Here is a 57,671-nt window from a genome sequence, read left to right as displayed (position 1 = left end):
CGGACGCTACCGCAGTTCTTGAAATTGAGCGTTGGAACGGCACTTTCGGTCGATGGGTTAATCGAGGTGCGACGGGTATTGCGGTCTTTGACGATGCAAGCAGGAGCCGCCAGCGCCTTATCCATTACTTCGATATTTCCGACACCCATCCGAGCAAGTATTCCCGTCCCGTTCCCATTTGGGAAATGAAGCCGGAATATGAGCAGGAAATCACCGAAACCCTTGAAAGCACCTTCGGAACGCTGGATAACAGCCAAAGCCTTGCGGACGCAGTGATGAGTGCGGCACAAAATGCCGCCGAGGATAATCTTCCCGATTATACCCGTGATTTGCTATACTCTGTAAACGACAGCTTCTTGGAGGAACTGGACGAGGACAATATTTCCACCATATACAGAAAAGTTGTTACCAACAGCGTGGCATATATGATGATGGAACGGCTTGGCATTGATACAGAGGAATATTTCGAGCGTGAAGATTTTGAGGATATTATCAATTTCAATACGCCCGGTACGCTTAATGCCCTGGGCTTTGCCACCAGCGACATTGCCGAAATGGGACTTACCGAAATTGCAAAAACAGTGATGTCCCTTGAAAGGCAAAATCGCATAATTGCGGAAAACAGAAAGCCTGATTACAATATAGGCAGAAATCAAAACACAGAAAGGAGTCCACAAAATGAACGAGCTGACATACACGATGCAGGGCGATTACAGACTGCCCAATTTGGAGCTGCCGGAACAGCCGGAAGCGCCGATGGGACGGTACTCCCGAATGAGGGCGAAGTACCTGAAAGAGAACCGCAAGGTGCTGTACTACAATCTCCTGACGAGCTGCAAGCTGAGCGAGCATCTGACGCAGATCGAACAGACGGCGACCGAAATGGAGGAACGCCTGACGAAAGAGATGGCGGCGAAGGAAGGATTGACCGAGAGCCTGAAAGCGACGGATATGATGAGTTGGGTTCGGAAGATGAACAACCTGAAGAGCCGAGTTCAGGAAATCGTGATGAAGGAAGTAATCTTCGCTTAGAGTATTACGACCGAAGCAACGAGGACAGAACCCTTCCGTTCTTCGGTCACGATGATACTATCCGTGAAATCCTTGCAACCACACCCCACCTGAAAGCCACCAAAGATGAAATCCGTGCATTTTACGAAAGTGTAGCCGACGAGGACAAGCGCACCGAGTATATCAAGAGTATTTTCAATAATGATTTTACCGAAGTGATACTGGGCGACGGCAGACGAGTCGGCTACAAGACTTATCAGAATGTGCTTCAGCTTTGGGAAGGTAGTTATCTTAGCCGTACAAAGCAGAGCTTTTACGACTGGGGCGTGATAGCCAAACATTTTGAAGCAATGCGTCTTTTGGGCGAGCTTCAGGACACAATGAAACCCCTGCCCTCTATGGACGGGCAGATGAGCTTAATGCTCAATTACGAAGCAGAGGTAACGAAACCCTCTGCTTTTTCCTTTTCTCAGGAGATTATCGACGCTGTTCTCACCCGTGGAAGCGGCGTGTCGGAGGGAAAGTTCCGCATTTATGAGCAGTTCCAAAAGAGCCTTTCAAAGAAAGAAAATGTGGATTTCCTGAAAAATGAATACGGTTGGGGCGGTTCTTACCCCGTTATCACCGGAACGGGCATTGACGAGCAGCACGATGGCAAAGGCATCAAAATCTCGAAGAATGCAAACGGCGAAGAAGTCAAAGTGCTTCTGAATTGGAATCAGGTTGAAAAGCGCATTTCTGAGCTTATCAAAATGGATAGATACCTGAACCCGAAAGAAAAGGAACTCTATCCGGCGTGGCTTGAGCAACACGAAATTCGCAGAGCCGAAGCCGCAGAGGAACGCAGAAAGCGAGAAATCCTTTCTACTGCACCGTCCGAAAAGAAAGAGCCGGAATCGAGCAACGAAAGATATGAATATCATCTTGGCAACACCGTTTATCTCGGTGCAAACGAGTATGAAATTCTGTCCTTTGATAAGGACCGGGTAATGCTCTATGATACGCAGTTCCCATTGTTCAATAAGGAAATGACAAGAGCCGAGTTCGACCAAAAGGTTCAGGAAAACCCGATGAACGACCACCTGAAAGTAAAGGTTTTACCAGCCGAAGAAATCACGGACAACACAAAGGTGAGAATATCTTTGGATAGCGGAAACGACCTTGTTCATTGGATATATTTTAATCCCGACGCAAATGCCGGTGGTCAGTATGTCTCAGGTGATTTGAGCTTCACTGTTTTTGAAGAACTCATCGAGCAGTATGATATTGCGAATCATCCCGAAAACACGGATAGGTTTGTTGCCGACCTTGAAGAAATGTCGGATCAGTTTTTGGCTGACATCAACACGCCTTTCTTTATGGAAGCGGAAAACGACTATGAGATGGACTGCGACTATACCGAGTTCACACCCGAAAACATTCTCAAAATCCACAAGGATATTCAGCAATTTGAAGCGGAACATCAAGCAGAACTTAACAGAATGGCTGGGCAGAATGAGCCGAACGCATTGCCGGTTTATGACCGTGAAACAGAAATCCTCTACGATGTTCTCTCCGCCCTGAAAATTGATGATGTTGTACTTGAATATGACAGCGCCGGTCTTGTCGCAAAGGACAGTATGGACAATGAGTGGCACGGTCAGGAGTTCTACAAATTCCTTGTGGAAGAAGCCTTTGTCTTTGAGGATGACGGTGGCGTTCTTGGTATCCGTGATAAACTCTTGAAGGACTTTACGGAACTATCCGAGCATAACGGCGTTCCTGTTAAGGACAACCGAGTGCGAGAACCGTATAGAAGTTATCTTGCGGTGAAAGCCGAAAATCCCGACAGCCTTGTTTTGTATCAGGTTGGGGATTTTTATGAAGCCTATGGCGAGGACGCACAAAAGGTTGCTGAAGCTCTTGACCTTGTGATGACCTCCCGTGCGATAAGCGACAGCGAGAGAGTTCCTATGGTGGGCTTCCCGCAGCACACCCTCGAAACCTATATGAATATGCTGACCGACAGAGGTTTTGACCTTACTGTATCAACCGTTGACGGCAGCGAGCGCAAGGTTCTTTCCATTGTTTCTCAGAATAAGGAAGCTCCGGTGGAGTCAAAGCCTATCGGCAGAATTGATTACCTTCATACGGACGGGCGTGTTCGTGAGAGTATCGAATACACAAGTCCCTATCAGTTTGAAAAGGACATTAAGGAAGAAAATTACTACGGCGTTCCGATGAAAATTGTTCTGTATAAGGACAGGGACGGAACGACTATTCAGCAGGACTTTATCTCTCAGCTTGATCCGCCGCCGCAGGGCGTTGAGATTATCGACAGTCCATATCTGAAATCTTCCCTTGATATTGCAAAGGAAATTATTGACGAATACTGTCGAGAAGAATTTGAGCGTGACGAAGGTGCGGACTACTCTAACCTTTCCGAAGTCAATGTGGCATACACAACCACCGAAGATGACAAGCACGAAATTCAGGCGAATGTCAACCTTGTAGACTTCAAGATTGAAACCCTTGTTGACGGTACGGTTATCCGCACCGAACAGTATGACAGTCTTGAGGATATGACCGAGCGAGGTCTGAAGAACCTTTCCTTTGATGACCTTGTTTACCTGTCCGAAGAAGAAATTGAGCGTGTGGAAAAGGCTTCTGCCCCCGTTGTTCCCGCTTGGGAGCAGCCAAAGAAAAGCAAGGTGCAATCCTTTGACCTGCACCCTGAAATTCCAATGTCCGAACGACACAACTTTGACCTTGCCAACAACGAAATTACGGAGGTAAACAAAAAAGAGCGTTTTCACCGTAACTATGCGGCGATTACGGTCTTGAAAAGATGTCAGCAAGAAAACCGCTTTGCCACTCCTGACGAGCAGAAAATCTTGTCGAGATATGTCGGTTGGGGCGGTATCCCCGAAGCGTTTGATGAACGTGCGGGAGCTTGGCATACCGAGTATGCGATGCTCAAAAATATCTTGACACCGGAAGAATACGACTCCGCAAGAGAAAGCACCCTGACGGCTTTCTACACCCCACCTACGGTTATTAAAGCCGTATATAAGGCTATGGAGCAGTTAGGTTTTCGTGAGGGCAATATCTTGGAGCCTTCCTGCGGTATCGGTCATTTTATCGGTATGCTGCCCGACTCAATGAGCGAGAGTAAAATCTATGGCGTTGAGCTTGATACCGTTTCGGCGGGTATCGCACAGCAGCTTTATCAAAAAACCTCTATTGCCGCACAAGGCTTTGAGGAGGCAAATCTCCCCGACAGCTTCTTTGACGCCGTTGTAGGTAATGTGCCTTTCGGGGATTTCAAAGTTCCCGATAAGAGATATGACAAGTACAAGTTCCTGATCCACGACTACTTCTTTGCAAAGTCCCTCGACAAATTGCGACCGGGCGGCGTTATGGCACTCATAACGAGCAAAGGCACAATGGATAAGGAAAACCCCGCAGTCCGTAAGTATATCGCACAGAGAGCTGACTTGCTCGGTGCAATTCGTCTGCCTAACAACACCTTTAAGGGCAATGCCGGAACGGAAGTCGTTTCGGATATTCTTATCTTGCAGAAGCGTGACCGCTTGATAGATATAGAGCCTGATTGGGTGCATCTTGGCACAGACGAGAACGGCATACCGATGAACAGTTACTTTGTCGACCACCCCGAAATGATACTCGGTGAGATGCAGATGGTATCAGGACGGTTCGGCCCTGAACCATCTTGTGTGCCTTATGAGGGTGCAGACCTTGAAGAACAGTTGAGCGAAGCAATCGCCAACATTCACGGTGAAGTTACTGCTTATGAGGTTGAAGATGAGCTGACCGAAGAAGATAACTCTATCCCCGCCGATCCTACGGTTAGGAACTTCTCTTATACGGTGGTAGACGATAAAATCTACTTCCGTGAGAACTCAAGAATGACTCCGGTGGATGTTTCTGCTACTGCCGAAAACCGAATTAAGGGTATGATAACCATTCGTGATGCCGTTAGAAACCTGATTGAATTGCAGACGGAAGATTACCCTGACTACGAGATAAAAGCCGAGCAGGAGCGATTAAACACGCTCTACGACACCTTTACAAGCAAGTATGGGCTGCTTAATAGCAGAGCCAACACTTCGGCTTTCTCGCAGGACAGCTCGTACTCTTTGCTCTCGGCTCTTGAAATCTTGGACGATGAAGGAAACCTTGAGCGTAAGGCAGATATGTTCTTTAAGAGAACGATTAAGCCGCACACTCCCGTTACTTCGGTTGACACTTCGAGCGAAGCACTTGCCGTATCTATGGGCGAAAAAGCGTGTGTAGATATGGAATATATGTGTCAGCTTTCAGGAAAGACCGAAGCAGAAATCTACGAAGATCTAAAGGGCGTTATCTTCCTTAACCCGATGTACGGGTACGGCAACAGCACCGAAGCAAAGTACCTTATGGCTGACGAATACCTCTCCGGCAATGTCCGCGAGAAGCTCGCCTGGGCAAAAAAATCGGCACAGCTTTCACCTGAAGAATACAGTATCAATGTGGAAGCGCTCCAAAAGGTGCAGCCGAAAGACCTGACGGCAAGTGAGATTTCCGTCCGCCTCGGTGCGACTTGGCTGCCGCCTGAGATTGTCGAGCAGTTTGTGTTTGAGTTCTTGGGAACGCCGAGATATGCACAGTGGAACATCAAAATCCATTTTTCCGAGTACACTGGAGAATGGAATATCGAGGGCAAATCCTACGACCGAGGAAATGTCAAAGCGTACAGCACCTATGGCACAAGCCGTATCAATGCTTACAAGATTATCGAGGAAACGCTGAACCTGAAGGATGTGCGTATCTTCGATTATGAGGAAGATGCAGACGGCAAAAAGAAAGCAATCCTGAATAAAAAGGAAACTGCAATCGCTCAGGCAAAGCAGGAGCTTATCAAGCAGGGCTTTCAGGACTGGATATGGTCTGATCCTGAGCGCAGAGAAAGACTATGCAAGCTCTACAACGAAAAGTTCAACAGTATCCGTCCCCGTGAGTACGACGGAAGCCACATTACCTTTAACGGTATGAACCCCGAAATAGAACTGCGGGAACACCAAAGAAATGCGGTAGCGCATATCCTTTACGGCGGCAATACGCTCCTTGCACACGCCGTCGGTGCAGGCAAAACCTTTGAAATGACAGCGGCTGCTATGGAATCGAAACGGCTCGGATTATGCAGTAAATCGCTGTTCGTAGTCCCGAACCACCTCACCGAACAATGGGCGTCGGAGTTCTTGCAGCTCTATCCGTCCGCAAATATTTTGGTGGCTACGAAAAAGGACTTTGAAACCAAAAACCGCAAAAGGTTCTGCGGTCGAATTGCTACCGGGGATTACGATGCTATCATCATCGGGCATTCTCAGTTTGAGAAAATCCCGATGAGCATTGAACGGCAGAGAGCCATCCTTGAACAGCAGCTTGAAGAAGTCACCAACGGCATTGCTGACCTGAAAAGAAACCGAGGAGATAATTTCTCGGTCAAGCAGTTGGAACGCACGAAAAAGTCCGTTAAGCAGAAGCTCGACAAGCTCAACGACCAGTCTAAAAAGGACGATGTTGTGACCTTTGAGGAACTTGGCGTGGACAGGCTTTTCATAGATGAAAGCCATTACTACAAGAACCTTTTCCTCTATACAAAAATGAGGAATGTCGGCGGTATCGCACAGACCGAAGCGCAAAAATCCAGCGACCTTTTTATGAAGTGCCGCTACCTTGACGAGATTACGGGCGGTCGTGGTACGGTATTTGCAACCGGAACGCCGATCTCCAATTCTATGGTGGAGCTTTACACCATTCAGAGATATTTGCAGTACAACACGCTCGTGGAAAACAATCTGCAACACTTTGATGCGTGGGCATCCACCTTTGGCGAAACCGTTACGGCGGTGGAGCTGACACCCGAAGGAACAGGCTACCGGGCAAAGACAAGGTTTGCAAGGTTCTATAACCTGCCTGAACTGATGGCGATGTTCAAAGAGGTTGCGGACATAAAAACCGCAGATATGCTTGACTTGCCTGTGCCGAAAGCAGTCTATCACAATATCTCGGTTAAGCCGTCTGAAATCCAAAAGCAGATGGTAGCCGAGCTTGCAGAGCGAGCAGAAAAAGTACGCAACGGTATGGTGGACGCAAGCGTAGATAATATGCTGAAAATCACCAACGACGGCAGAAAGCTGGCTCTTGACCAACGGCTTATCAACCCGATGCTCCCCGACTTTGAGGGCAGTAAGCTGAACGCTTGTGTGGACGCAATGTTTGAAACTTGGGAAAAAGGAAAGGAAAAACGGCTGACACAGTTGTTCTTCTGTGACCTTTCCACCCCGAAGAATGACGGAAACTTCTCCGTGTATGATGATATTCGTAAGAAACTCATAGAGCGTGGAGTACCCGCCGAGGAAATAAAATTCATTCACGAAGCAGACACCGAAACGAAGAAACTGGAGCTGTTCAAAAAAGTTCGCAAAGGTGATGTCCGTATCCTTATGGGCAGCACTCAGAAGATGGGTGCAGGTACTAATGTGCAGAATAAACTTGCCGCATCCAGCGACCTCGACTGTCCGTGGCGACCTTCCGATTTGGAACAGCGTCTCGGCAGAAGTATCCGTCAGGGCAACGAAAACCTTGAGGTAGATATTTACCGTTTCGTTACTGAAGAAACCTTTGATGCCTACCTTTATCAGCTCGTGGAGGGAAAGCAGAAGTTCGCTTCGCAGATTATGACGAGCAAATCGCCTGTCCGTTCCTGCGAGGATATTGACGAAACCGCACTGTCCTATGCTGAAATCAAAATGCTTGCGACAGGCAATCCGTATATCAAAGAGAAAATGGACTTGGATATTCAGGTGCAGAAACTGCGCTTGCTGAAATCCAATTTTCTCTCTGAAAGATATGCTCTTGAAGATAAGATCATCAAGTTCTATCCGCAGGAAATCGCAAGACGAACTGATACGATTGCGGGCTTGAAATCCGATATAGAGAGAGCAAAACAGCACCCGAAACCGCTTGACGATAGCTTTATCGGAATGACGGTCAAGGGTGTTTTTTATTCTGAGAAAGCGGACGCCGGCAATGCAATTCTTGATGCGTGTCAGGCTATGACGAGTCCCAATCCGGTTCCTCTCGGAGAGTACCGTGGCTTTCAGACAGAGCTTTCCTTTGATACCTTTGCGAAGGAATACAAGGTCAAACTCAAGGGCGAACTCGGTTATTCCGTGTCGCTCGGCACGGACACCTTCGGTAATATTACCCGTTTGGATAACGCTCTTGAGGGACTTCCTAAGCGTTTGGAGATAAACGAACAGGAGCTTGAAAATGTTAAAACACAGTTTGAAACGGCAAAGGTCGATGTGGAAAAACCGTTCAATCAGGAAGAAGAACTCAAAACTAAAACTGCAAGACTGAACGAACTCAACGCACTTCTCAATGTGGATAAGCGTGAGAATGAGATTGTCGGCGGCGAGCCTGATGAGGGCGACGAAGAACCGACGCCGAAAAGCAAAGACCGTGAACGATGAAAGGAGTTGATGAAAATGGCGGTTGATTATAACGATCTGCTCTATGAAAAGGCGCAGAAAGAATACGATGATCTGATTGCCGAGCTGAAAGAATTGCCGAGTGAACAGGTCATTGAGAGAGCTTATGAGAAAGTCATAAAGGAAAACATTCTTTGCATTTTGGAGGATAGCCAGCGTGATCAGAAAGAAGCAAAGGCACTGTACCTCGAAAAATACCCGTTGGACAGGGCGTATCAGGACTGGCTCAAATCGGATGTATCCGAGACAGCTATGCTGCGTGACTCGATTGACGATACTGCCAAAGATGTTGTAAAAGAGCGCAGAGAAAAACAGCGTGAAAGCAGGTGAAGTAAATGCCGTATATTGCGCCGGAGGTTATTACGGAAGCAAGGCGGATGGATTTACTCACTTACCTGAGAGCCTATGAGCCGAATGAGCTTGTGAGGTTTTCCGGTAACACCTACACCACCCGCACTCACGACAGCTTGAAGATTTCCAACGGCAAATGGATGTGGTGGTCAAGAGGTATCGGGGGCAATTCTGCCCTCGATTATCTCGTAAAGGTCAAAGGTCTTTCCTTTCTTGAAGCCGTAGAAACGATTATGGGCTGCAAGGTGGCACTTCCGACTGATTACTGCACTCCCCAAAAAGAAACGCCGAAAGAACTCAAACTGCCCCCTAAAAGTGCTTCCACAGATAGAATTACAGAGTACCTTTTTAGCAGGGGCATCGACTTTGAAATCATCACGCATTGCATACAAAAGGGGCTGATTTTTGAGAGCCTGCCATATCACAATGCTGTGTTTGTAGGTAAAGACGAGAAAGGAACGCCACGCTATGCTGCCTACCGAGCCACCAACAAATCAAGACTTATGGGTGACGCATCGGGAAGTGACAAGCACTATTCTTTCCGTCTTGAAGGCTCAAACAATTCGGAAGTCCACCTGTTTGAATGTGCGATTGACGCTCTTTCCTATGCGACCTTAATCAAAATGAACGGAGATGATTGGCGAAAAGAAAACCTTGTTTCCCTTGCCGGTGTTTATGCACCGAGAGAAAAAATCGAAGAAAGCAAAGTCCCCGCAGCGGTGGAAGGGTTCTTGAAAAGCCACCCGGACATCAAGCGGATCATGCTTCACTTTGATAATGATGAGGTCGGAAGAAAAGCGACGCAGGCGCTTCAAATCATTCTGTCCGACCGCTATGAAGTCATTGACAGTCCACCGAAATTCGGCAAGGACTTCAATGACTTTCTTTGTATGAAATTAGGAATTTACAAATCAAAGCAAAGGAGTTTTGAACGATGAATATACGAATTTATCAGGTCAATATGAAGCGTGACACCAACAATGTCGCCTTTATGAGATACGAGCTTTTAGAAAAGCTGCAAGGCAGTCAATCGGTCGATTCCAAAATCTACGATAAGGTTTTTGACGGCGAGGTTGACTGCCAAACCCTCGAAGATGTGTATCAGATGTTTAATCTGAACCACCCCGAAGGGTACAAAGACCGTTCCCTTTCGGTGTCCGATGTGGTGGAAGTGATGGAAGATCCGATGCACCCGCATTGCTTTTATTTCTGCGACAGTGTCGGCTTTAAGCCCATTGATTTTGAGCCGAAGGACTGTCAGCTCGGCAGGACTTTTACGGATACAGAAAAGAAAAATATGATTTCCGTACTGCTTGTTGAGCCGAACAAGTACCCGAAGATGATTGAAATTGAGGACAGCCTTGAGGCAATGCAGAAAATTGTCAGCGGCGATATTGAAGAATATATGCCCTTTGAGGACGAGGTCGCAATCATCTGTAATGATGAAAGCAAGATGAACGGTATGCTGCCAAACCGTGCAGTTTATGCCGAGCCGGAAACGGTGGAAATGAGCTATCAGGAAATGACGAAACGCTTCCGAGAAGCCGAGAACAACCGTAAGGAACACCTCACCGGGTATGTCGTTTTTACCGAGGACAGCTTCGATAAACCGTACAGTGAGGAGTCCAGAACCTATGTGATCAGCTCAAACAACAAGGCGTTTCAGTCCGGCATGGGCGGCTATTCCATCTATGCTTCCTGCCTTGACGGGACTGATCCCTGTCTGCGTTTGGACGGATATATGTCTGCCGAACACGGCGGCGAGAACGGTTGGAAGATTGAAAAGTGCTATATGAAAGAGAACTCCCGTGAAATGCTTGACATCATTTTCGGGCAGTTCTTTATCGCTTACGCACCTATCGAATCGGAAAACTTTCAGAGTTTGCCGAAGAACCTTGCGGAGAAATACAAGGAGAAATTCAAATATCCCGAACGCATTGCAAAGGTAAACGGCGAGATTGTCGCCGTTCCTTTTAAGCCTAAAACCAAAGAAGCGGAACGCTGATCTCAAAGAGAAACGGGGCAACCCGGAGAGCCTGCATTATCTTAGCAAGCAGACTGTTTTTACTCCTATCGGGCAAAAAACAGTAAATCGCTTGTTAGGGGTTGCCCCTAATACCCCAATAAGAAAGGATTTTCTATATGACAGAATTTATCTTATTCATCGTCGGACTTTTGCTTGGCGGCTGTATAGGCGTTGTCTTTATGTGCTGCCTGCAAATCAACCGACTTTACAAAACTGATTCTATGAAAAAGGAGGTCGAAGCAAATGAAAAGAAGAACTGTTAAGAAGCAGTTTTGGTTTTCCCGTGACGAAGCACAGGACTTGCAAAAGAAAGCCAAGAAAACCTGCCTGACCGAAGCCGCACTTGTGAGATTACTTGTGCGTGGGTACGAGCCGAAGGAGCGACCTGACGAGCGTTTCTATGATGTGATGCGTCAGTTATCCTCTATCGGCAACAACATCAATCAACTTGCGGCACAGGCGAACTCACTCAGCTTTGTCGATGCACAGAAACTTCAGAAGGAAGCCGAGCGCTGGCATAAGTTTCAGGCGGATGTGGAGCGACAGTTTCTCCGTCCCGAAAAGAGTGAGATGAAATGGCAGTAAGCAAGATATGGAAAGTGACAGTCCGCCTCGACCAAGTGATTGACTATGCGACCAATCCCGAAAAGACGGCGGCAAAAGAATATTCGCCGGAGCAGTATCAGGCGCTTGCCGATGTTTTGCAGTACGCCAAGGACGAGGAAAAGACCGAGCGAGAGTTTTATGTAGGCGGCATTAACTGTAATGCTTCGACTGCCCGTGACCAGTTCGTAACGGTTAAGGAGCAGTTTGACAAATGCGACGGTATCCAAGCTTATCACGGGTATCTGAGCTTTAAGGACGAACCGAACATCACTCCCGAACTGGCACAGCAGATCGGGACGGAATTTGCCAAGCGTGTGTGGGGCGACAGATTTCAGGTTGTGGTAACAACCCACCTGAACACCAAGCACCTGCATTGCCACTTTGTTGTGAACTCCGTTTCCTTTGTTGACGGAAAGCGTATGCAGAACAACGAGAAGCATTGGCGGTATTTCCGGCACATTGCAGACGAACTTTGCAGACAGCACCAGCTCGATGTGATTGAAAACCCGAAGCGTGGCACAGGCAAAAACTACTATGCCAGGAAGCTCCACGAAGCAGGGATGCCCAACTATGTGGACTCTGCGAAAGCTGTGATTGATGAAGCCATTTCAAAGAGCAACAGTTATGCCGATTTCAAATATATTCTCCGTCAGATGGGAGCGACCTTTGACGATTCCCCGAACCACAAGTATCAGGTACTAAGGGTAAAGGGATACCAAAAGAATATCCGACTGACAAGGCTCGGTGATGACTATTCCCTCGAACGCATAAAGGAGCGTATCTATGGAAACCGGAACAGGGTTAAGTTAGAGCCGTTTCAAAAAGGCTATTACTACCGCCCAAAGCAATATGTCCTTTTGACACGGGAGCATAAGATACGAAAGGTCGGCGGTCTGTACGGACTGTACCTTCATTACTGCTATAAGTTAGGCTATCTGCCGAAGTATCAAAAACAAAATCCGGCTCGGCTTCATTATCTTCTCCGTGAAGATCTGATGAAGCTCGACCAAATAACCGCACAGGTAAGGCTGCTCGGCAGAGAACACATCTCTACCTCCGAGCAGCTTTTCTCATATAAGTCAAAGGTGGAGGACGAAATCAAAACCCTTACTGCCGACAGAACACATCTCCGAAACGAAATACGAAAAGTAAATACTGATGATGATTTGCTGTCCGGCAAAAAGCAACAGATTTCAGCCTTATCCGAAAGGCTCAAAGAACTCCGAAAGGAAGTTCGACTCTGCGACGGTATCGCTGAACGTTCCGGCGTTATGCGGGAGAACTTAAATGCGGTGCTTGCAGATGAAGAAAAAATCAAGAACAACAGAAAGGAGAACCGTGATTATGAATACAGGCGGTGACGCAGCGGAACAGGTTGTCAGGCTCTCGCTTGAAGGCTTTGAAGTAGCTGCAAAACTAACGGGAACGGCGGCGAAGGAGCTGACCGTTCTTCTTGTTTCTGTATTAAAGCAGGAACAGAAAACCAAAGGCAAAGCACGCCTTACCAATATGCTCAAATCGGGAAAGGAACTCAAGGTCTTTTCCGTTCCGAATAAAGACCTGAAGAAGTTTACCGAACAGGCAAAGAAGTACGGTGTGCTTTACTGCGTGCTGAGGGACAAATACAGCAAGGACGATAACGCCCCGGTGGATATTATCGCCCGTGCGGAGGACGCTTCTAAAATTCAGCGTATCTTCGACCGCTTTGAACTCGGAAATGTTGACAAGGGTTCCATCGTTGCCAATGCGGAAAAGAGTATTGCCCAGCGTGAGGAGCTTGCAAACGAAGTGCCGACCAAATCAAAGGGCGAAAGGATTGTGGAGGAAGCAATGGGAAAGCCCATTCAGAAGGACGGGGCATCTCACGAAAACCCCACGGTCGCCAAGACGGACAAAAACCCTCCGTCAAGGCAAAGCTCCGCCGAGGTCGATGGTAAATCTGATAAGGGTATTTCCAAATCAGCCGAAGAAAAGCCTTCCGTCCGTGAAAAGCTCGAACGGTATAAGGCACAGGCTAAAACGGAAAAAGAAGCAGACCGCACCGACCTTGATAAATCGGGAGAAAAACCCAAGTCCCAAAACCGCACCAATCAGACCACCCATCAGCAACCCAAGAAAAAGAAAAACAGAAATAAAAACAAAGCGAGGTAATCTACAATGACTAATAATTTCAAACCGAATAAAGGCGGCTACAGACAGCCGCAGCTTTCCCCCGAAGAATGGAAAGCAAAGAAACAGGCAGAAAAGGACGCCGTTTATCAGATGATTGACGATACGGCGACCGCAATCGTTCAGGACGGCGAAAAGTTCAGAGGCTTTCTTGATACGCAGGCAAGGCTCGACCGCTATTCCGCCGCAAACGCTCTGCTGATTTATAACCAGTACCCCAAAGCCACCCAGCTTAAAGATTTCGGTGACTGGGCGGAGGAAAAGGTATCTATCAATAAGGGTGCAAAGAGTATCTCCATTCTTGAACCCGTTGAGTACACAAAGGCAGACGGTACACCGGGCGTTTCCTACAATGTCAAAAAAGTCTTTGATGTATCGCAGACCAAGGGCAGACAGACTCCGGCTCCTACCGTCAACCGTGATCCGCAGGCTCTCGTTGCCGTGATGATTGACACATCTCCGGTTATCGTGGAGGTCGCACCCGAACTTCCGCATCCGCAGATGGGAGCCTTTTATGATAATGAGAAGCAGACGCTTTTTGTCAAGAAAGATATTGGCGACAGCGTTGCTCTCTGCCAGTGCGTAGCGCAGGAACTCGGCCACGCACAGCTTTCTATCGACAGCGACTCTTACAGTCGCAAGGATATGGGCTTTCAGGCAATGTGCGTCGGCTATATGCTCTGCAAAAAGTACGGCGTGGACACCAAAAACTTTGCTATCAACCGTATCCCGGAGGAATGGAAGAACAAAGAGCCGAAGGAAATCCGTGCGGAGCTTTCCAAAACCCGCACGGCTATGAATGAAATCCATTCCCGTGTATCCGAGGAGATGTACCGCCAAAAGCAGGAACGCTCCAAAGACCGTGACAGCAGATAACGGAGGTAAAGAGAAATGAGAGAACGCCAGCACTTTGTCGCTTTGGACGAATATGAACACGGTATCGTGATTGACTCCCTCAATGAGAAGCGCAACGACCTTCGCAGCGAGGGCAAGTCTACCGACGCCGTTGATGAACTGATCGTAAAGGTCGGTCACGCCCCGCAAAAGAAGTTCAAGGTGATAGAAAAGGAAAAACGCCGAGATGAAGCAAGATGATAAGCAGTCTGCTGTCATTCTTTCCGTAATCGGCATACTTCCCGTAGTCTGGCTTGCGTTGTTGATTGCACCGTCCGTTAAAGGCGGTTTGCCGGAGATACTTCCGAAGTTGATGACAGTATTTAATAACCCGTTCCAAATAGAGCTTTGCGAGGACAGCCTAAAAACTGTCCTCGTTTTGCTTTTGTGCTACGGCTTCGGTATCGGCATTTATTTCTCAACACGCAGGAATTACAGACGCCGGGAGGAACACGGCTCGGCAAAATGGGGCGATGCACGAGCTGTCAATAAGAAATACTGCCAAACGCCCAAAAGTGAAAATAAGCTGATGACTCAGAATGTTAGCATCGGACTTAACGCCAAAAAGCACAGGCGCAATCTTAACACCCTTGTGTGCGGCGGATCGGGCGCAGGCAAAACCCGATTTTATTGCAAGCCAAATCTGATGCAGGCTAACACCTCGTTTGTGATACTCGATCCGAAAGGCGAAATTGTCCGGGATGTCGGAAAGCTGCTTGAAGCAAAGGGGTATGAGATTAAGGTTCTTGACCTTATCTCTATGGAAAAGAGCCATTGTTACAACCCCTTTGTCTACTTGCGCAGTGACAACGATATTCAAAGGCTTGTAACTAACCTTTTCAAGAGTACCACGCCGAAGGGTTCTCAAAGCAACGATCCCTTTTGGGACACGGCAGCGTCAATGCTTTTGCTTGCACTTGTATTCTATCTTCATTACGAAGCTCCTGAAGATGAACAGAATTTTGCAATGATAATGGAAATGCTCAGAGCCGGTGCGATTGAGGACGAGGAAGAACCAAGACCTTCGCCCCTTGATAATCTCTTTTCCGAACTGGAATATGAGAACCCCGACCATATCGCACTCAAGTATTATCATTCCTACCATTCAGGCTCGGCAAAAACGCTGAAATCTATTCAGATTACACTTGCCGCCCGTTTGGAGAAATTCAACCTTGAAAGCCTTGCTTCACTCACCTCAACCGATGAGCTGGAGCTTGAAACTCTCGGTGAAAAGAAAACGGCACTGTTTGCCCTGATACCTGATAACGATACGAGCTTTAACTTCTTGGTATCTATCCTTTACACACAGCTTTTTCAGCAGTTGTTTTATTCCGCCGACCATATTCACGGCGGCAGCCTGCCTATCCCTGTTCATTTCCTGATGGACGAGTTTGCCAATGTTAGCTTGCCTGATGACTTTGACAAGATACTTTCTGTTATGCGTTCTCGCTCGGTATCTGTCAGTATTATCCTTCAGAACTTGGCACAGCTCAAAGCACTGTTTGAAAAGCAGTGGGAAAGCATCGTGGGTAACTGCGTGCGCCCAGAAGTCGCCAGCGCATTATAAATTCGGCGGCGTGGTATTTATGGAATACTGCCTTTAGCAAGCAGTAGGTAAAAGTATCAAGTGACGAAAAATCACAACCTATTATTCTACAACTTATCCGAGAGGGGAAACCCGAAGGGGAGTGTAGCATGTTGTCGCTCTTGTCAATAGACGAGAGCCTGAATGATAAGGTACTAATCCTGTGTATCTGAAAATTCAAGAATAAAAATTCGTGTATGAGGTATAAAGCTAAACTGCCTGAACGATAGCCAGAGTGGGGGAATCCGCACTCCGCATACGAAAAGGATTGAAACGTATGCCATTCCATGTTGGTTTCATTTCGCAGTTATGAAAGCAAGCGATACTCATGGAAGGACAACCGCAAGACAGCGGGTAAATGGCGAAAGTCGGTGCCGACAACACGAAACGCTAATTCTATAAATACTAACTGGGGATGACCTAAACCCGGTAACGGGCATGGTCACACAGCTCTCATAGTAGTCCGAGACGTTAATGGCGTTCACATGGCGAAGGGGAGCAGCTTATTTACTAATACGATATGAAAGGACGGTGCGAGAGGCATTGAGAAATCCAATCCAAGTATTAAGTAGTTTGACGGAAAAGTCAAAGAATGAATCTTACAGGTTTCAGAGATTATATCGGAATCTGTACAATCCAGAGTTCTACTGGCTTGCATATAAAAACATATATGCAAACACAGGCAGTATGACTGCCGGTGCAGATGGAACTACCATTGATGGCATGAGTGACGAAAGAATCCAAAGGATTATTGAATCCATGCGAGATAAAAGTTACCTGCCAAAACCTGCACGCAGGGAATATATTGCTAAGAAAAACAGCAATAAAAAGCGCCCGTTGGGAATCCAGTCGGGCAATGACAAACTGGTGCAGGAAGTAGTGAAAATGATTTTAGAAAGCATTTATGAGCCTGTGTTTAAGAAAACATCTCATGGGTTCAGACCAAACAAAAGCTGTCAGACAGCATTATACCAGATTCAGAAAACCTTTACGGGAACGAACTGGTTTGTTGAGGGTGATATACACGCCTGCTTCGACAGTTTTAATCACCACACAATCATCAGATTGCTGAGAAAACGCATTGATGATGAAATGTTCCTACAACTTATCTGGAAATTCCTAAAAGCAGGATATTTGGAGCAATGGACGTACAATCGGACATATAGCGGTGTACCGCAGGGGTCTGGCGTCAGTCCAGTGCTTGCGAACGTGTATCTCCATGAATTAGACAAATTTATGGAAGAATACGCACAGAAATATAACCGAGGAAAGAAGAAACAAATGAACTCCGACTACAATAAAGTTGTCAAAAAGGCATCCTATTACAGATGTATGGGCAAAAAGAAGTGGGCGGATTTATCTCCAGAAGAACGCTGGGAACGCAATAAGCATTTGAAAACGCTTGAAAAGCAAGCACGACAACTAACTCCTACCGAACCTTTAGATGAGACGTATAAACGGATTCAGTACACCCGTTACGCTGATGATTTTATTATTGGAGTAATTGGGAGCAAAGCGGACGCAGAACAGATGAAAGCTGATGTCGGCAGATTCCTCAGGGAAGAACTGGATTTGGAAATGTCCGAAACCAAAACGAAGGTTACACATACAGGAGACAGAGCCAGATTTTTAGGCTACGACATTACGGTATCCAGAAGTCAGGATTTAAAGAAATCCGCAGGAGGATACAAAATCAGGAGCAATGCAGGAGTGGTGAAACTACTTGTACCCAGAGAAAAATGGGTGGGAAAGTTACTGGAATATCATGCAATCAAAATCAAGATTAACGAAAATGGAAAAGAAAGATTTGTAGCCCTACACAGGGGAAAACTGGTAAACCAAAGCGATATAGAGATTCTGGCAAAATATAATGCGGAAGTTCGTGGACTTTATAACTACTATGCCATAGCAAATGATTCCTTTAAGATAGGCAGATTCGCCAATCTTATGAAGTACAGTATGTACAAGACATTTGCCTGTAAGTATAAAACAAATGTTCACGAAATCAAGCGCAGATATTGTGTTGGAGGACTGTTTACAATCGCATACGATACCAGAGCAGGAAGGAAAACTACAACCTTTTACAGAGACGGGTTTAAGCGAAAAGAATCAGCTACGAAGTTTGACAATGTGAGCGAACTTCCGCAGTTCTCAAAATACGCTAAAACCAACACTCTGAAACAGAGAGTGGAACGCCATACCTGTGAACTTTGTGGAAAGGATTGCAGAAATCTGGAAATCCATCAAGTAAAGAAACTAAAAGACTTAAAGGGCAATGCGGAGTGGGTACTCCTTATGCGCAAAAGGAGACGGAAAACTCTTGTGGTATGCCCCGAATGTCATAAACTGATTCATTCTTAATACCGCAAATATAATAAGCGGAAAGCCGTATACATCGAGAGGTGTACGTGCGGTTTGGGAGGGAGGGGATGCAAGTCCTGTAAAGGACAAGCTGAACCTTACCTCATGACGAGTTTTTGTATTTAGGCGGCAACGAACAGTCCACACACAAATATGTGAGCGAGCTGCTCGGCAAATCTACGATTGATACCAACACCTACGGCAAAAGCGAAGGTCGAAGCGGCAGTTATTCAACCAACTACCAAATCAGCGGTCGAGAGCTGCTAACCCCGGACGAGGTTCGTATGCTTGATAACCGTTACGCAATTCTTTTTATCCGTGGTGAGCGTCCGGTGCTTGATTTCAAATACGATATTCTAAAGCACCCCAATGTGGCGCTGACCGCAGACGGAAAAGCCGGCGTTTACGAACACGGCGAAGTGAAGTCCGATGTCGCTACCATCGAGCTTCTGAGCTTTGATAAATACAAGGCTCCCGAAACAGAAGTGGCAGAAACCAATTACGAACTCCTCTCAGACGAGGACTTTGAAAATGATTAAATTTATGGAGGTAAACACAATGAATATTTTTAAGAAAACCAACAACAAGGAAACCAAGAAGCTGCCTATGACCGGAAAGGTTAAAAAGGGCTTTCGTGTCTACTGCGCCGTTGTGCTTTGTATGGCACTTATCGGCTGTATGTCTATGACCGCATTTGCGGCAAGCGGAGATCCGCTGACCGTTATCAACAATCTGTCCGATTTCATTTTCGGACTCATCCGTGCAATCGGACTTATCCTGCTCGGCTTCGGTATTGTTCAGGTCGGTCTTTCCCTGAAATCCCACGATCCTTCGCAGAGAGCCAACGGCTTCCTTACCCTTGCAGGCGGTGTCATCATCACCTTTGCAAAGGAAATCCTCACTCTCATTACAGGTTAAGCAAGGAAACACTCAAAAGGGGCATATCCGTAAATCGGATATGCCCCAAATTAGTAAAGGAGGTGCGTCAATTTGAGTGATAACTGGGTTGTGCAAAATCTCGAAAACGCCCTTGAAACTTGGAATGAGAAGCTATCTGAAATATGGACGCTTATCACAACGACGCCGCAGAACTTCAAAGGCGGCGGTATATGGAGCGTGATTGTCAATATAAACGGCGCTGTCCAGGCTATCGGCTTGGCACTGCTCGTTTTGTTTTTCGTGGTCGGTATGGTGAAAACCTGCGGTTCGTTTTCCGATGTAAAGAAACCGGAACACGCACTGAAGCTGTTTATCAGGTTCGCTCTTGCCAAAGGTGCGATTACCTACGGTATGGAGCTGATGCTTGCCCTGTTTAACATCGTACAAGGTACGATTACAACAATTATGAACGCCGCAGGCTTCGGCTCGCCGCAGCAGACAACGCTCCCGGCTGAGATGGTAACGACAATCGAGGACTGTGGCTTTTTTGAGAGCATTCCGCTATGGGCGGTAACGCTTATCGGCGGGCTTTTTATTACAGTCCTTTCGTTCCTGCTTATTATGACTGTTTACGGGCGTTTCTTTAAGCTGTATATGTATACGGCGCTTGCCCCGATTCCGCTTTCAACCTTTGCGGGAGAACCCTCGCAGAATGTGGGCAAGTCCTTTATCAAGAGCTACTGTGCAGTTTTGCTTGAAGGTGCGGTCATCGTGCTTGCCTGCATTATCTTCTCGGTGTTCGCTTCATCGCCGCCTGTTGTAGATACAAGTGCGGCAGCCGTAACGCAGGTGTGGGCATATATCGGAGAGCTTGTCTTTAATATGCTCGTCCTTGTCGGCTCAGTTAAGATGAGCGACCGTATTATCCGAGAAATGATGGGACTGTAAGGAGATTATGCAATGAAACAAACAACACGAAGATATAACAAATTCTCAGGATATTCCCTTGAGGATTGCGATTGCAGATATTGTATTTATTACGGCGGCAAACGCAAGCGGAGAGTTATCTGTCTTGCCGATGAGTGTGTCTGCAAGGAAGAAATCATAAAAGCTCGCCGCCGGGAAAGGAACAGAAATGGAAGTAAAAATTAACAGAGAAATCCGCAACTACACGGAAAGTATGTTTTTCGGACTAACGCTTCGACAGTTCATCTTTTCTGTCTTGGCGTGCACAGTTGCGGTGGGCGTATATTTTCTGCTGAAACCGTATGTTGGTACGGAAACCGTGTCGTGGATGTGCATTTTAGCGGCCGCACCCTTTGCGGCGCTGGGCTTCATTAAGTACAACGGTATGACCGCAGAGAAATTTGTGTGGGCGTGGATCAAGAGTGAATTTCTTATGCCGAAAAAGCTCGTTTTCCATTCCACCAACACCTACTTTGAGCTGATGAAGCCGAGTATGGAACAAAAAAGCAAGGAGGTATTGAAAACCAATGATTAAGACACTAACAAATCTTTTCAAACAGGATAAGGAGAAGTTTGTTGTACCGAAGGGCGTCCAGGATGTCATTCCTATCAAGGCAATCTATGATGACGGCATTTTTCAAGTCGGCAAGGATAAGTTCTCCAAATCCTTTAAGTTTACGGATATAAATTATGCGGTAGCCAGCCGTGAGGACAAGGAGGCAATGTTCCTTGAATACTCGGAGTTGCTTAATTCCTTTGACAGCGGAGCTACTACCAAAATTACAATCAACAACCGCAGGCTGAACAGACTGGACTTTGAGAAAACCATTCTTCTGCCGCTGAAAGGCGATGAGCTTGATGTGTACCGTGAGGAATACAACAAAATGCTGCTTGAAAAAGCCACCGGAGCAAACGCCATTGTGCAGGACAAGTATATTACCATCTCTATCAACAAGAAAAACATTGAGGAAGCAAGAAACTACTTTGCCCGTGTCGGCGCAGACCTGATCGCCCACTTCGGCAGACTTGGAAGCAAATGCACCGAGCTTGAAACAGATGAACGACTGAGAGTTTTCCACGACTTTTACAGAGTCGGTGAGGAAAGCTCTTTTCATTTTGACATTAAGGAAACCCGAAAGAAAGGACACGATTTCAAAGACTATATCTGCCCTGATTCTATGGAGTTTGAAAGCGACTATTTCAAAATCGGAGACCGCTACGGCAGAGTGCTTTTTCTGCGTGAATATGCGTCGTATATCAAGGACAGTATGGTGGCGGAGCTTACAGACCTAAACCGCAATCTGATGATGTCGATTGATGTTGTACCCATTCCCACCGACGAAGCGGTGCGTGAAGCGGAGAGCAGATTGCTTGGCGTTGAGACGAATATAACGAACTGGCAGCGCAGGCAGAACTCCAACAACAACTTTTCTGCTACCGTTCCTTACGATATGGAGCAGCAGAAAAAAGAAATGAAAGAGTTTCTCGATGACCTGACTACAAGAGATCAGCGAATGATGTTTGCCGTTATTACCTTTGTGCATACGGCAGATACAAAAGAACAGCTCGATCAGGACACCGAGGCGCTCCTGACTACCGCAAGAAAGCATCTATGCCAGTTCGGGGTACTGAAATTTCAGCAGCTCGACGGACTGAATACGGTTATGCCCTTCGGCACACGAAAGATTGACACCTTCAGAACCCTCACTACCGAGTCCTTAGCGGTGTTTATCCCGTTCCGTGTTCAGGATATTTACCACGAAAACGGCATTTACTACGGTCAGAATGTTATTTCAAAGAATATGATTATTGCCGACCGTAAACAGCTTTTGAACGGTAATTCCTTTATCCTCGGTGTATCCGGCGGCGGTAAATCCTTTGCCGCAAAGGGAGAAATCGAGAATATTGTTCTTTCATCGGACGCAGATGTTATCATAATTGACCCTGAGCGAGAGTATTCCGCACTTGTGAAAGCGCTGGGCGGCGAGATTATCAATATCTCTGCCACTTCTCCGAGCCATATCAACGCTATGGATATGAACAAGGAATACGGCGACGGTGCAAACCCCGTTATTCTCAAATCCGAGTTCATTATGTCGCTTTGCGAACAGCTTATCGGCGGCAACAATCTCGGAGCAAAGCAGAAATCTATTATCGACCGTTGCACCGCAAGCGTTTACCGTACCTATCAGCAGAACGATTACACGGGTACTGTACCGACCTTGCAGGATTTCCGTGCTGAACTCCTGAAGCAAGACGAGCCTGAAGCAAAGGAAATCGCACTTGCGATTGAGTTGTTCACGCACGGTTCTCTTAATACCTTTGCAAAGCAGACGAATGTTGATACCAACAACCGCCTGATCTGCTACGATATTCTCGACCTCGGTAAGCAGCTTATGCCCATCGGTATGCTTGTTGTCCTCGACTCCATTCTCAATCGCATTACGCAGAACAGAGCGAAGGGCAAGAACACCTATATCTTTATTGATGAGATTTACCTGCTTTTCCAGCATGAGTACAGTGCAAACTTCCTCTTTACCCTTTGGAAGCGTGTAAGAAAGTACGGTGCTTATGCGACGGGCATCACACAGAATGTGGATGACCTATTGCAGAGCCATACGGCAAGGACGATGCTTGCTAACTCCGAGTTCATCATTATGCTCAATCAGGCTTCAACCGATAGGCTGAAACTGGCGGAGCTTCTGAATATCTCCGACCTTCAGATGTCCTATATCACCAATGTCGAAGCGGGACACGGACTCCTGAAAGTCGGTAGTTCTCTTGTTCCATTCGCAAACAAGTTCCCCAAGAACACAAAACTCTACAAACTGATGACCACGAAACCCGGAGAGAGCGCATAGCTCTCTCTCGGCTTTAGAAAGGAAACGCAATGAAAAAGAATATCTATGTTTCAATCATCTGCTTTTTACTGCTTGTGATGATTTTCAGCGGAGTGATGATATACAGTCATTTCAAGGAAGCGCATACGCAGGAGGAAATCTACGACAGTCTTGCAGAGTTTGTAGAGGAAAACGAAACAAGCGAGGCTGTCAACACTACGGAGGGAGAAGTGGTAATGCTTCCTGAGTACACAAAACTCTTTGAGCAGAACAGCGATATTGTGGGGTGGATAAGAATTGACGATACGCAAATCAACTATCCCGTTATGCAGTCGCCGCAGGAGTCGAACTTCTATCTGAAGCACGGCTTTGACAAGGAATACACCGATTACGGCTGCCCCTATATGAGCGAAAGCTGTGATGTGAATAAGCCGTCTGACAACCTGATTGTTTACGGTCATCATATGAAGAACGGCACAATGTTTTCCGACCTTGAAAGGTTTAAGAAGAAGGAATTTTGGGAAGAACACAAGACCTTCCGCTTTGATACGCTTTATGTGAAACAGACCTATGAGGTTATCGCTGTTTTCAAGACGGCGGTTTATACCGGCTCGGAAAATGAGTTCAAGTATTATCAGTTTGTGGATGCCGCAGTGCAGGAGCAGTTTGACGGGTATATCCAAAGAGCCAAAGAAAAGGCTTTCTACGATACGGGCGTTTCTGCCGAATACGGTGATAAGCTCATCACGCTATCCACCTGTGAGTATTCCGGTCAGAACAGCAGGCTTGTCGTAGTTGCAAAGAAAGTAACAGAAAGCGGTGGTAGCAATGCTCCCTCAAATGACGGGGCGACAGAGATACAAAGCTAATGCCCTGATAAAGCGCCTGTGTGCAAATTACGACGGAGGAAACTGTCTGCTCCTTGATGACGGAGAACCCTGCGTATGCGTTCAGTCTATTTCCTTCTCTCTGCTTTGCAAATACTTCCGCAATGCGGTATTACCCGCAGAGCCAAAGCTGGAAGCAGAGATATTGATGTCGGGGGCAAAAACCGTTTGTGAAAGGTGCGGTGTTCCTATTGAAAAGCACAGTAACAGGCAGAAATACTGTGCTGAGTGTGCAAGGATAATGTACCTGAAAAACAAGGCGAAATATCAACGAAATATGAGGTCGGGCGTGGACAATTAGACCGCCGAAAACCCTTATTTCAAGCCCCTTTTTATATGCAAAGGTCAAGGGGTTAAGGTGTTTATACCTTTTCCCCTTATTTTGCGTTCTAATTTTCCACGAAGGGAGGTTTATTATATGGCTGATATTAAAACAAGAGATGCGGTCAAAGGTACGATAAAGACCATTGACAAAGCTGCCGTAGCCGGACAGCGAATGAAACAGGCGTATATCTCTACCAAAGATAAAGCCGAACACAGCACATCTGCCGCTGAAAATTCCGCCGATGAATATGCTGCGGATAAGTTTGAGCGTGGAGTTGACACCGCTGTTCACGAGGGCGCACATCAATTTGACAAAGCCGGACGGAAAGGCGTGAAAACCACAAAGGAAAATATCTACAAGACAAAGGACGGTATTCAGAATTTCAAGGCAAAACGGGCTGAAAAGGCTTTGCAGAAGCAATCTCAGAATATCGGCGGCAAAACGGTCAGGACTGCGGAAAAATCGGCGGAGAAAACCGTAAAGCAGTCTGCTCGTTCAGCCGGAAAGAAAACGATAAAGACAGTCGGTAAAGGCTCTGCAAAAACGGCGGCGAAATCCGTTAAGACTGCCGAGAAAACCGCAAAAACTGCAATCAAGACCTCACAGCAGGCTGCAAAAGCGGCACAGAAAACCGCAAAGGCAAGTGCGAAAGCGGCGCAAAAAGCCGCCCAAGCCGCAAAAGCTACGGCAAAGGCGATCGTTGCCGGTGTTAAGGCGGCAGTAAAGGCTACGATTGCCGCAGTAAAAGCGATTATTGCCGGAATTAAAGCGCTTGTCGCCGCAATAGCTGCCGGAGGTTGGGTTGCAGTAGTTGTGATTATCGTAATTTGCCTGATCGCCGCTATTATCGGCTCGGTGTTCGGTATCTTCTTTTCAGGAGAGGACTCAGGAACGGGACAGTCTATGCAGACCGCCGTTCAGGAAATCAACACAGAATATGATAACAAGCTTTTGGAAATCCGAAACGGTAATACCTATGATGTTCTTGAAATGTCGGGCAGCCGTGCGGTTTGGAAAGAGGTGCTTTCGGTGTATTCCGTTAAGGTCAACACCGATCCTGATAATCCGCAGGAGGTCGCCACAATGGACGATAGCAAAAAGCAGCTTCTCAAAGATATATTTTGGGAGATGAACAGCATATCGTCACGGACAGAAAGCAAGTCTGAAACGGTCATAACCGAAACCGATGACGGAAACGGAAACATCGTGCAGACCGAAACCACCGTTACGAGAACCTATTTATATATAACGGTATCACACAAGACGGTGGACGAAATGACGGTGCAGTACGGATTTAACCAAGAGCAAAAGGATTACCTGACAGAGCTTCTGCAAGACAAGAACAATTCTTTGTGGTCATCTGTGCTTTACGGCATAACCGCAAGCGACGACCAAATCGTAACCGTTGCTTTGTCGCAGATTGGAAACGTGGGTGGCGAGCCTTACTGGTCTTGGTATGGCTTCGGTTCCCGTGTGGAGTGGTGCGCCTGCTTCGTATCTTGGTGTGCCAATGAGTGCGGATATATTGACACCGGCGTTATCCCGAAGTTTGCAGGCTGTGTGAACGGTGTGCAGTGGTTCAAGGACAGAGGTCAATGGATGGACGGCTCTGCCGAGCCTGTCGCCGGAATGATTATCTTCTTTGACTGGGATAATAAAGGCTCATCAGGTCCGCAGGACGGACTCTCCGACCATGTAGGTATCGTGCAAAAGGTTGAGAACGGAATTGTCTATACCGTTGAAGGCAACTCCGGTGATAGTGTAAGAGTAAATCAGTATTCTGTCGGTCACTATGAGATACTCGGCTATGGTATCCCACAATACTAAAATGCTACCCCCAACTTTGGTTGGGGGTAACTACTTTTTTTGCTCAAAAATAACGCTTATAGCGAATAAACAACGAATGTATCGTAAATATTTTATGAAATTCAGTATATCATCGTTAGTAATTCGCTATCGTCTTGTGTATTATGTCATATCTACCAAGTATACTAATACTATCAGCATTAGCTGTTACGACTTTAGTGTGATTGGAGGTGGAATGTGTGCAAAACGAAAAGAGCGTTGAACAGATAATCGGCAAACGTATTCAAAAAATAAGACAAGCTAAAGGCTATACTCAGCAGCAGTTCGCTGAAGTAATCGGGTTATCTACTAACTATTTATCGGATATTGAAAGAGGAAAAAGCTCTGCTCGCTTGGATAAATTAGTTGCCATTATAAATGCTTTGGAATGTTCAGCAGATGATGTGTTCTCTGATGTTATTGACTTTGGCTACAAGGTCAAGAGTTCACGCTTATCAGAGCGTCTTGAAGCATTACCGCCGGAGGAACAAGAAAAGGCGTTTGCTATTCTTGATGCCTTTATTCAACAGACCATAAAGTAAATTTTGCGTGTTTGAGCCTGCGATTTTTCGCAGGCTTATTTTTTTGCCGAAAAACCTATCATTTTTGACGATATTGTGATATACTAATGCCATTATCGTTAGTTATACGCTAATAGCGATATTTTTGGAGTGAGAGTGTGAAACAGAAAACTTGTTGCTTTACCGGACACAGAGATATTCCTTTGGGAGATTATCAACTTATTTTCGACAAGACTGAAGAAACGGTTGAACGGCTTATAAAGAAGGGTTATCTATACTTTGGTGCAGGAGGAGCGTTAGGTTTTGATACCATCGCAGCTCTCGCAGTTTTGAAATTAAAGGAACACTATCCTGATATTCGCCTTATTCTTGTTTTACCTTGCCGATCCCAAACAAGAGGTTGGGCAAGTGAAGATGTAAAGATATATGAGAATATCAAAGAGCAAGCTGATAAGGTTGTTTATACATCGGAAGAATACACGAGAGGTTGTATGCACAAACGCAACCGTCATCTTGTAGATAATAGTTCGGCTTGTATAGCATACTTGACTGAAAGTAAAGGAGGAACGGCGTATACGGTAGATTATGCTGCTAAACACGGTTTGACCGTTTTCAATATTGCAGACTGCTTGTGATCTGCAAAGGGAGGAACACGATGAAAAAGAAGCTGATAATATCATTGATTGCAGTAATTCTTGTTTTGGGAGTTGCTTTTGCTATCGGAGCTTTGGTGAAGGAGAATAAGGACACACTCCAAGATATGATAATTCGCATAGAATCAGCGATTAAAGAAGTGCTTGGTGATGATGTTAAAAAGCAGACAGAAACAGTTGTTGCGGGTACTCTAAAATACGCCGATAAAGAAGGCAACGAAATCAACTATCATATTTTGAAAACTACATACTACGAGGCAGATCCTTCAGAAATCACAGGATTAAATGTGGATGCTCTTGGCGTTTTGATAAATCCTGATAGTGCGAACCGTTGCAAAGAAATGAAAATTAAAAATTGGGATGCAGCACTCTATGAGTTCGATGAACATTCATATCTTTGCTGGACTGACACACCAGAAATAAGTTATGTTTTAGAGTATAGCCCCGAAGCAGTCCCGGATGAAGAAATAGTTAAAATGGCAGAAAGTGCCGAAACGCTTGAAAGAAACAAATAAAAAAACAGATGCCGAAAGCATCTGTCAAACACCCATTTATTTCGTAGAGTATTCTCCTTGACGAAAGCAGAATTTTCTCGAAAAACCTAATATAATTATACATAGTGTTGTCGGATTTGTCAAGGTGTCAAACGAAAATACCTGAAAAATGTCGAAAAAGAACTTTGTTTTAGTTCTTAAAGCAAAAAAACAGAGTGCTTGGCTGCATAGAAAAGCTATTTTCAGTCACATTGTCCGTCAGCCAATAGTAATTAGAAAGGATATAAAGCAATGTCGAGAACAGGTGAAAACATTTATAAAAGGAAAGATGGTAGATGGGAAGCAAGGTATATTGATTCCTATGACGGAAACGGAAAGGCAAAATATAAATACCTATACGCACCTACCTATACCGAAGTAAAAGCGAAACTTCTCAAAGCTCAGAACTATGCTGATTTATCAAGTGATTTGGAAAAAACAAAAGATAAGGAAAAATATGAATATTGGCTGGATGCGTGGTTACACGCCAAACGATTAGGGGTAAAAGAGTCAACCTACATTCGTTATAGGAACACAATCGAAAACCACATCAAACCCGACCTCGGCAAATATCCTATCAATAAAATCAGCACATCTCTAATGGAGCAATTTGTTTCTCGTAAATTACAAAACGGAAGAATAGACGGAAACGGCGGTCTTTCCCCAAAAAGTATGTCTGATATTATGGTTATAGTAAAAGAATCGTTTAAGTATGCACACTCTTATGGAGTAAGTGTTGTTTGTAGCTTTGAAAGAATATCATTCAAAAAGAACGCTCAAGAAATGAGAGTATTAAGCCCTTTAGAAGAGCAACGCTTGCTTTCTGTTTTATTTAAGGACTTTGATAGGTATAAAATGGGTGTGTTTATATGCTTATTCCTCGTCCGGCTCCGACGCGGCAAACTGGACAAACTTCTCGTTCATCAGATAGTCAAGGGAAACTTGCCGTTCCCATTGCCGTTTAAGCTTCAAAATCTTGTCCAAGGCGGCACAGCGGATAACAGTCTTGCAAAAGGCGTTGTACCTGCGCTGGATATATTCTTGATAGGCTATCTGGTCGGTCATGGAAATTCCCCTTTCTGAATAATAGTGCGGGGCGGTGGCACTTCTTGCTGTCGCCCCTTGATTGCCTACCAGCAAAGGCGGGCGGGGCTGTCAACGGCTGCGCATATGCGCCGTTCATCTTGACCGTTGACTGGCTCGGCTGGGTTTGCTATTTACCCGACAAACTTGAATTTATTTTAAGCTATCACGTTTTACCTTCTTAAGCCTTACTATCATTACCATAGGAATTTCTTTGTTGGTTTTAAAACATTCTTCATAAAATCCATCAATGACAAATCCAGCTCTAAAACAAAGGTTAAAAATATCTTGTATGGAACGATGATAATAAATCTGCTCTTTCGGTTGCCCTTCAATCGCTATATCATAGTAACTGTGCGGTGTCATATATTTTTCAGTCAACGTGACAAAACAAGGGTGTTGCGTTGCAAAGACAAAAATTCCGCTTTCCTGCAACAGTTCATAAACAGCCATAAGAAGTGGTTCAATATCCGTAATATCCATAATTGCCATATTAGAAACTGCTTTCGTAAAGGCTCGATTTCTTTTTAATTCTAATATACTTTTTCTATCGGTCGCATCCGCCACACAAAATTCAATTTGTTTTGCATATTGTGATTGCCGTCTTTTAGCCAATTCTATCATTTTTTTGCTGTAATCAAAAGCGACAACCGAAGCGCCTCTTTGTGCAAGATACGAAGAATAATTTCCATTGCCACACGCAATATCCAAAATGTAATCCGCAGGATTAGGAGATAGAAGTTCCGTTACTTTGGGACGCACTACCTCTCTGTGAAATTCATTAGATTCGTCACCCATTGCATTATCCCAAAATTGTGCGTTCTCCTCCCAGATTTTTTTACTTTCCTCTGTTCCCATGTTCTCTCCCACTCCCCAAATTTGCTTTTTTGCTTCCATTAAATCTTCCTTACTATATTCCATTGTTACCCTCCATAACTTCTGATTGTTGCCGTCTTGACGATTATGTATCTTTACATTACCTTCTGAAACATATGGCGCACCTTGTCCAGGCGGCTGTTTGGACGGCGGGGCTGGATGACCGGCTGACCGACAGCGGCCTGATATCCTTTCAGCTCTGTAAGGCATACGCTCCGCCCGTTGGTGTAAAAGGCCAGATCAGTACGGTATGCCTGTATACAGCGGGCGGGAATCTCGCCAGTAAAGACAACTTCATCCTTTTTTACCTGGGCCGTTTCGATGGTGGCACAGTATTTCGGTGCATCATGATAAGCCCTGGAAAGGTATTCCTGGGGCGCATAGAGGATGAAGGAGAGATAAGGTTCCAGCAGCTGCGTCCCCGATTCCTTCAATGCCTGTTCCAATACAATCGGGGCCAATGAGCGGAAGTCCGCCGGCGTGCTGACCGGACTGTAATAAAGCCCGTATTCAAAGCAAATCTTACAGTCCGTTACGTTCCAGCCGAACAAGCCCTGCTCCAGCCCGTAACGGATACCATCCCTGACAGCGTTTTGAAAACTCTGGTTCAAGTATCCCAGCGAAACCCGGCTCTCGTATTGTACACCGGAGCCAAGCGAGAGTGGTGTAACAGACAGTCCTATGGATGCCCAAAACGGGTTGGGCGGCACCTCGATATGGATGGTGTGGCTGGCTGCTTTGAGCGGCCGCTCCATATAAATGACGGAGGGTTCCTTTACCACTGTTTCAAGCTTGTATTTTTCCGACAGCAAAGCGGAAACAACCTCCAACTGCACCCGGCCCAAAAAAGAAAGAATGATCTCATGGGTGATGGAATCCACTTCGCAACGCAAAAGCGGGTCAGTATCCGCAAGTTGCGTAAGAGCGTCCAGCAGCCGTTCTCTTTGCGCTGCCGTTTTCGGCGCAATCGTCGTCCGCAGCATGGGGAGGGGGTCCTCGCGCCACCTTTTACGAGGGAGCCGGGTTTGGTCCCCTAATACATCGTTTAACCTCACGCTGTCGCTGGGAAGGATAACAATTTCACCCTGATAAGCGGTGTCTGTCCGAACAATTTCCCCTTTGGATGGAATACGCATCTCTGTGATTTTCAGCTTTTCTCTCCCGGCCAGGGCCACCGTATCCCGCAGGCGCAGCGTTCCGCTGTATAACCGTAGATAGACACGCCGCTGGCCGCAATCGGTGTACTCAACCTTGAAAACGCTGCCGCATAGGGCGGCGCCCCCCTGTTCCCCAATCGGTTGGAACAGCCCTGTCACCGCATCCATCAACGGTTGAATGCCAAGGCCATTTTTGGCGCTGCCATGATAGACTGGGAACAGGGAGGCGTCTTGAACCCGCTGCTGTTCCTCCCGCGCAAGTTTTTCCCGGCTGATTGGTTCTCCTGCGATATACTTTTCCAATAATTCATCGTTATTTTCGATGACCGCATCCCATGCTTCTATGTCGGTATTTTCCTCCAGGACTATTTCCGGGGACAGCGACACCGTCTGCTTGATGATAATATCGGCGGAGAGCTTATCCCGAACAGACTGAACCACGCTCTGCAAATCAACGCCAGCCTGGTCGATCTTGTTGATAAAGATAACGGTGGGAATGTTCATTTTCCGCAGGGCATGGAACAGAATACGGGTCTGGGCCTGCACGCCATCTTTAGCGGAGATCACCAAGATGGCCCCATCTAAAACAGCCAAAGAGCGGTACACCTCCGCCAAAAAATCCATGTGGCCGGGCGTATCCACAATGTTGACTTTACATCTGTGCCACTGGAAGGAAGTGACTGCCGCTTGAATGGTAATCCCACGCTGCCGCTCCAAAAACATGGTGTCCGTCCTCGTTGTCCCTTTTTCGACGCTCCCCGGTTCTGAAATGGCTCCGCTGGCATATAGCAGGCTCTCCGTCAAGGTCGTCTTTCCAGCGTCTACATGGGCAAGAATTCCAATATTGATTATTTTCATGTGATTGTCCTCCCTTTACTGCCCCGAAGGGCATAAAAATCCCCAGCGGCAAATACTTTTACCGCTGGGGATCATGACTTCGGATACATAGAAACGCATTCAGCTAACATGAGCCGTTATCCGTCACGATATTTGATAAAAAGGCAAAAGCATTCTTAAATTGGGTACAAAAACCAAGCCCCTGCAAGGGGCAATTATTTTTGTGCCCATTATCAAATTTTATTTAAGAATACCTTGCCGCATGTTGAATAGACTCCTCAAATCAGGATGACAGCAGTATAGCATAGCACACTCTAAAATGCAAGAAGTTTTTACCCGCTGTCCCAAATAAATCAGGAGGGCATTCACCGGGACACCCTCCGATTTGGGGCCTCATGCGCAAATAATTTCTGTGTCCACGATTTCCGCCGCACACGCCCGAATATTGTTAGTCCCTCTGCAACTCATACCACAGACCGTTGCCCTCGTCAAAGATGTACTTTTCCATGAAATTACCTCCATTTTTTGTGATTATCGTGCGCCTACCCTTATTTTTGACCTTGCACCCCATTTCTGCTCCTTTTCGACCTGTTCCTGCTGGTAAGCTGCCTCCAGTATCCTGTCCGCCTGTTCCGGGCCAATGGCCCGTCTGACCCGCTCATAGTCCCTGACTTGCCCTTTCAAGCCGTCCCTCTCGGCACAAACCTCATAAATCCTGGCTGACAGGGAGCCGTTCTTACTGACCTCACGATCATAGGCGCTCTGCAACCGCTCAAACTTGCTCTTGAGGTCGAAGTAGGCCCGGTAGACGGAGCGCAGCACCTTGACGATCTTCTCCCAAAGGGGCTTGGCCTTTTTCTCCCGGTAGGACTTGGCCGATTCCAGCGGCCCCGCCTCCGGCAGCGTCCGCTCCGGGTCGTCGGAGAAGTCCGCCGCCAGTTTCTCCATGCCCTTGAGCAAGGGCGCTACATCGTCCAGCTTAGCCCTGGCCTGGGCCGCTTTCTTCTCAGCTGATGCTGCCTCCTTATTCTTTTTGTCGGCCTCAACCTGGGCCAGCGCCGACACCTCTTGAAGCTGTGCAAGCCGTTCCTGCTCACGCTCCGTCTTGAACTGCGTAACAGTCAAATGTTCTTCGGAACTACCACGTTCCCCACGCTCTACATCGTCATAGCCAGCGGAGCGCATATGCTCAAAGAAATCATCTTGCAGGACACTGTACGACTTTCGTAGAACGGGTTTGCCCTTAGCTGTGCGTAACGGCTCCCCGGTAGTTTCGTCCAGAATGGGCTTGGACGCCCACTTCTTGCTCATGCTCACCTGCATGATCGTTTCCTTGACCTTGCCCACCAGGGACTTGTCCTTGCACCGCTTTGTCCAGCGTATCTCCTTCTCCACTACCGGGATATAAACCACATGGAGGTGGTAGTGGTACACGTCCTCCCCCAGCGCCTCGGACATGGCCCGGTTGCGCTCGTCAGCGTGCATGACCGCCGACAAAATATACTGCTCTCCGCCCACGATTTTGATTGCGGCTTTATAGGCTTCGGTGTAAAATTGTTTTGCGAAGTCATACCCGCCGTGATTGTAGAAGTAAGCGGAGTTTACATCAAAGACCAACTCACCGTATCGAAAGGCATCCTCCTTGATGCCACGGGTGGAGATCACGCCGTCGGCCTCCATTTGAGCAAACATCTCCCGATACCCGGCAGACGGGGTTTTGAAATGGACATTGAGCGGCGTCCGCTCCAGTACAATGTCCTGATTGACATAGGAATCCTTCTCACGCTCGTTGTGCTGCTGGGTGTTACCGATCTTGGTTTCGGTCAGCCTCATATTTCTTGCGTTGGTACGGTCAATGCCGTCGCCTCTCGCCATAGGCAAAAATCCTCCTGTTTCAGATGTTGGGTTGTTGAAAGAGGACGGGGGTTCGGGGGAGGCACTTCCTGCAGGAAGTGTAATAACCCACTATGACACTTTCATCCCTTCGGTCTGCAAAGTGTCGTGGGCTCTCCGAGGGGGTGTGGGGGCTTTGCCCCCGGCAACTGCGGTTGCCTCCCCCAGCAGGGCCGCCCTTTGAAAAGGGCGCCCTGCACCCCGCCTAAACTTTTCCACTCGCCGTTGGGCAGGTGGAAAGGCACAGCCTTTCCACCACCCGGCAAGTGTCCTCCGTGGGCCAAATATCAAGGGGTTCGGGTTGTATTGCCTTGCGGCAATCTCCACCCACAGGTATGCCCCCTTGACATTTGACCCCGCTCCCCGTGACAGCCGTGACGACCGTGACGATGTTTTGGACACCGCCCCCGCTCTCAAAAAAGCCGTCACAGCCGTCACGGTCGTCACGCTTGGGGAGGATCCAGGGTCAGGCTGATACTTCTCCCGGCGTGGGTGCGGGTGTTCTCATAGCGGATATGATAGTCCGTTGCCAGTTTCCCGGCCCGGACGTTCAGCCGCATCGCCAGGGCATTGGGCTTCATATCCACTTGCAGGGCTGCCGCCAACTCCGTGGCCGTACCGCCCCAGGACGGCCTCTCCGCCGTGATAAAGGCGGCTACGGCCTCCAGCACCGGGTCGGGGGGTTCTACCCACAACTCCGTTTCCATCCGCTCCAGTGTCCATGTCAGGTGTTCCTTGTCCTTAATGAGATAGAGCCGCTGGTCTTGCTGGTCACGTCCTACCACATCCAAGGTGGCGGTGCCGTCCGTCCGCTTCTCCTTCTGAAGAAGAAAGGCCCCGTCTGCTGCCCCCGACAGGCCGTTGGTGCCGGAGATCATATCAAACTTGTCGTCGGCCTGCTGCTTCCGAGTGTGATGTACCAGTAGGAGGCAGACGCCGCAAGCGTCAGCAAGGCGTTTCAGCTTTCCTACCACCTCATAATCGTTGGCGTAGCTGTACTTATCCCCGCCAGCCTCCCGAATCTTCTGAAGGGTGTCAATGATAATCAGTTTGGTGTCTGGGTGTTCCTGCACGAATCGCTTTAGCTGTTCCTCCAGCCCGTTGCCGACCTGCTTTGCGCAGATGGAAAAGAGGAGGTCGTTGGTGCCGTCCATGCCGAACATCCGGTAAAGCCGCTCCTGCAAGCGACGGTGATCGTCCTCCAGCGCCAGATAGAGGACAGTCCCCTTGTGAACGGGATAGTCCCACAGGGGGAGGCCCATGCTGACGTGGTAGGCAAGCTGGGCCATCAGAAACGACTTGCCTACCTTGGGCGCTCCCGCAAAGAGGTACGTCCCCGGATAGAGCAGACCGTCAATGACGGGCGGTCTGCTCTGATAGACGTTCTCGTACAACTCGTTCATGGAAATCGTGGGGAGATACGCCGGGTCGTTCATGCGCTGCATTTTCCGCAGCAGTTCCGCATAATTTTTTTCAGGGGGATTGTTTTCTGTCGTTTCCTCTGTTATACTTGCGGTAGGTGTTTGTGAAATGGGCTGTTCCCCGTCTGCGCCAACAGACGGAACCGGGACAGTCCTTTTCGTTTCTCTGGAATCCATCAATCTATCAATCCTCCTTCATGCCGCCCATGATAGCGGCGATCATCTGAATGGTGTCCAGCAGTTCATCGTCCACGCCAGCCCCGTCCTCGGCCCGCCGCAGTTCGTCCAGAACGGCGGCAAGCTGGTCACGCAGGGCTTTGTAGACCTTGGGATTACCCTGTACCACTACGTCCCGGCACAGGAGGCGTCTTGTGATGTAGTCCTGCTTTGTCAGGCCGGAGAGCCGCACAGCGGCCTCGATCTGTTCATCTTCCTCCGGGGACACCCGGAAGGCCACGGTCTTGTTCCTCCAGCGGTTGTGAGTGTCCAAATTCTTAGCTGACATTACGCTCCCATCCTTTCAAAGTCCAGTTTGTCCGCCATCTCCGTCTGCTTGGACGGAAACAGGTGGGCGTAGCGGTAGGTGATCTCGATACTCTCATGCCCCACGCGGTCAGCAATCGCCACAGCGGAGAAGCCCATGTCAATCAGAAGTGAGATGTGCGAATGCCGGAGGTCGTGGATTCTGATACGCTTGACCCCTGCCGACTTCGCCCCTCTGTCCATCTCATGGTGGAGATAGCTTTTCGTGATGGTGAAAATGCGCTCCTTCTTCTTGATGCCGTAGAGCATCCCCAGGTAGTCCTTCATCTCGTCACAGAGGAAGTTGGGCATTTTAATGGTGCGGTTGCTTTTCTTCGTCTTTGGCGTGGTAATGACGTCCTTGCCGTGGAGCCGCTGATAGGACTTGCTGATTTTCACCGTCCCGGCCTCAAAGTCAAAGTCTGCCGGGGTCAGGGCCAGCAGTTCCCCCTCCCGAATACCACACCAGTAGAGCATTTCAAAGGCGTAGTAGGAAACGGGCTTGTCCATCATGGCGTCCGCAAACTTCTGGTACTCCGCTTTCGTCCAGAACAGCATTTCCTTCCGTTCCTCTGACCCCATGTTTCCAGCCTTGGCGGCGGGATTGGAGCGCAGCTCATAGAAGCGGACGGCGTGATTGAAGATGGCGCTAAGCTGGTTGTGCAGGGTTTTGAGATAGGTAGCCGAATAGGGCTTGCGCTTCTCGTCCCGGTAGGCCAGCAACTCGTTCTGCCATGCGATCACGTCCTTGGTGGTGATCTCGCTAATCTTCCGCTTGCCAAAGTAGGGCAGAATTTTCTTCTGGATGATGTTCTCCTTGGTCAGCCAGGTGTTCTCCTTGAGCCGGGGTTTCACATCCTTGGTGTAAAGCTCGGTAAAGGCTTCAAAGGTCATATCCAGGTCGCCGGAGGTCTGCATCTGGAAACTGCGCTCCCACTCCTGGGCCTCCCGTTTGGTGGCAAAGCCACGCTTGCACTTCTGTTTGCGCTCCCCCGTCCAGTCCTGATACCGCACCATGACGTACCATGTTCCTCTTGCTTCGTCCTTAAAGACTGGCATTTAGTTCCCTTCCTTTCTGGCCCCGTAGAGCCGTTCGTTGAAATACTGGCGGTTGACCCGCCCTGCGATGGTGATGAAGCCCTTGTCCTTCAATTCTTCGTTGAGCTGCCGGATGAGTTTATAGGCGTAGGGCTTCGATACACCCAGCTCGTCCGCAACTTCTTCCGCCCGGATGAATCTGTTCTCCATATGGATTCCTCCTTTCTTTTGATTTAACGCTATTTGCTTAACGTAGTCCTATTATACTAACTCTATTCCGTTATGTCAAGACCTTCCAACGAGAAAATATAAACAAATTTATTTATTTTTCTCTTGACTGGTCTAAACATATCTGTTATACTTCAAGTGTCCCCATTACATAGATTGGAGTTGGCAGTTATGGCGATTGGTGAACGTATTCGTTTCTTCCGCAACATGAAGGGCATCACACAGAAGTATCTTGGCATGGTGGTGGGTTTCCCGGAACGCTCCGCCGATGTGCGTATGGCACAGTATGAAACCGGGAGCCGCACCCCCAAGGCCGACCTGACAAAGACACTGGCTGACTTCTTTGATATTTCCCCTGATGCCCTGACCGTCCCTGACATAGATACCGACATCGGCCTGATGCACACCCTCTTTGCTTTGGAGGATATTCGGGGGCTGACTATTGGGGAGATTGACGGCGAGGTTTGTCTGCGTCTGGACAAATCCAAAGGCAAGACCTATACCAATATGCTTGATATGCTGTCCGCCTGGGCGGAGCAGGCCAAGAAGCTGGAGGCCGGGGAGATCACCAGGGAAGACTATGACCGCTGGCGGTACAACTACCCCAAGTACGACACCACTCACCGCTGGGCCAAAGTCCCCTCCAAAGAGTTGAGCGATTTTCTGGTAGAAGCGTTCCGGGACAGGCTTGACATAGACGAATAGACAGCAAAAGCCCTTACCGACGTTGCCATCGGTAAGGGCTTTCTAATATGGTTGTCCTCACTTATAAGCCGTAAAAAAGCATTCTTTACCCGCAATCCAGTGGGAATATAGAATGATACGGTATATGGGGAGCGTTATCAAATCGTTATCAAAAGAGAGATATAAAACCGTAAAATCGTTGTGCCACAACGGGTTCGGAGTTTCAAAAAATCACTCCCACTCAATGGTAGCAGTAGGCTTCGGAGACAGATCATAACACACCCGGTTCACATTCGCCACCTCATTCATGATCCGGTCCGTAATTTTTAACAGGACCGGCCAGTCTAACTGCTCGATCGTAGCAGTCATCGCGTCTACCGTATTCACCGCCCGGATGATCACCGGATACTCAAAGCATCTGGCATTATTTTTCACACCCACAGACTTAAAGTCCGGTACGACCGTAAAATACTGCCATACCTTCTTATCCAATCCCGCGCGTTCGAACTCTTCCCGCAGAATCGCATCCGCTTCCCGTACCGCTTCCAGACGGTCCCTGGTAATCGCTCCCAGGCAGCGCACGCCAAGCCCGGGGCCCGGGAACGGCTGTCTGTAAACCATACCGCCGGGCAGGCCAAGTTCGATACCACAGGCACGGACTTCGTCTTTGAACAGCTGTTTTAACGGTTCTACCAGTTCAAACTGCAGGTCTTCCGGCAGGCCGCCCACGTTGTGATGAGACTTCACCATCTTGGCCGTTTTCGTTCCGCTCTCGATGATATCCGGATAAATGGTGCCCTGGCCCAGGAATTCGATGCCGTCCAGTTTTCTGGCCTCTTCTTCGAAGACGCGGATGAATTCCGCGCCGATAATTTTCCGTTTCTGTTCCGGATCAGCCACACCTTCCAGTTTTCCAAGGAAACGGTCCGTGGCATCCACATAGACCAGGTTGGCGTTTAACTGGTTTTTGAACACCTCAATGACGCTTTCCGACTCGCCTTTTCTCATCAGGCCGTGATTCACATGCACGCATACCAGCTGGGAACCGATGGCTTTTAACAGCAGCGCCGCCACCACGGAGGAATCCACGCCGCCGGACAGAGCCAGCAGTACCTTCTTCTCTCCCACCTGACGGCGGATCAGCTCTACCTGATCCTCGATAAAGTTCTTCATGTTCCAGTTGGCCTCTGCCTTACAGGTGTCAAATACAAAGCTCTTCAATGCTTCCTTTTCCGGAAGGGCATCATAAACCAGCTCACACTTCGCGCCCGGATGATCCACCGCCATCATGGGCAGGCCGCATCCATAGAGATCCGCGTCTATATCCACCGGCGCACCGTCTACGACTCTGTTCTCTCCGCCGTTTAAGACCACGCCTTTTACATTTTCTAAGGCTTTCAGCTCATCCACCGTGATATCATGGGGATAAATCTCACTATATACGCCCAGATCCCTGATCTCACGGGCCAGCTCCGGATTCCTGGTGCTGCCCAGGTCCAATATTACAATCATATCCTGTTTCATCTTATTCAGCTCCTTATTTAATTGGTAAAGTTATCGAAATATCCCTGTACCAGTATGATCGGCGTTCCCTTGTCTCCCGAACCGCTGGTCAGGTCGCATAAAGAACCGATCAGATCTGTCAGCCTTCTGGGTGTGGTTCCCTGGGATGCCATATTACCCACCAGATTATCATCTTTTTCCTTGATTCTCTGGGAAATGGCTTTCGTCAACGCCTCGCCGCTCAAATCCTTGAAATCATTGTCCGCCAGATATTTAAGCTTTACTTCGTTGGGAGTCCCTTCCAGGCCCGGGGTATTCGCAACCGATACGCAGGGATCCGCAAGCTCCCAGATCTTTCCGACGGGATCTTTGAAGGCTCCGTCACCGTATACCATTACTTCCACATGTTTTCCGGTCTTATCCAGCATCTGTTTTTGAATATTCATCACCAGGTCCGTGCAGTCTCTGGGGAACAGCTTAATGGTGTTCTCCGTGGACTTATTAGAACCCAGCAGACCGTATTTTTCATTACAGCCGCTGCCGTCCACCGGCGCGTTCAGAATATCGTCCATGCCGCATACGACCTCAGCGCCGTTTTCCATCAGAATCCTTTTGGTTCTAGCCCGGGTATGTATATCACAGTTCAATACGCACTTTGTATAATCCAGGATCACCCGGGGATTATTGGCGAAGATCACTTCCACATCGGCTCCCATCTCTTTGATCAGGCCGCTGTAATAATCCACATAGTCCACTCCCGTAAACTGATGCTTGTTCTCGCCGAACAGCTCCCTGTATTTTTCCAGCGTCAGAACGTCGCTGTAAGGATTCACGCCGGCTTCATCCAGCTGATCCTGGGTCACCAGTTCATTTCCCACTTCATCGCTTGGATAGCTCAGCATCAGAACCACCTTCTCAGCTCCCATAGCGATCCCTCTCAGGCAGATCGCGAAACGGTTTCTGGACAGGATCGGAAAGATCACGCCGATCGTCCCGCCTCCCAGTTTGGCCTTTACATCTTTTGCAATAGCCTCGATGGGCGCGTAATTCCCCTGCGCTCTAGCAACTACAGACTCCGTAACAGCGATCACATCGCGGTCCCGGATCTCAAACCCTTCTGATTTCGCAGCGTCCAAAACGCTATCCACTACAATACCAGCCAATTCATCCCCTTCACGGATAATCGGACAACGAATTCCTCTGGACACAGTCCCTACTTTTCTTTCCATTTGTATTCCCTCGCTTATTTTAAAATTTTGAGTATTCAATTTTAGGCTCACAAAGACATTATAATATAAAACATTCCATAAGTAAAAAACTTTCTCGCTTCTTTTTGACATTTTTCGCCCAAACACGGCCTTCCAGCCCAAGGCTCCCCCCCTTCAGCAGATTATCCCCGCCATAGCAAGGGCCGGATAAGAGGGGACTGTCCCCTTTCGTAAGCTTCTTCCGTCCGCAAGCGTGCAAAAAAGAAAGGGGACTGTCCCCGGAAGCCGGCCAAAGCAGATTCCCCCGCCAAACGACAAGTTCCTCCACCCAAAAGCCGGCTCCCGCAGACAGCCCCCTTTCTCCTATAATTATCCTCTACCCATTAACCCAACTCCGCCAATCCCTCAATACTCTGCTATTTCCTATTAACAGGAATCCAGATCGCCGCCTCATAATCCTGGCTGCTAATATCCCCCTTGGAATACCACTCGATATTAGCCCCCATGGCGATCTCAAACTCAGGATTGTTGGGAAGCCACTCTCTAAAGATCTTCGTATTCACCGTCTGAAGCGCCGCAGGCATGGGCCCATCACAAGGGAACTTCGCCCACTCCATATCCGGAAAGCTATACACTGTCAGCTCCTCCGGCACATCGCCGCCCGTATACGCTCCGGCCAGCAGATACCGGAACTTCCCTTCTTCTCCAAGATCATCGATACAGACTCCAAACTCACCGATCTTATAATCCCATACCGCTTTCTGCATCTCATCCACAGGTTTTTCCTGACCTGTAAGATACTTCATATACCGTCCGCAAAACTCATTCCAGAACCCGGGTATTTCCTGATAAGACGTCTCAAAAGAAAACACCCTCTCAAAACCGATCACCTGTAAACCCTGCATCTTTTCAACTGTAAAATTCATCTCGTCTCCTCCTTGTATGGATATTCTGATTTTCAGAGGCAAGAAAGTTTTGATTTTTTCAAAATGACTGCGTATCTGCATCGGAGACATTCCATGAAACCGCGTAAATGCTTTCGTAAAACTCTCAGGCGTATCATAACCGTACTTATATGCCAGCTCAATCACCTTCTCATTTCCGGAAATCGCATCCAGCGCCGCCAGATAAAGCCTCCTGTATCTGATATACTCCGACGGCGAATACCCGGTCATAATCTTGAACCCCCTCTGAAAATACAAAGGGGACATATAGACTTTTTTTGCGATATCGTCCATCCGGATATCGTCGAGCAGATGTTCTTCCATATACCGGATCGCGACCTGAAAACTTTCTGTCCATTCCACTCCTCTCACCTCCTGTCCTTATGATAGTATGTTAAAGATAATTATTCCTGTCATTTCAAGAACAATATTGTCCGAATGAGCTTTCCTCACAAATCAACTATTTCTCCTACGATTCTAACCTCTCTCCCTCACCCTGTCAAACGGCATGGCGGTTCTTGCCGGGGGTGGCTATGCTTGCTGCTTCCATTCGGGCACTGCGATGGTATCCGGGGACGCTCCGGGCGGCCCGGTTCTTTTGTATCTCCCTGGGGACGCATAGGGCGGCTGTGAATACGCTTGGTGAAATCGGAAAGCCGGATTCAGGATGCACGGCGGACTTCACGTCCGACGGGCAAGAGCCTCTGAACCGGGAACACGTCAGGTGTTCCTGGTGAATAGGCTCGGTTCCTGAATCCGGCTTTTCGATTTCACTTAGCGTATTCCAGCGCAAGCCCTCCGCGCCCCCAGGGAGATACAAAAGAACCCGGCCGCCCGGAGCGTCCCCGGATACCGCCGCAGCGCCCGAATGGAAGCAGCAAGCATAGCCGCCCCCGGCAAGAACTGCTATAGCACTTACATTTTAAATTCACAGTTGCATAGGCAACCAAAAATTGCTATAATAGAGACTAGTTTTGAAAAGTATCTGGGATCAGTCTAGTTTATTTAGAAGTTCATTTCATTAGTCCATACTTCTGGGAACGCACCCGGAATAGCTGCCGGCAGCTATATTATCTGCGCATAAACTCGATGAAAAGATATTAATACTTCGAAAGATACAAAAGAAAGGAAGACCTTATTATGGAAGAACAAGTTCAAACTATGTCGAAAAAGGAAAATCCGTTGGGCTATCAGCCAATCGGACGGCTGCTCATGAGATTTGCGCTGCCCGCGATTATCTCCATGCTGGTAAATGCGCTGTATAACATCGTTGACCAGATCTTTATCGGACAGGGCATCGGCTACCTGGGAAATGCCGCAACTACCATTGCCTTTCCTATCGTGACGATTATCCTGGCTGCATCCACCCTTTTGGGAGCCGGCGCCAGCGCCTTCGCGGCCATTAAACTGGGGGAAAAGCAGGAGGAGACCGCTGAAAAGTGCCTGGGAAATGTATTTCTTCTGGGAATCGTCATGGGGATCATCGTTCTGGCCCTGGGGCTGATATTCTTAGATCCTATGTTAAAGCTGTTCGGCGCAACCGAAAATACCATGGATTACGCAAGGCAGTACACATCGATCCTGTTAATCGGAGCGCCCTTTAATATGCTGGGTGTGATTCTGAGCAATATGGCAAGAACGGACGGGAACCCTACCCTGGCAACATACAGTATGGTGATCGGCGCTGTCCTGAATACGATTCTGGACCCGATCTATATCTTCGTGTTCCACTGGGGCGTCGTGGGAGCAGCTATCGCGACCATCACCTCTCAGATTATTTCCGCAGTGGTCCTGACCGTATATTTTATGCGCTACAGCAATATGCGGCTGAAGACCGCCAACTTCCGGCTGAGTTCCCCGATCTGCGGCAGAATGATCGCCCTTGGAGTGTCAAGCGGAATCACCCAGAGCGCCGCCACCATCCTTCAGGTGGTACTGAATAATTCTCTTGTGTTCTACGGAAACCGGACCGCCATCGGAGGGGACGTAGCCCTAAGCGCCATGGGAATCGTATCCAAAATCAGTATGATCCTGTTATCGGTCTGTATCGGGGTCGGTATCGGATCCCAGCCGATCCTTGGCTTTAACAGAGGAGCCAACCATCCCAGCCGGATCCGTAAAACTTACCTGTACGCCATCGCGGCCGCTACGGCGGCATCCTTGATCGGCTGGGCCGCCTGCCAGCTGATCCCGGACGTGATCCTGAGACTGTTTGGTACCGGCAATGCCGACTTTACCAACTTTGCCGTTAAGTGTATGCGTATCTATATGCTGGGTATCTTCACCGCCGGGTTCCAGGTCGTCTCAACCAGTTATTTCCAGTCCACCGGCCAGCCCATGAAGGCTTCGGTTTTGTCCATGCTTCGGCAGCTTCTGCTGCTAATCCCCCTGATTCTGCTGCTGCCCATGTTCTTTGGACTGGACGGGGTGCTGTACGCGGGACCGGTGGCCGACTTTACCTCCGCTGTGATCGTCCTGGTCTTTATCGTCTATGAGATGAAAAAACTAAATCAGGACTGCCGGTTAGAGCAAGATATTCCGGCGGACAGTTTATCCTGATTCACGCATCGGGAAGGAAGCGCTCACATTCCCGTTTATAACCGGAGCCGCCGCCCTGCAGGCTGATCTGCAGGGCGGCGGCTCCGGCTGAATCATTTTGTTTGATTTATCATTTTGTTTGATCTCCAGAAAGAGCTAATCTTTCACCGTTGATAACGACTGCCTTGATCCGGCCGGTCTCCACCACTGCCGGATACATGGTCTGAAACAGAACCACGCCATCTTTCCGGTCCCACTGCAGGTCATCCAGCGCAATCCTGCTGCCGTCATCCAGCTCCAGCGCCATATCTCCGAAGGAATCCACATCTGTCTTCATGGTAAGCTTCATAGAGATCGGAGACAGGGTCATCTGTTCTACCTCTATTCCGTTCGGCAGCACCTGATTCATATCCTCGTAGACGACACTGGTATCTTCATAGTCAAGCGGGAACTCGAATTCCCAGCTTCCCTGATAAACTGTGCGGTAAGAACCGGTTCCGCCTAACGCCAGGACCGCGTCTTTTAATTTCTCCGGGCTGCCCAGACCGATGAACTGCACACGGGTCCCGATCTGTTCTCCATTCTCATAATCAGATCCCACGGAAGGGTCTAATCCCTCAAAAGTATCCAAATTGACGGCGTTAAAACCGCTGCCATGCACACTGAGGATCTCTCCATTCTTCCTGTTTACCACATTCATATCCGACAAATCGTTGGGATTGACAGCCCCGTTCAGATTCAGGTTCAGATACAGATCTCCGTCGATAAACGCCATATTATCGATTTCCATCTCCGGATAGGTGTCACAGAACTTCAATTTCTTTCCGGCCCGGTTCAGCAGATATATAGTGTGGCGGTCTTTTACGCCGTCAGGGCCTTCCGATTCCGTAGCGCCCCATTCCAGGTAATCATCCGGCGTAACCTCGCTAAAATTCTTGCTCAGGGAAGCCAGATCCTCCATATCGAATACTTTCAGGGAGTCATCGGAAACCCTCAGGTCTTTAATACTGATCTTCAACTGATGCCCCGCCACGGAATCAACCCCTTCAAATCTCAGGGTTTCCTTTATCAGGAATGTCGCTTTCCCGGGTACGCTGCCGTCATCGATCCTGGCGGCTCCGCAATATTGTCCCATAGAAGCGCCGTCCAACTGCATATAGATCTCCCCGAACAGGAACTGTTTTACCTTTTCCTCGGTCTCTCCTTCAAACGGCTGTCCGTCCAGCGTCTCCACATCAAAAGCCAGATACAGGGAATTCCCGTCGCCGACGATTCCTCTGGCCGTAAAGGATAAGCCCGCGTTTTCCACTTTCTGGAACAGAATGCTCCCCGCCTGGGTCAAGAACGGGTGATCCGCCTCCACAGGCTCCATCACCGGAGCTTTCCCTTCTGCGGCCGTGTCCGGAGCCATCTTCGGTTCCTCCGACGGTTTCATGAATATATTTTTAAATATTTGGTTGAGATTCATCTGTTCGGCCACCACAGGTATGGTCAGACAGAGCACCAATACCGCGGCCAGAATTACAGCGGCCCGCATCGGGAACCTCCTCGCCTTATGAACCTGCCGTTCTTGCGGGAGGCTCATTTTGATCCTCTCCATGCGCTCATCAAATCCCTTGGGGACCCGTATTGTTTCCCTGGACGCGAACTCTTTAATTTTTTTATCTATATTATCCTGCATGAGAACCTCTCCTTTCTTAAATAAGGTGTTTTAACTTCGCCCTGGCCCTGGTCAGACGTGATTTCACAGTTCCAACGGGAATGTCCAGGATCATACCGATCTCCTTTAAGCTCAGGTCTTCATAATAAAAGAGGATGGTAACCACCCGGAATTCTTCATCCAGAGTATTTACCAGGTCCCACAGCTCATAGTGGGAATCCTCCGTAGGGATTTCGGTACCGGGCGAATCCTCCAGATAATCGGTCCTTCCCCGTTTCCTGGCAATCCTGTAAGACTCATGAACCACGATTTTCATGATCCACGGCCGGAATTTATCCGGATTCTTTAACTGATTTCTCTTTTCATAAGCCTTCAGTATACTTTCCCCTACCGCATCCTCGGCGTCTTCATCATGGTATAAGATTCCTCTGGCTACCCGGAACATGCGCCGCTGGTATTGTTCGATATAATCGCAGAATGCTTCTTTTCCTATATCCATTGGCCCTATCCTTTCCTCCTTGTTCTAAGCCTTGTACAATGCTTATACTATATAGACACCTCTGTCATTTAAAAGGTTCCCGCAGGTTATTAAAATAATCTCCTTCGTAAATCCGAAAAAGCCATGGATCACTTCCACAGCTCTTCCCCATTCCAATTCAATCTCTCTCTTGATTCCGGTTTTTTCAGGCACCGTAATAGCTCCAATGGAGAGGTTCCTTCGTAACCGGATGTTTTCCCGTATGCCCATAAATCTTGTGCAGACACTTGCTGATAGAAGACGGATCTCCATCGCACCAGGCAGCCGCTTTCACTGTGCTCTCAAAGATCAGGCCCGGTTCCTCCTGACAGACGATGGGCCTTTGCTGGCAGTATGAGGCGATCTCTTTGCAGATCTCTTCTCTTTCTGCGGGCGACTTCCGCCGCCAGCTCTCATAGTCCTGCCAGTGCAGCAGCCTGCCGGTCTGGGGGTCTTTTCCCGCCGCCTTCGGGGTATTTAAGATCTGGCCCAGATTCCCTGAGCTGATGTTACAGAATCTGGCTGCCTCCGCCATAGACGGGAAAATTTGCCCCGTCTCCACGCAGATGATCCGCACCTGCTCATGCCTGACCGGCTGATAGCCGCAGAGTCCGGCCGCAGCCCCCCGCTTCAGGTAGCGGGGCACCGTACATTTTCCAAGTTTCATCTGTTCCGCGATCCGGACCAGGGGGTATCCCTGAGCGTACAGGGCGCACACCTGTTTTACATAAGAATCCAGCGCCTGCCGTTCGCATTTTTCCCAGTCGATCCCTCTTAAATCAAACAGGGCGGCCAGCGGGCTTTTGCCGATCATTTCCACCATATGCTCCATTCTGGATTCCCTGCAGTTGACAACCAGATATGTCCGGGGAGAGAAACCGTACCGGTAAGCAAGCTTTTGTTTCAGACGGTCATTATCGATCTCTTCCTGTTTGGATCTTCCGAACTTACCGGAAAAATCCCGCTTATCTTCCGCCAAATGCTGTCCGCCGTGGAATTCCACTAAGAGATCCACTCTGTCCGGCTCCGTAAGAGAAAGCCCAAAATCATAACTCCTGTTAATCTTCACCGGAAAAAGGTCCGACGCCGCCACTTCCCTTCTAAAGTCCGCTATCTGGCCCTGGGCCGCCAGCTGGGCAAAAAAAGCGGCTCCAAACTTATTCGGATAACTCACGCCATCCTCCAGCTGGTTCAACCGCTCTTCCTGTTCCTTTTTCGACATCGCTTCCCACTGATCCGCCGCCATCCAGTGCAGCACTTCCCCGGTAATCGGATGGATACCGGCGCTGTGCTGCAGCCCATGGATACAGCAGCAGATATTCCCGGACTTAATTCCGGCCCATCCCGACGCCTCCGCCATAGACGGGAAGATCCGGCCGGGTTCCTCCATGCACACAACCGCACGCACATGTCCCGTACGTCCGGCGGCATCCCACACCATCCCGTGCTCATCAAGCCACTGCTCCATTTCTTTTGACAGCGCGCGGCCCTCACGGCCCTTTTTGGCTACCCGGTAGCCGCTGATCTTCCTGCCCAGCCGGTAGCCGTCGATGACTGTGTCCAGCTTCACGTACAGGTCCCCATGTTCCTGATAATAAATCATAGCGTAGTGCTTAAACTTTTCATCGGGTGTCATGAAAACTCCTTTTTCTTATGCAGCGTCCGGGCGGGCTGTGCATCTTTATCCTTTTCTTACAGGCCTTAATACTTCATACCCGATCGTCTCAGGAAGCATCCTCTGGTAATCCTGGCACTCCGTCTCGTTCCAGGCAAAGCCCATCGCGGACGGATCAAAGTTCCAGGCCAGGTCTTCCACGCGGGTCAGCACTTTTTCACAATCCTGCAAAAAGTCAAATGCGGGATGATAAAATACCAGATAATAGCTTCCGGGATATTCCCGCACCTCGAACCCTTCCGGGACGGGACCGGTATAATCGTCGGGTACCCCCAGACCGTAGGTATATCCCCTCCTGCCCTGATCGAAGAACCAGCCGCCGGTGTGGCAGGTGACGACCGGATGCATCACGTGGGTCATGCTTTCGATGACCCCGCAGATCTCATCGCAGTTGTGGCGCTCGAAGAAAGGAAAATAGGCCTGAACCTGCGCGTCCCGGACCGCGATGTATTTGTGGGCGGGAATGTACTCGACCCGGACTTTAGCTTCTGTTAAAATTGTTTTTTCCATATTTCTGTCTCCTTGTTCATAATATTCCGGAAAAAGGACTTCTTTTTTCATGGAAACAGGAATGGGGCCAGGGTTTCTCCTATATGCGGCAGGTGTACATCCGTACGCATATACAAAGGCTCTCGTCAGAGCTTGCTGGGAGGAGAATCCGTAGTTCAGGGCGATATCCAGGATACGCGCATCGGTGTCCCGCAGGGCTTCGGCCGCCAGGCTCAAACGCCGGGCCGCCATGTAATTTTTCAGCGTAACACCTGTAATGGCATGGAACCGGCTGGAGCAATAATATGGAGAGTACCCGATCTGCTTTGACATTTCCAGAAGAGTCGGGGTCTCCGTAATATGCGCGTCCAGCCAGTCGATCATCTGCTGTACCGCTTCGTTCCATTCATACATGTCTGTCCTTCTCCTTTCCAGGACAGTATAACAAAAGACAGAAGTTTTCGTTTTAACATAAGTTGTTATTTTATTATGGCATATCTGCCGGATGTTTATTCGTTTGCTCACAAGCGGATATAAGGGTTACAGATTGCAGGTTACCGCGATGCCCAGAGCCCCTTTTCCCACATGGGTACATATGTTTAAAGATAATTCATCCATATCCACGATATAACCGGGGAAGATTTCTTCCAGCTGCCGCTTCCACTCTGCGGCCTCCTCCGGGATTCCGGCATAGGCCGCGTGCAGTTTGATTCCCTTACCCTTTTTTGCCTCCCCGAAGCGTTCCCTCATATCTTTTTGAATCGCTTCCACCAGAACCTGCTTGGATTTTTTCCTGCCCCTTACTTTGGAGTAAGCGTCTATCTTGCCTCCCTGGATCTGGAGGACCGGCCGGATGTTCAGGATATCTCCGATGGCAGCGGCCGCCGGCGTAATCCTTCCGCCTTTTTTCAGATAGCTTAAGGTGTCTACGGTGAGATAAATACTGGATTCCAAAGCGGAAGCCTCCAGAATCGACCGGATCTCTCTGCCGCTCTTTCCCTCTTCCGCCAGCTGCCTGGCATCCCACACGGATTGTTTCTGGGTGACGGAGATCCTCTGGTTATCCACCACAAACACCCTGCCCTCATACTCACGGCTCAAAGCCAACGCCGTATCATAGGAACCGCTCAGCGCCTTTGTCATGGGGATATGAACCACTTCATCGTACTCTTTCAGAAGGGAGTCCCACAGCTCCAGGACGCTTCCCACCGTAGGCTGCGCGGATTTGATATCCCTTCCCTGTTCCTGGTACAGGAAAAACTCCTGGCTATTAAGGGAAATCCCTTCCAGATATTCCTTTCCGTCAATGGTAAAAAGCATGGGGACGATAAACACTCCCTCCCGCTCAGCCACTTCTCTTGTAATTCCACTATTACTGTCCGCAGTAATTGCAATTTTTCTCACGCTATGTACCTGCCTTTTGTATCGTAATCACTTTCTGTTGCCCAAAATCGACATTCGGTATATAATACTCTTATCGTATACTGTTACAAATTGTAACATTATGTATAATCAAAATCAAGGCGTTTCGCTTGAACTGTTACATATAAGGGGATTCTGTTTATGAAATCGAAAAAAAACCAGGCAAATGTCCTGGCAAAGGAATGTATGGTATCCGCACTCATGCAATTATTAGAAGACAAACCGCTGTCGGCCATTTCCGTAACAGAGCTGACGGAGAAGGCCGGCGTGTCCCGCATGACCTATTACCGGAATTATCAGTCTAAAGAGGAGATTTTCCAGGATTATCTGGATGACATCGTGGATTCCTACCGGAGCGATGTGGCCTCCTGGCCGTCCAGGGGGAATTATAATGATTACCGGAATCTGGTGCATTGTTTCCGGTATTTTAAGAAATATAAGGATTTTATCCGGGGCCTGATCGACAGCGGCATGGGAGATATGGTTCTGAAGGCGTTGACGGATTATATCAATGAGACTTATTACCGGGAAGAACTGGGGCAGAAATTCTATTATTCCCTCCAGTCCTTCTCCGGCGCTCTGTATAATATATACCGGGCCTGGATTGAGCGGAACACCGTGGAAGAGCCTGAGGAAATGGCTACGGTTCTGTGCGGGATGTTTCAGAATTAGACTCCTTTCGGATGTCTTCTTTTATGAACATCAGAACAAATCCGGCCATCAGCAGCAATGCCGCCAGCCAGATCGAACGTTCTCCCAGCTGTATGCTCAAAAGCGCGCCCGCTGCCGCCCCGGCGGCAAAAATCAGGATTACAAGATAGTAATGCCGGCTTTTTCTTAGCAGATTTTTATCCCGGGTGATATGGTATTTACAGAGCATTTCCGTGGCGCTTCGCATATTTCCAATGCACATGGTGGTAGCGCAGGGGATACCCCGGAATTTTCGGAAGCTGTTCACCTGCATCGCGCAGGCAAACGACATCATCATATTCGCCAGGCCGTTCAAAGACTGGGGAAGGAAGCCGACGACCATCAGAAGAAGGATCTCGATCACCAGCACGATCTGGCGCCAGTGTATCCGGGTGTAGTCCTTATAAAGGTGATGTACCCACTCGGTAATATAGACGCCGGCCAGGAAGGCTGCTAAGGGAAGCAGGTAGCGCAGGACTAAGTCCCAGTTTCCCTGGGCCAGGTTCTGACCCAGCAGCACGATATTCCCGGTCTGGGCGTTGGCAAATACTTTTCCACGGCAATTATAGGAATAGGCGTCCTGAAAACCGCCGGCCAGCGTCAGAAATACGGCCAGCGTCATGGACTCCGACATCTGCGTTGACACTTTAGCGGTTGTCATAATGTCCTCCAACTTCGTATTTTTCATTTTATTTTCTGCAAATTCTGCTTACCGCAAACTTACCGGAAATGGCGGCGCCCGGCAGGCCACCCGGAGGATTGATCCATTGCCCTGCCAATATTACATTTTCCAGCCCGTTGATTCTGGCGGAGGGATAGGGTTGTTTCGCGCTTTTCTTCGTTATGGTGAAGGACTGGTAGAATCCCTTATAAGCATTGCAGTACCTCTCGTAGGTAAGAGGCGTCCAGGCATCCAGCAGCCGTAATCTGCCCTGGCAGGCCTGGAACCGCTTTAGAAGTTCTAGCCGGACCGCCTCCGCAAGCTCCGCCTTCTTTTCCCGATAGGCCCCGGGGTCACGGGCCAGCTCTTTCCAGTAATCATACAGCTCTTCCGATCCGCCCATCAGCGTCTGCACGATCTGGTTTCCCGGCGGCGCGAACGACGGCTCATAGGCATATGTCTTTACCGTCAGCCGTGCTTTCACTCCCGGCGCAAAACGCAGGCTGTCACAGTCCAGTATCACATCGCTTCCTATCGGGTCCTGTTCCCCCTCCAGGGCAAACGCGGTCTGGAATGTACTGTATACCGGATACGCCTCTCTGTCCGCGTACATGTTTCGCATCAGCTCTCCCATATAAGACTCCGGCAGCAGTTTACCAAAGGTAACACTGGTGTCACAGGCCGGTATCACATAATCTCCGTATTCTACGGCGCCATTCGTGAACCGGATGCCGGCCGCTCTTTTGGAGTCTCCCTGTTTTCTGGAAGTTTCGCAGCCCTTCTTTGTATCCAGAAGAATCTGTTCTGCCTCCATCCCTTCCCGCAGAATCCCTCCCAGTTCCAGGAACCGCGCCTTCATGCGCATGGCCATAGCTCTGGAACCGCCTTCCGGAATGCCGCCGTCCCCAGATACGAAATTGCCGTAGGCCATAGGAAAGGAATGGGCCAGGGATTCCTCCGTGCAAAAATCCGACAGCACGCAGCGGATCAGCGGGTGCCGGAACTGAGCGGCCAGATCTCGGGTATCCATCCCCTTATAACGGCGGAACAGCTTCAGGGCCGGAGACATGGACTTCATCATTTTAATCCCGTCCAGCGCTCCAAACAGTTCCGGAGGCTTCTCCGCCGGTATTTGTACCTTCTTTGCTATCCGGCAGGAATCCATGAGCCTGCCGACCGCGGGCGCGTCTTCCGGCGACAGGGCTTTCATCTCCCGCTCCGTTCGGTCGATATCCCGCCACAGGGTCAGCGACCGGCCATTCAGCCAGGACGTATACATCCTATCGCTTCTGTGTATTTTTATATGTTCTCCCACGGCCCCCACAGTCTTCCATATTTCATACAGTTGCGTTCCGGGCGTGGTCCCCATGAGCCAGTGAATGCAGTTATCAATATGATACCCCTCCCGGTCCCAGCCGGTACACTCTCCGCCGGCCGCCGTATGTTTTTCAAAAAGGACGGCCTCATATCCCGCTTTCGCCGCGTAGATCCCGGCCGTCAGGCCGCTGATGCCGGCGCCGATAATCAATATTTTTTCTCTCATTTGCCGTCCCCGCCTTTCTCCAGGATCTCATGGGCCAGGTTTAAAAATACCTCTGCCTTCACAATCGCGATTCCCTGATCCTCATCTCCGACTACCATAAGGCTGTCTCCTGAGTGGATGTCGAAGATTTCTCGGGCTTTTTTAGGTATCACGATCTGTCCCCTCTCTCCAACTGTGACCGTGCCGAAGATGTGCTTGCCCTTTGGAGGAATCGGCATGGACTCCTTCTTGGAATCGTAGTTCACCAGGTTATCCAAAGTTACCTGATACAATTTTGCCAGCAGCACACTGTTGGGCAGATCCGGCGCCGTCTCGCCGCTCTCCCATTTTGCCACCGCCTGCCGGGATACCCCGACTTCTTCCGCCACCTGTTCCTGGGAATAGCCATGGGCTTTTCGCAGGAAAGTGAGATTTTCTGAAATCATACTTTTCACACCTCCTGCATTCAGTGTAGCACCTTTTCCCGGAAATACCACCAACAAAAAGTACCAGGTTCTGTTAACTTTGGTTGCGTCCTCTCTTAGTATAAAATATCTGTCAGGGACTGTAACAGCAGATTTTCCCCCTCCGTGTTCTGGTAATACCTGGCAAGTTCCGGATTATCCGTTACCAGCCCGTCGGCCCCCATACGGAGGATTTTCTCAATGTTGTTTTCCCTGTTCGCCGTCCATGCGTAGACTTTTTTTCCTTCTATATGCGCCTGAAGCAGCATTATGGAAGTCAGAGAAGTCGTCTCCACGCTGTATCCGTCCACATAACTCAGGTCATAGAGATCAGAATACAGCAGCGCCGTGATATATACCGTTCGGATCTCAGGCGCCAGCTCTTTGCTTTTCTCCAGCAGTTCCAGATCCATAGACGCGATGATACATTCCTGCTCCATATGGGCGGCCCGGATCTGCTCCACCGTCTTCTCCACAAGCCCGTGCTCATGTCCGGTGGATTTCAGTTCGATCATGAGCTGTATGCGGTCTTTTGCAGCATCCAGCATTTCCTTCAGAGTCGGAACCGGTTCGCCCCGGAAATCACTGGAAAAGGATGATCCCGCATCCAGGCTTTTCACGGTCTTCTCATCCACATCCCATATATCGGCATCCAGACCGGTCGTCCGCTTCAGATTCGAGTCGTGCAGGATCACCAGCGCGCCGTCCCTGGTCTGCTGCACATCGATCTCCGCCATATCGGCGCCCGAGGAAATAGCCGTGCGCAGCGCCGCCAGCGTATTCTCCGGCGCGAAGACGGCGCCTGCCCGGTGGGCGACGATCTCAGTCTTCACATCCGTGGGATAATTGATATTTCCCCCAAGCTCCGTCTCGCTGTAGAAAGCCAGCATTACCAGCGTAGCCGCTATGACGATAACACGCCGCAGAACGCTTTTTACCGTATGTACGGTCTTATGGGGCAGGGGCTGTATATCCCCCTTATAATTGTGATAGAGCGTGAGCATGGTGGAACAAAAAGCAACCGTTCCGAATATGCTAAGCGCCACGGAACCCATCGCACTCCATCTCCGGTAGTAGAATTCAAACTGGCTCCGGCCATTGTCGGGGAACGATTCCAGGTTACTTATGCCCCACAGGATCAGGACCATAAGGATGAAGCCGATAAGAGCGAACAGCAGAAACGCCAAGATACAAGAAAGCAGCCATAGCGCGGTTTTCCATTTTTTCTTTTTCAGGAGCCGCGCGTTCCGGCGCCAGGAACCGATGAAATGATCGCCGTTTAGAATCACCGCCGGAAAGCTGAACAGGGTAAAAAACAGCAGTACATGAAGCAGCGCCAGCGCCAAAACAAAAAACGGCAGCAGTATGAAGCTGCCCTGTATATAATCCAGAATGAACTCCGGAATCCGGAATCCTTTTAACAGACTGTTCGTCAACGGAAATACGGAGAGGCCGATCACCGGCAGCAGCACAATTACCACCGGCAGGTTTTTGTAATGGAACACAGGCAGCGAACGAAGAAAAGCCTGTTTCCAAAGGGCCCAGACGCTCAGATGTTCTCCCCTCCAGCCCGCCTCACAGTAAATAACCAGAGCCGTGATTTCAAAATATACATAATAGGTGAACAACAGGAGGCCTGCCAGAAGTATCACAAGGTTCAATGGCCGGCTGAGCACATAACCGATATTCTCCTGGCTTATGAACGTCACATTTCCCGTTTTAAGAACCGCGTCCAGAAGGGTTTCCGTGATATTCCCCATGATGCTGAACCCGATAATTTTATATAATATCTCAAAACACAACAGGGTGCTCCAATTTTTAAGTCCTGCCCGCAGGCCTGTTTTTACCGTATTTTTCATGCTGTCCCCTTTCGTATTGCCTAACGTTATCGCCGATCTGATTTCCTTACAGTTTGGATTTATCTTTTATTCGTAGAATTGGCAAAGGCGCGTCCATATATACCTGTTTTTGAAAATGCCTGCCTCCGGCCAGATTTTTCCTCATGTAAGAAACGTAATCTGATTCAGCTTCATTTTCTGAAATAATACGTATTCTTCTACCAAATTCTCTATTCCCTTTTTTTGTCCGTCCATCCCGTCCCATAGAGTGACTTCCACATCCAGCCCTTTTCCTTTTTTCCTGGCCTTCCACATCCCTGTTATCTCTCCGTGCCATAAAACGGCCCCGGGATTGGAAACCGTCTGCCATATCTGTTTTTGCCGCGTCCGGTCCTCCAGGATCACCTGGCGGTCCTGCAAGCCCAGATAAGGGTCGTGCCCCCCGAGCAGATGCAGTTCCCTTTCCGGTTCCGGCGGCGAAAAGAGCAGTTCCCTATCCTCGGTCAAAATAAAGCGTTCTTTTCCCGCCAGGCTGACAGGCTCGATTTCATCCGCAACTGTATTCCAAATCCGCCCGGCCTGTGCCGGGGAACATCCCAGCCATTCCCCAAAACCTCCCGCAGTGGAGGGCCCGAAACAGTGGAGATATTTCCTCGCCAGCTTCCGGCCGGGATCCCCCGTCCCTTCCGGAGAATGACCGGTCCAGCGTTTGTAAGATGTAAAAGAAGGGCTGATTCCTTCCCTTTTTCCAAAAACCACCAGCCCCATAAAGGCGCAGGGCCTAAGTAAAAATGAGACCACCGCCCCGCCGACGGTCTGTTTATCCGGATTGCCGTACATAGAAGGTTCATCCCACAGCTCCCTTTTATCCTCCGGCAGCAGGGGCCGCATCCATTGCGCCAATGTCTGGTCCAGGCTAGTTTTGCTTACCAGCACTTCGCCATCCATCTTCGGCATGACCTGTAATAATAGCCCCAGCGCCTCTTCAAAAGACATCCGTAAATAATCCAGCGCCAGCTGTATCCCCCTGGTATAAATCCAAGGCTCATCCGATTCAGGAATCAGCGCCGATAAAAAAGCATCACTTTCCGAAGCCGGGAAAACCACCGGAGCGCCTCGAAAGCTCCAGGTCTGCAAAAGCGTTTTCTCAACTTCCAACAACTCCTTCATATCTTGCAAGGTACATTCGGCCACCCGGTTATGTAACGCGTTTTCCCATGCGCCGGGCGGCGAGTTCTGAAACCCGCAGGCTCCGGCGGCGCTCAGTATATCCTTTTTTGGATACCAGGTGTCCAGATGATGCGTGTGAAGACGGTATCGGCGTATCTGCTCCTTCGTAACAGGGTTCATGAACATACCTCTTTTTCCTCATTCATACTTTTGCGTTTTATTCGGGGATCATAATTCTTTAAGGTGAAGTGTTCCGGGGTGACGCAGGATGTCATCCGAAGCCTCTAGATCAAACATCCGTATAAACCGCGGCATTCTCAACTCAAAATATCTTAATCTTAACTGATAATTTCTTAATCTTAACCGGCAAATATCTTAATGAAAAAAGTCTGCGATATTTATCTGATTATAAATGATATTGGTTTGATGCGCAATGCGTATAACGACAATGTGTTTTACTAGATTTCAGGATTCATTTCTTTATTTCCACTGATTTCATAATTTAATTACATCATCTTTTTTCGAACTGTTGGCAGCAGCCTTTAAAAATGCTATTATTATCTTATCAGTCTATACATCCGGTTGACATTCTATTTTTATTGATCAGAAAAAATTCTTTATTCCCTCGTCAATTCCATTTCCATTTACAATTAAGATCAGGAGGAGCCGTATGAAAAAAAGAACGCTGGTAATCGTCTGCGCTGCCGTCGTAATATTAGCCGGCATCACCGCCATAATTGCGCAAAATAGGAACCGGCCGTTAGAACCCGTTCCGCAGTTAATCACTTCAAAAAACCGAAACATGATAGGGAAAATAAACAATGTGAAGTCAGACACCGGTTATGTTACGAAAGATCCGGAAGGTAACGTCGTGGAATCCAAAAACCAGAACGATCAGCCCGAAGCAAAAAGCGATTACATTCATACCTATTACAACGAGAATTTTACGCCATCCGCAATAGCTGAAATTGAGACATTAGAAGAGGACAATATTTATAAAATACCGGAACTTATGTTTTTTAATTCGAACGTTGTGATATATACGCAAAATAAAAGCGGCTGGAATTTGCAAAAAGGGGATCAAATCCATCTTACCTTTGAAGTATATCCATCTGAAATCGTAAATCAGGCCCTTGAGATCGGCGTCATCTATAACAAAGCGTTAAATAAAGGTGAAGTGTTTCAGGCCTTGACGGGAACTTACACCTATACCGCGGAAGAACCCGGAGAATATTTTATATATATGATAGGCGGAAGTACGGAATCCATCTCGCTAAAAACAGGGGAAATAACGCTTCAACCCCAAAGATAGTCTTCTATAACCAGCAAAATACTAACCTAGAACAACGCTGCCCCACGCATATAGTATACATACAGTACGGGCTGTCGCACGAACTTAGCGTTCTTCCCGGGGGCTTCGTATGCCGCTGCTTAGGGCTTGGAACCGCGGGCGGTATCCGGGGATGGTATCCGGGGACGCTCCGGGCGGCCGGGTTCTTTTGTATCTCCCTGGGAGCGCATAGGGCGGCTGAGCACCCGCTAAGTGAAATCGAAAAGCCGGGTTCAGGATGCACGGCGGACTTCACGTCCGACGGGCAAGAGCCTCTGAACCGGGAACACATCACGTGTTCCTGGTGAATA

General features: G+C 48.6%; 47 protein-coding genes and 2 pseudogenes (1 of these 49 running past the window's edge). 28 read left to right on the top strand and 21 right to left on the bottom strand.

All coding sequences use genetic code 11. The features are described 5' to 3' along the window. The 24 genes and pseudogenes from KTH89_RS11435 to KTH89_RS25275 all read left to right on the top strand — a co-directional run. Nucleotides 1–8,531, top strand: partial view of a MutS N-terminal domain-containing protein gene (locus tag KTH89_RS11435; protein WP_456298705.1) — the 3' portion only. The gene continues 154 nt to the left of window position 1, outside the view; the window shows 8,531 of its 8,685 coding nt (coding positions 155–8,685); its start codon lies off the left edge, out of view; it ends in the stop codon at nt 8,529–8,531. A 15-nt stretch (nt 8,532–8,546) separates the two neighbouring features. Continuing rightward, complete coding sequence (locus tag KTH89_RS11430; protein ID WP_165487134.1) at nt 8,547–8,879, top strand: DUF3848 domain-containing protein; 333 nt, start codon at nt 8,547–8,549, stop codon at nt 8,877–8,879. 5 nt (nt 8,880–8,884) lie between these two features. Then, nucleotides 8,885–9,838 (top strand): DUF3991 and toprim domain-containing protein, encoded by a 954-nt coding sequence (locus tag KTH89_RS11425; protein ID WP_238721801.1) that lies wholly within the window; start codon nt 8,885–8,887, stop codon nt 9,836–9,838. Continuing rightward, nucleotides 9,835–10,905 (top strand): YodL domain-containing protein, encoded by a 1,071-nt coding sequence (locus KTH89_RS11420; protein ID WP_238721799.1) that lies wholly within the window; start codon nt 9,835–9,837, stop codon nt 10,903–10,905. Before KTH89_RS11425 ends, KTH89_RS11420 begins: the two co-directional genes overlap by 4 nt. 137 nt (nt 10,906–11,042) lie before the next feature. After that, nucleotides 11,043–11,189, top strand: coding sequence for a DUF3789 domain-containing protein (locus KTH89_RS11415; protein ID WP_131779299.1), 147 nt, complete (start codon nt 11,043–11,045; stop codon nt 11,187–11,189). Continuing rightward, nucleotides 11,170–11,511, top strand: coding sequence for a MobC family plasmid mobilization relaxosome protein (locus KTH89_RS11410; protein WP_131779297.1), 342 nt, complete (start codon nt 11,170–11,172; stop codon nt 11,509–11,511). Before KTH89_RS11415 ends, KTH89_RS11410 begins: the two co-directional genes overlap by 20 nt. After that, nucleotides 11,502–12,893, top strand: a complete 1,392-nt coding sequence (locus KTH89_RS11405) for a relaxase/mobilization nuclease domain-containing protein (RefSeq protein WP_238721797.1) — start codon at nt 11,502–11,504, stop codon at nt 12,891–12,893. Before KTH89_RS11410 ends, KTH89_RS11405 begins: the two co-directional genes overlap by 10 nt. Next, a complete protein-coding gene (locus KTH89_RS11400) occupies nt 12,877–13,683 on the top strand; it encodes a PcfB family protein (protein ID WP_131779292.1) in 807 nt (268 codons plus the stop codon). Before KTH89_RS11405 ends, KTH89_RS11400 begins: the two co-directional genes overlap by 17 nt. 6 nt (nt 13,684–13,689) lie before the next feature. Further along, entirely contained in the window at nt 13,690–14,577 is an 888-nt protein-coding gene (locus tag KTH89_RS11395) for an LtrC-like protein (RefSeq protein WP_238721795.1), read from the top strand. Between the two features lie 15 nt (nt 14,578–14,592). Continuing rightward, nucleotides 14,593–14,796, top strand: coding sequence for a hypothetical protein (locus tag KTH89_RS11390; protein WP_131779288.1), 204 nt, complete (start codon nt 14,593–14,595; stop codon nt 14,794–14,796). Then, nucleotides 14,783–16,132, top strand: a pseudogene (locus KTH89_RS11385) (VirD4-like conjugal transfer protein, CD1115 family); the annotation flags it as partial. The gene KTH89_RS11390 and the pseudogene KTH89_RS11385, both read left to right, overlap by 14 nt. Nucleotides 16,133–16,723: 591 nt before the next feature. Then, complete coding sequence (locus KTH89_RS11380; RefSeq protein WP_330656677.1) at nt 16,724–18,541, top strand: reverse transcriptase/maturase family protein; 1,818 nt, start codon at nt 16,724–16,726, stop codon at nt 18,539–18,541. A 107-nt stretch (nt 18,542–18,648) separates the two neighbouring features. Then, nucleotides 18,649–19,080, top strand: a pseudogene (locus tag KTH89_RS11375) (type IV secretory system conjugative DNA transfer family protein); the annotation flags it as partial. 19 nt (nt 19,081–19,099) lie between these two features. Further along, nucleotides 19,100–19,459, top strand: coding sequence for a glutamyl-tRNA amidotransferase (locus tag KTH89_RS11370; RefSeq protein ID WP_238721791.1), 360 nt, complete (start codon nt 19,100–19,102; stop codon nt 19,457–19,459). A 72-nt stretch (nt 19,460–19,531) separates the two neighbouring features. After that, nucleotides 19,532–20,368, top strand: a complete 837-nt coding sequence (locus KTH89_RS11365) for a hypothetical protein (RefSeq protein ID WP_131779281.1) — start codon at nt 19,532–19,534, stop codon at nt 20,366–20,368. A gap of 187 nt (nt 20,369–20,555) precedes the next feature. After that, entirely contained in the window at nt 20,556–20,921 is a 366-nt protein-coding gene (locus tag KTH89_RS11360) for a PrgI family protein (protein ID WP_176784954.1), read from the top strand. Further along, nucleotides 20,914–23,247 carry a VirB4-like conjugal transfer ATPase, CD1110 family gene (locus KTH89_RS11355; RefSeq protein WP_131779274.1) on the top strand — a complete coding sequence of 778 codons (2,334 nt, stop codon included), beginning with the start codon at nt 20,914–20,916 and terminating at the stop codon, nt 23,245–23,247. The genes KTH89_RS11360 and KTH89_RS11355 overlap by 8 nt, the downstream gene beginning before the upstream one ends. A 29-nt stretch (nt 23,248–23,276) precedes the next feature. Then, the gene (gene srtB / locus KTH89_RS11350; RefSeq protein ID WP_238721789.1) at nt 23,277–24,095 is read left to right on the top strand and encodes a class B sortase; all 819 of its coding nucleotides are present in this window, start codon (nt 23,277–23,279) and stop codon (nt 24,093–24,095) included. After that, nucleotides 24,055–24,414, top strand: a complete 360-nt coding sequence (locus KTH89_RS11345; protein ID WP_330656681.1) for a cysteine-rich VLP domain-containing protein — start codon at nt 24,055–24,057, stop codon at nt 24,412–24,414. Before srtB ends, KTH89_RS11345 begins: the two co-directional genes overlap by 41 nt. Nucleotides 24,415–24,531: 117 nt before the next feature. Continuing rightward, nucleotides 24,532–26,265, top strand: a complete 1,734-nt coding sequence (locus KTH89_RS11340) for a CHAP domain-containing protein (protein WP_238721787.1) — start codon at nt 24,532–24,534, stop codon at nt 26,263–26,265. Between the two features lie 218 nt (nt 26,266–26,483). After that, nucleotides 26,484–26,825 (top strand): helix-turn-helix domain-containing protein, encoded by a 342-nt coding sequence (locus KTH89_RS11335; RefSeq protein WP_117859362.1) that lies wholly within the window; start codon nt 26,484–26,486, stop codon nt 26,823–26,825. A 137-nt stretch (nt 26,826–26,962) separates the two neighbouring features. Next, nucleotides 26,963–27,439, top strand: coding sequence for an SLOG family protein (locus KTH89_RS11330; protein ID WP_238721785.1), 477 nt, complete (start codon nt 26,963–26,965; stop codon nt 27,437–27,439). Between the two features lie 20 nt (nt 27,440–27,459). Continuing rightward, nucleotides 27,460–27,972 (top strand): hypothetical protein, encoded by a 513-nt coding sequence (locus KTH89_RS11325; protein ID WP_238721783.1) that lies wholly within the window; start codon nt 27,460–27,462, stop codon nt 27,970–27,972. Nucleotides 27,973–28,242: 270 nt separating this feature from the next. Beyond that, complete coding sequence (locus KTH89_RS25275) at nt 28,243–29,073, top strand: tyrosine-type recombinase/integrase (protein ID WP_456298704.1); 831 nt, start codon at nt 28,243–28,245, stop codon at nt 29,071–29,073. 153 nt (nt 29,074–29,226) lie between these two features. Here KTH89_RS25275 and KTH89_RS11310 read toward each other — a convergent pair whose 3' ends face one another. From KTH89_RS11310 to KTH89_RS11280, 7 genes are all read right to left on the bottom strand, one after another. Next, nucleotides 29,227–29,994 (bottom strand): class I SAM-dependent methyltransferase, encoded by a 768-nt coding sequence (locus KTH89_RS11310; protein ID WP_002586626.1) that lies wholly within the window; start codon nt 29,992–29,994, stop codon nt 29,227–29,229. Between the two features lie 50 nt (nt 29,995–30,044). Further along, entirely contained in the window at nt 30,045–31,964 is a 1,920-nt protein-coding gene (gene tet(W) / locus KTH89_RS11305) for a tetracycline resistance ribosomal protection protein Tet(W) (protein ID WP_002586627.1), read from the bottom strand. A gap of 510 nt (nt 31,965–32,474) precedes the next feature. After that, entirely contained in the window at nt 32,475–33,818 is a 1,344-nt protein-coding gene (locus KTH89_RS11300; protein WP_036376036.1) for a plasmid recombination protein, read from the bottom strand. 461 nt (nt 33,819–34,279) lie between these two features. Further along, the gene (locus tag KTH89_RS11295; protein WP_052792089.1) at nt 34,280–35,434 is read right to left on the bottom strand and encodes a helicase RepA family protein; all 1,155 of its coding nucleotides are present in this window, start codon (nt 35,432–35,434) and stop codon (nt 34,280–34,282) included. 7 nt (nt 35,435–35,441) lie between these two features. Then, nucleotides 35,442–35,762, bottom strand: a complete 321-nt coding sequence (locus KTH89_RS11290; RefSeq protein ID WP_238721782.1) for a plasmid mobilization protein — start codon at nt 35,760–35,762, stop codon at nt 35,442–35,444. Next, on the bottom strand, nt 35,762–36,838 hold the full coding sequence (locus KTH89_RS11285) for a site-specific integrase (RefSeq protein ID WP_016412725.1): 1,077 nt from the start codon (nt 36,836–36,838) through the stop codon (nt 35,762–35,764). Before KTH89_RS11285 ends, KTH89_RS11290 begins: the two co-directional genes overlap by 1 nt. Then, nucleotides 36,839–37,027, bottom strand: coding sequence for a helix-turn-helix transcriptional regulator (locus tag KTH89_RS11280; RefSeq protein WP_016412724.1), 189 nt, complete (start codon nt 37,025–37,027; stop codon nt 36,839–36,841). Between the two features lie 189 nt (nt 37,028–37,216). On the opposite strand from KTH89_RS11280, the gene KTH89_RS11275 reads away from it, so the two are divergent. After that, nucleotides 37,217–37,750 carry a helix-turn-helix domain-containing protein gene (locus KTH89_RS11275; RefSeq protein ID WP_016412723.1) on the top strand — a complete coding sequence of 178 codons (534 nt, stop codon included), beginning with the start codon at nt 37,217–37,219 and terminating at the stop codon, nt 37,748–37,750. Nucleotides 37,751–37,960: 210 nt separating this feature from the next. Here KTH89_RS11275 and guaA read toward each other — a convergent pair whose 3' ends face one another. From guaA to KTH89_RS11260, 3 genes are all read right to left on the bottom strand, one after another. Next, nucleotides 37,961–39,253: a glutamine-hydrolyzing GMP synthase gene (guaA, locus tag KTH89_RS11270; RefSeq protein ID WP_238721780.1), complete on the bottom strand. Its 1,293-nt coding sequence runs from the start codon at nt 39,251–39,253 to the stop codon at nt 37,961–37,963. A 17-nt stretch (nt 39,254–39,270) separates the two neighbouring features. Then, on the bottom strand, nt 39,271–40,461 hold the full coding sequence (locus KTH89_RS11265) for a coenzyme F420-0:L-glutamate ligase (RefSeq protein WP_158348563.1): 1,191 nt from the start codon (nt 40,459–40,461) through the stop codon (nt 39,271–39,273). A gap of 395 nt (nt 40,462–40,856) precedes the next feature. Further along, entirely contained in the window at nt 40,857–41,747 is an 891-nt protein-coding gene (locus KTH89_RS11260; protein WP_238721778.1) for an AraC family transcriptional regulator, read from the bottom strand. A gap of 777 nt (nt 41,748–42,524) precedes the next feature. Here KTH89_RS11260 and KTH89_RS11255 point away from each other — a divergent pair. Continuing rightward, nucleotides 42,525–43,943: an MATE family efflux transporter gene (locus KTH89_RS11255; protein ID WP_238721776.1), complete on the top strand. Its 1,419-nt coding sequence runs from the start codon at nt 42,525–42,527 to the stop codon at nt 43,941–43,943. A 109-nt stretch (nt 43,944–44,052) separates the two neighbouring features. Here the strand turns inward: KTH89_RS11255 and KTH89_RS11250 are convergent, their stop codons facing one another. The 6 genes from KTH89_RS11250 to KTH89_RS11225 form a co-directional block, all read right to left on the bottom strand. Beyond that, nucleotides 44,053–45,603: a DUF4179 domain-containing protein gene (locus KTH89_RS11250; RefSeq protein ID WP_238721774.1), complete on the bottom strand. Its 1,551-nt coding sequence runs from the start codon at nt 45,601–45,603 to the stop codon at nt 44,053–44,055. A 16-nt stretch (nt 45,604–45,619) separates the two neighbouring features. Next, complete coding sequence (locus KTH89_RS11245; protein ID WP_158348836.1) at nt 45,620–46,081, bottom strand: RNA polymerase sigma factor; 462 nt, start codon at nt 46,079–46,081, stop codon at nt 45,620–45,622. A gap of 42 nt (nt 46,082–46,123) precedes the next feature. Continuing rightward, nucleotides 46,124–46,273, bottom strand: coding sequence for a hypothetical protein (locus KTH89_RS11240; RefSeq protein ID WP_238721772.1), 150 nt, complete (start codon nt 46,271–46,273; stop codon nt 46,124–46,126). Then, nucleotides 46,266–47,735 carry a hypothetical protein gene (locus KTH89_RS11235; RefSeq protein WP_238721770.1) on the bottom strand — a complete coding sequence of 490 codons (1,470 nt, stop codon included), beginning with the start codon at nt 47,733–47,735 and terminating at the stop codon, nt 46,266–46,268. The genes KTH89_RS11240 and KTH89_RS11235 overlap by 8 nt, the downstream gene beginning before the upstream one ends. 45 nt (nt 47,736–47,780) lie before the next feature. Then, nucleotides 47,781–48,677, bottom strand: a complete 897-nt coding sequence (locus KTH89_RS11230) for a helix-turn-helix transcriptional regulator (protein WP_238721768.1) — start codon at nt 48,675–48,677, stop codon at nt 47,781–47,783. A 126-nt stretch (nt 48,678–48,803) separates the two neighbouring features. Beyond that, nucleotides 48,804–49,667 carry a DegV family protein gene (locus KTH89_RS11225; RefSeq protein WP_238721766.1) on the bottom strand — a complete coding sequence of 288 codons (864 nt, stop codon included), beginning with the start codon at nt 49,665–49,667 and terminating at the stop codon, nt 48,804–48,806. A gap of 159 nt (nt 49,668–49,826) precedes the next feature. Between KTH89_RS11225 and KTH89_RS11220 the strand changes: the two genes are divergently transcribed. After that, nucleotides 49,827–50,357 (top strand): TetR/AcrR family transcriptional regulator, encoded by a 531-nt coding sequence (locus KTH89_RS11220; protein ID WP_158343789.1) that lies wholly within the window; start codon nt 49,827–49,829, stop codon nt 50,355–50,357. Here the strand turns inward: KTH89_RS11220 and KTH89_RS11215 are convergent. The 5 genes from KTH89_RS11215 to KTH89_RS11195 all read right to left on the bottom strand — a co-directional run bounded on the left by KTH89_RS11215 (nt 50,326) and on the right by KTH89_RS11195 (nt 56,210). Further along, nucleotides 50,326–51,036 (bottom strand): YoaK family protein, encoded by a 711-nt coding sequence (locus KTH89_RS11215; protein WP_158343807.1) that lies wholly within the window; start codon nt 51,034–51,036, stop codon nt 50,326–50,328. The two genes, KTH89_RS11220 and KTH89_RS11215, sit on opposite strands and share 32 nt — an antisense overlap. Nucleotides 51,037–51,064: 28 nt before the next feature. Then, nucleotides 51,065–52,579 (bottom strand): phytoene desaturase family protein, encoded by a 1,515-nt coding sequence (locus tag KTH89_RS11210; protein WP_238721764.1) that lies wholly within the window; start codon nt 52,577–52,579, stop codon nt 51,065–51,067. Continuing rightward, the gene (locus KTH89_RS11205) at nt 52,576–53,004 is read right to left on the bottom strand and encodes a helix-turn-helix domain-containing protein (RefSeq protein WP_238721762.1); all 429 of its coding nucleotides are present in this window, start codon (nt 53,002–53,004) and stop codon (nt 52,576–52,578) included. The genes KTH89_RS11210 and KTH89_RS11205 overlap by 4 nt, the downstream gene beginning before the upstream one ends. Nucleotides 53,005–53,099: 95 nt before the next feature. Continuing rightward, nucleotides 53,100–54,881: a glycerophosphodiester phosphodiesterase family protein gene (locus tag KTH89_RS11200; RefSeq protein WP_238721760.1), complete on the bottom strand. Its 1,782-nt coding sequence runs from the start codon at nt 54,879–54,881 to the stop codon at nt 53,100–53,102. A 141-nt stretch (nt 54,882–55,022) separates the two neighbouring features. Further along, nucleotides 55,023–56,210, bottom strand: a complete 1,188-nt coding sequence (locus KTH89_RS11195; protein WP_238721758.1) for a winged helix DNA-binding domain-containing protein — start codon at nt 56,208–56,210, stop codon at nt 55,023–55,025. A gap of 490 nt (nt 56,211–56,700) precedes the next feature. On the opposite strand from KTH89_RS11195, the gene KTH89_RS11190 reads away from it, so the two are divergent. After that, on the top strand, nt 56,701–57,342 hold the full coding sequence (locus tag KTH89_RS11190; RefSeq protein ID WP_238721756.1) for a hypothetical protein: 642 nt from the start codon (nt 56,701–56,703) through the stop codon (nt 57,340–57,342). Nucleotides 57,343–57,671 lie beyond the last annotated feature (329 nt).

Source organism: Diplocloster agilis (genome assembly GCF_019042275.1).
In the GTDB taxonomy this organism is placed as follows: Bacteria; Bacillota; Clostridia; order Lachnospirales; family Lachnospiraceae; genus Diplocloster; species Diplocloster agilis.
This window is presented reverse-complemented; position numbering and strand designations above follow the sequence as displayed.

Coding starts and splice junctions, on each gene's coding strand:
- KTH89_RS11360 (WP_176784954.1), top strand. CDS start 20,556: ATGGAAGTAAAAATTAACAGAGAAATCCGCAACTACACGGAAAGTATG.
- KTH89_RS11390 (WP_131779288.1), top strand. CDS start 14,593: ATGAGAGAACGCCAGCACTTTGTCGCTTTGGACGAATATGAACACGGT.
- KTH89_RS11425 (WP_238721801.1), top strand. CDS start 8,885: ATGCCGTATATTGCGCCGGAGGTTATTACGGAAGCAAGGCGGATGGAT.
- KTH89_RS11290 (WP_238721782.1), bottom strand. CDS start 35,762: ATGTCAGCTAAGAATTTGGACACTCACAACCGCTGGAGGAACAAGACC.
- KTH89_RS11265 (WP_158348563.1), bottom strand. CDS start 40,461: ATGGAAAGAAAAGTAGGGACTGTGTCCAGAGGAATTCGTTGTCCGATT.
- KTH89_RS11295 (WP_052792089.1), bottom strand. CDS start 35,434: ATGGATTCCAGAGAAACGAAAAGGACTGTCCCGGTTCCGTCTGTTGGC.
- KTH89_RS11325 (WP_238721783.1), top strand. CDS start 27,460: ATGAAAAAGAAGCTGATAATATCATTGATTGCAGTAATTCTTGTTTTG.
- KTH89_RS11415 (WP_131779299.1), top strand. CDS start 11,043: ATGACAGAATTTATCTTATTCATCGTCGGACTTTTGCTTGGCGGCTGT.
- KTH89_RS11340 (WP_238721787.1), top strand. CDS start 24,532: ATGGCTGATATTAAAACAAGAGATGCGGTCAAAGGTACGATAAAGACC.
- KTH89_RS11235 (WP_238721770.1), bottom strand. CDS start 47,735: ATGACACCCGATGAAAAGTTTAAGCACTACGCTATGATTTATTATCAG.
- KTH89_RS11215 (WP_158343807.1), bottom strand. CDS start 51,036: ATGACAACCGCTAAAGTGTCAACGCAGATGTCGGAGTCCATGACGCTG.
- KTH89_RS11250 (WP_238721774.1), bottom strand. CDS start 45,603: ATGCAGGATAATATAGATAAAAAAATTAAAGAGTTCGCGTCCAGGGAA.
- KTH89_RS11285 (WP_016412725.1), bottom strand. CDS start 36,838: ATGCCAGTCTTTAAGGACGAAGCAAGAGGAACATGGTACGTCATGGTG.
- KTH89_RS11230 (WP_238721768.1), bottom strand. CDS start 48,677: ATGTATGAATGGAACGAAGCGGTACAGCAGATGATCGACTGGCTGGAC.
- KTH89_RS11220 (WP_158343789.1), top strand. CDS start 49,827: ATGAAATCGAAAAAAAACCAGGCAAATGTCCTGGCAAAGGAATGTATG.
- KTH89_RS11205 (WP_238721762.1), bottom strand. CDS start 53,004: ATGATTTCAGAAAATCTCACTTTCCTGCGAAAAGCCCATGGCTATTCC.
- KTH89_RS11195 (WP_238721758.1), bottom strand. CDS start 56,210: ATGAACCCTGTTACGAAGGAGCAGATACGCCGATACCGTCTTCACACG.
- KTH89_RS11430 (WP_165487134.1), top strand. CDS start 8,547: ATGGCGGTTGATTATAACGATCTGCTCTATGAAAAGGCGCAGAAAGAA.
- KTH89_RS11300 (WP_036376036.1), bottom strand. CDS start 33,818: ATGGCGAGAGGCGACGGCATTGACCGTACCAACGCAAGAAATATGAGG.
- KTH89_RS11200 (WP_238721760.1), bottom strand. CDS start 54,881: ATGAAAAATACGGTAAAAACAGGCCTGCGGGCAGGACTTAAAAATTGG.
- KTH89_RS11410 (WP_131779297.1), top strand. CDS start 11,170: ATGAAAAGAAGAACTGTTAAGAAGCAGTTTTGGTTTTCCCGTGACGAA.
- KTH89_RS11395 (WP_238721795.1), top strand. CDS start 13,690: ATGACTAATAATTTCAAACCGAATAAAGGCGGCTACAGACAGCCGCAG.
- KTH89_RS11245 (WP_158348836.1), bottom strand. CDS start 46,081: ATGGATATAGGAAAAGAAGCATTCTGCGATTATATCGAACAATACCAG.
- KTH89_RS11420 (WP_238721799.1), top strand. CDS start 9,835: ATGAATATACGAATTTATCAGGTCAATATGAAGCGTGACACCAACAAT.
- KTH89_RS11310 (WP_002586626.1), bottom strand. CDS start 29,994: ATGGAATATAGTAAGGAAGATTTAATGGAAGCAAAAAAGCAAATTTGG.
- KTH89_RS11345 (WP_330656681.1), top strand. CDS start 24,055: ATGCTCCCTCAAATGACGGGGCGACAGAGATACAAAGCTAATGCCCTG.
- KTH89_RS11210 (WP_238721764.1), bottom strand. CDS start 52,579: ATGAGAGAAAAAATATTGATTATCGGCGCCGGCATCAGCGGCCTGACG.
- KTH89_RS11400 (WP_131779292.1), top strand. CDS start 12,877: ATGAATACAGGCGGTGACGCAGCGGAACAGGTTGTCAGGCTCTCGCTT.
- srtB (WP_238721789.1), top strand. CDS start 23,277: ATGAAAAAGAATATCTATGTTTCAATCATCTGCTTTTTACTGCTTGTG.
- KTH89_RS11275 (WP_016412723.1), top strand. CDS start 37,217: ATGGCGATTGGTGAACGTATTCGTTTCTTCCGCAACATGAAGGGCATC.
- KTH89_RS11405 (WP_238721797.1), top strand. CDS start 11,502: ATGGCAGTAAGCAAGATATGGAAAGTGACAGTCCGCCTCGACCAAGTG.
- KTH89_RS11190 (WP_238721756.1), top strand. CDS start 56,701: ATGAAAAAAAGAACGCTGGTAATCGTCTGCGCTGCCGTCGTAATATTA.
- KTH89_RS11255 (WP_238721776.1), top strand. CDS start 42,525: ATGGAAGAACAAGTTCAAACTATGTCGAAAAAGGAAAATCCGTTGGGC.
- KTH89_RS11370 (WP_238721791.1), top strand. CDS start 19,100: ATGAATATTTTTAAGAAAACCAACAACAAGGAAACCAAGAAGCTGCCT.
- KTH89_RS11355 (WP_131779274.1), top strand. CDS start 20,914: ATGATTAAGACACTAACAAATCTTTTCAAACAGGATAAGGAGAAGTTT.
- KTH89_RS25275 (WP_456298704.1), top strand. CDS start 28,243: ATGTCGAGAACAGGTGAAAACATTTATAAAAGGAAAGATGGTAGATGG.
- KTH89_RS11280 (WP_016412724.1), bottom strand. CDS start 37,027: ATGGAGAACAGATTCATCCGGGCGGAAGAAGTTGCGGACGAGCTGGGT.
- guaA (WP_238721780.1), bottom strand. CDS start 39,253: ATGAAACAGGATATGATTGTAATATTGGACCTGGGCAGCACCAGGAAT.